This window comes from Streptococcus entericus DSM 14446, assembly GCF_000380025.1.
Lineage (GTDB): Bacteria > Bacillota > Bacilli > Lactobacillales > Streptococcaceae > Streptococcus > Streptococcus entericus.
This window is the reverse complement of sequence record NZ_KB904185.1, coordinates 1-55,540: the sequence shown is the minus strand read 5'-3', so window position 1 is coordinate 55,540 and position 55,540 is coordinate 1. Positions and strand designations below refer to the sequence as shown.

Here is a 55,540-nt window from a genome sequence, read left to right as displayed (position 1 = left end):
GCATCCATACCTGCCTTGTGTCCCATGACTCGAGGCTGAAGCCGCTTTTTAGCCCAGCGGCCATTGCCATCCATAATCACCCCAATGTGATGAGGAACCTTTAAATCAGCGAGTTTTTCCTCTTTGTTGAATAAATTAAGCATATGTTTCCTATTTTAGTGTATGATAAGACCATTTTACCATAAAAAAAGCCATTTGTGATAACTCTGTACTCAAACAAAAACTTTCTAGCTGACTAATCTAGAAAGTTCCTTTTGCTACTCTTGATGTTCGACAGCAGTCTCTGCTGTTTCTGTTGTTTCAATGCTCCCATCAGCTAATTGAGCTTTAACAACATGTTTAATGGCGATCAACTCATAGGTCAGAAAGATACCGTCAGCATCTAAAACAACCTTGCCTTGTTCTGGTTCAACATGGTCAATGGTTGCATACAGCCCCCCAATGGTAATTACCTGATCACCTTTTGACAATTTTTTAAGTTGCTCATAGCGCTCTTGCATTTGTTTGCGCTGTCTGTACTGCATAAAAAAGCTAAAACCTAAAAAAATAGTCATCAAAATTACTAAAGTTATTGGGTTCATTTTTAGTCTCCTTTTCTATTAACCCTACTATTATAACATTTTAGAAAAATTTTTCAAGAGAAAGCCGTTTATCTCGCTGGGTAACAAGCAGGAAAATCATTGTTTAGAGACCTTTTTTACGATATATTCTCTATCTCTAATGACCCTTGTATGTCTAATCGACTTATCTTTATCTGTAATGTTTTTTTGGGGTTAGGGATGACATCTAGATACAAAAGAATGTTATGACACATTTAAAAAGTCTATTGTACAAAGGCTGTTCAATCGGTCCGTGGGTTATTTGCCTAAGCAGAACTGGCTAAAGAGCTGGGTAATGAGCTCATCTGGCGCAGCGTCGCCAGTGATCTCTCCCAAGATTTCCCAGCAACGGGTCAAATCAACTTGCAAGAGGTCAACTGGCATACCCATCTCAAGTCCTTCATTGACCGCACGCAAGCTGTCCAAGGCTTTTTCAATCAAGGAAATATGGCGGGCATTTGACAAATAAGTCGCATCTTTTTCTACTAACCCTGCTTTATCAAAAAAGAGTTGGTTAATACGGTCTTCAATTTGATCAATGTTGCGGTTTTCTAATACCGAAATGTCAATCACATCATCTGGGAGTTCTTTGCGCTCAATCTGCTCTGGCAAATCGGTCTTGTTGAGCAGAATGATGCGATTATTGGTCTGACTGAGTGCTAATAACTGCCTATCTTGATCAGTGAGAGGCTCACTGCTATTAAGGACAAGAAGTACCAAATCAGCCTCAGCTAAGGCTTTTTTGGAACGCTCAACCCCAATTTGTTCCACGACATCATCCGTCTCACGAATGCCTGCCGTGTCAATCAACTTCAATGGGACGCCTTTGATATTGACATACTCCTCAATGACATCCCGCGTTGTTCCTGCGATATCGGTGACAATGGCCTTGTCTTCACGTAGAAGGTTGTTTAAGAGACTGGATTTACCAACGTTGGGGCGCCCAATAATGGCTGTAGCTAGGCCTTCTCTGAGAATTTTCCCTCGTTTTGCTGTTCTGAGCAAGTTTTCTAACAAAGCCTGAAATTCAGCCGTTTTCTCACGCACCATAGCGGTGGTCATCTCTTCCACGTCGTCGTACTCAGGGTAGTCGATATTAACCTCAACCTGAGCTAGAGTGGCTAGAATCTCCTGACGAGTGCTGTCAATCAGTTCTCTGAGGGACCCTTCTAAATGACTGACGGCCACCGCCATGGCCTTGTCGGTCTTGGCACGGATTAAATCCATGATGGCCTCGGCCTGGGTCAGATCGATGCGCCCATTGAGAAAGGCTCGCTTGGTAAATTCACCAGGTTCGGCTAATCTAGCCCCATGCTTAATCAGTAGTTGTAAAATCTGATTGGTCACTGCCAGACCGCCGTGGGTGTTAATCTCAACCACATCTTCACGGGTAAAGGTGCGAGGAGCTCTCATCACCCCCACCATCACTTCATCAATGATGGCATCTCTTTCGACAATATGACCGTAGGTCAGGGTATGACTAGCTACTGCTTTCAGGGCTGTACCTCTAAAAACTTGGTCAGCGATAGCGATGGCTTGGCTACCAGACAAACGCACAATGCCAATGGCTCCTTCACCAAGTGGCGTTGAAATGGCTGCAATAGTATCAAATTCTTTTGTAATCATGAATATCCTCGGGTTTAATCCTTTTAGATTGTTTCTAGGTCATTAGTGACAAACTGGTGGTCAACGTTGCTAAGTTTTGAACAACTGAAACTCGTCAAGTTATGGTATAATACGCTTATGCCAATTCGTCATTTCGTCATGATGGCACTAACATGTGCCATTCAAACCATTCTCTTTACTGCTTCCCTATCAGCTGAGCAATTTTTGCTCACTCTCTTCTGGGGAATTTTACTAGGGCGCAACCTGGTTCGTGTTTATATGATTGACCGCCTCAGTCGCTTGCTTTTGCCTCCCAAGAAGTGAGACTAATCTCACCGCCATGTAGGACGGCTGTCTCGCCAGAAGCTAGCTGTATCACCAGTTCTCCTTTATCAGTGAGGTCAATAGCTGTCGCAGTCACAGCTTGCCCTTGTTCAAAGAAGGCGATTTCACGTCCCAAAACGAGTGACTTCTCCTTATAATAGGCGACCAACTCTTGCTCATCACTCTTTAGGAAAATGTTCAAAATCTCTGTAATAAGCTGGTAACGAAAAAGTGGCGGTTGCTCAGTAAAAAGCGTCCCGGCCTTGTCTCTGAGTTCGCTAGGGAAATCTGTGATGTGGAAATTTAAACCAAGACCAATAATCACATCGGTCACCAGTCCTGTTTCGACAGATGTGATCGCTTCAGTTAGCACACCAGCTATTTTTTTTTGCCCGACATAAATATCATTGACCCACTTAATCCCACAAGACCTACCACAGAGCTTGTCAATAGTTTTGACGATACTGGCTGCCACCATCATGGTGTAGGGCGGCAACTGGGCATGCCTAAGGTTGGGTTTGAGATGGAGGGACATGTAAATGCCGCCTTGTGGACTGGTAAAAAAAGAACGCCCAAACCGACCAACTGCAGCTGTTTGATGGGAAGCCAAGTACAGTCTAGGCGCAGTCAACCCTTGACTAATGCCGATTCGAGCATCTAGCTGTGTTGACTGGCTGACAGGCTGATAGTTAACTGCTAATCCAGAATTTTGCGCGATACGACTCGGTAATAACAAGTCACCAGCCAACCAACGGTAGCCTTTATTTTTAACCGATTCGATGATGATGCCTTGGTGTTCCAATGCTTGTATCGCTTTCCAAATAGCTGTCCGTGACAGCCCTAAACGATTAGCCAAATCTTGCCCGCGAACAAAATCGGTTGTCTTAATCAGTTCCTCAAACATAATTTCGTAGGTTTTCATAGAGCTATTATACCGTATTTATCCACGAAAAACCAATGAGCAACTTCGACTCAGGAACCTTTGCTGTGTTTTTTGTAAAAAATCAGGTAAATGACTTGACGAAGAACAGTTTATTTTGGTATGATATAAGACGGTATTGTTTACCCCATTTGAAAGGCCCCGGAACCTTCCAAATACCTTCGATGGGACGGAACACCCATCATCTGTAAACAAAAACGAATTCGTATAGGAGACCCCATGAACAAAACAACATTTATGGCTAAACCAGGCCAAGTTGAACGCAAATGGTACGTTGTTGACGCAACTGATGTACCTCTTGGACGCCTTTCAGCGGTAGTTGCTAGCATTCTTCGCGGCAAAAACAAGCCAACTTTCACACCACACACAGACACTGGTGACTTTGTTATCGTTATCAATGCTGAAAAAGTGAAATTGACTGGTAAAAAAGCAACTGACAAAATCTATTACACCCACTCACTTCACCCAGGTGGTTTGAAGGCTATCTCTGCTGGTGATTTGCGTTCTAAAAATGCTGTGCGCCTGATTGAAAAATCAGTGAAAGGTATGTTGCCACACAACACTCTTGGACGTGCACAAGGCATGAAACTGAAAGTCTTTGTTGGTAGCGAGCACAACCACGCTGCTCAACAACCAGAAGTTCTTGACATTTCAGGATTGATCTAAGAGAAAGGAGTAACACATTATGGCACAAGCACAATATGCAGGTACTGGCCGTCGTAAAAACGCTGTTGCACGCGTTCGCCTCGTTCCAGGTACTGGTAAAATCACTGTCAATAAAAAAGACGTTGAAGAGTACATCCCACACGCAGACTTGCGTCTCGTTATTAACCAACCATTTGCAGTAACCTCTACTGCTGGTTCATACGACGTTTTCGTTAACGTTGTTGGCGGTGGTTATGCAGGTCAATCAGGCGCTATCCGTCACGGTATCGCTCGCGCCCTCTTGCAAGTTGACCCAGACTTCCGCGATTCATTGAAACGTGCTGGTTTGCTCACACGTGACGCTCGTAAGGTTGAACGTAAGAAACCAGGTCTCAAAAAAGCTCGGAAAGCATCACAATTCTCAAAACGTTAATATCCGCATTATATCAACGTTTCAAGCACTCAAGGGTTTGCCCTATGGGTGCTTTTTTTGTATGCTTCGGGACCCAATTTGCCCTAAAGTTTGCCCTAAAGTTTGCCCTAAATTTGCCCTATAACTTTCCAAGATTTTGATAGGCTACCTGACCAGCCGTCATTGGAACAACGTTAGTCGTGTTCACATAAATCTTGGTTGTCAGCACATCACTATGGGTTAGTGCCTCTGAAATGGCTTCTAAGCTCATTCCAGCTTGTTTAGCAAGTGTTGCGCCCGTATGGCGTAGTTTGTGTGGCGTAGCATGTACTAGGTGTGGATGCCGCCTCCTAACCGACTTCATTTTATTGTTGAGATAATCAGCGTGCAGTGGGCTATTGACATTTCCCTTGGTATCAATATAAGTAAAAACAAATTGGTTAGGTGTTTGGATAATGCCAAAATGAGCTAACTGAGTTTTTTGAACAGTCTTCCAATTAGACAACAAATCAGTCAAAACCATCGGAATATGAAAAAGTGTTTTTTTGTTGCCTTTCGTGGCTTTTAATTTTTTGTATTTATCAAGAGCATAACGCAGATTGATCGTGTTATTTTCCAGATCAATATATTTCCACTGTAACGCATAAGATTCGGACTTTCTGTCTGTTAAAATCAAGGTTGTAAAAAACAAAACAAAGTCTTTCAACTCAATTTTATCAGCTGCCAAGTCAGTTTCAAAGGCCTCAATCCAGGACTGAAGTTCAGCACTAGATAGAGCCAAATCCTCGTCACGTTTAGCCTCTTTGAGCTTAATCTTCTTTGTTGACTTGATACGTTTAATGGTCTTGGAAATGCGGTTATTTTCAATATAATCTAGCTCCTCAGCCCAGTCAAAAATTGAATTGACATAGCTACGGATGACCTTAAAATTTGCATACTCTTCAGCTTTGGCTGTCATAAGATTAAGGACAACCTGTTTGTTTTGGTTTAGAAAATCAATAGAAAAGTTTCCAAACATGGGTAAAATATGCAGTCTAAAAACAATCTCAGTATTATCAATCGTGGGCTGAGTTGGTGGCTTATTCGTTGATGTGGTTTGTCCTGCCTTGTAAGCCCCCCACCACACTTGGTTATAAAAATCACGAAATAGAATGCTACCGTCTTTTGAGACAAAGGGACTACCACCATTTTCTATTTGATTGATTTTAGTTAAAATATCTAATTCTGCTTCTTTAGCTTCCTTCCTAGTTTTATAACGTTTAACAAAATGACTTCCTTTCACTCCCAGCTTGGGTCGAACTTCAACAGGGATATACACTTTTAAGCTATAAGTATCACTACTTGTTTTTGTTATCGTCATGATTTTTCTCCTTTTAATCGAGCCAGAAAATATCATAAACCTTATTATAACATGACTTTCTGACAAAGCCATCTATCAATTTCATGTTTATTAAATCTGATAGTTCTACCAATTTTGATAACAGGCATTCCTTTCTTTATCCAATTATCCAGGGTATTATTTGCTATACCTAAATAAATACAAGTCTGTTCTTTATTCATGTATGGTGTTTCTAAGCCAATATTCTCTTTAAATTGTCTAATTTCATTCTGTATCAATTCGCTAATCAACAACTGAATCTCTTGTACTTGTTCATCAAGTAAAATGACCTTCATGGTTCTCTCCTTTTTAGTGACATTTTTATCTGGATAATCGTGATAATTTTTTCTGACATGATTTTTCTCCTTAAAAAAAGAGCCTTACTGGCTCAAGTTATTTTTTATAACGCTGTTGAACTAGCATCCTTTAAAGTCAACAATAAAAGCAGGCTACCATACCTGCTCATATTATCTTACTTGTTCCGATAAATCATTAGAGATTTTCCTTAATAGCAATCGAATCTCTTCCGTTTCAGAGTATTGTTCAAAGGCTGATAGTCGACTGTCAATACTTCTTAAAAGTCCAAGTAATTGCTTTTGTTCTTCAACTTGATCCACTCTCAGTGTCTGATTTTCTATCTCCAAAGCCTTCACTTCATCGGATAATTTGGCATTTTGGAGGACAACTTCTTTCATGATGTCCATTGTTTCCAAAATCTCTTTTGCTCGTGATGTGCTGTGATATAGATTTTGACGTGCCATTTTTTCCAACTTCATCTCATCAGAAATATAGGTTGTATCTTGCTTAATAGCCTCATGTTCTTTAGATAATCTATTATGTTCTGCAGACAAACTAGTAGACAATCTGTTCTGTTCTTTAGATAAGCCACTAGATAATCTATTCTGCTCGTTAGATAAGCCTTCATGTTCCTTAGATAAGCTATCTAATTTTCTTTCAATAGCTTTATTATCTCTGTAAAGAGAAACAAGCACCCCCATAGCTGTACCGATTTGTACAAAAGCAACGATTAAGTTAGCCCAATCCATAATTGAATAATCTCCTAACATTTATTTCTCCTATTCTATCAAAATTTAGCATTCTATACAAAAAAAGAAAGAGGTAACAATGTGTCACCTCTGACTAAGAAGATTTATTCGCTCTAAGCCTAGCTGAAATTTACGATAGCTATACCGTTTTGTTTCAACTAGTTTGCTGTAACGATAAACGCTACCAACAAAATAAACAGGGCAACTTGAAGAATGGTTTTTCAACAACTCATAAATAGACTTGGTCACTTTGATATGGCAGTGGTCTCTAAACAGTTGACCTGTCTGTCTTTCTTTTATATGACCTGCTAGACAGATGTATTCTTCATGAACTTGCCCTCTTACTTTGAATGTGCGTATAAACAAGTCTAAAACGACTGCCTCAAAAGACAGCCGTTGACCAATATGAAAATCAAAAAGACATAAGACCTCCTAGCTAAAAGACTATTTTTTTAGCCTTTTTCAAACAAGTATATTTTGTTAATTTCGGATAAACTTAATTTTCAACACCTTTAGAACCCCACTAAGGAAAAGGCTCATCATACCAAGAGTTGAAGCAAGGACACTAGCATCGTCACCAGTTTCTGGTAAAATTTGCATTTTCCCAGTATTGTCTTTGATAGCGATTGTACCATTAGCTTGTTTCGTTGCACCGATGCTTTCAGGAGAGACTTGTTTTAGCTCCCCTGTAGTTTCTCTGACAATAACTTGACTATCTTGAGTGCTGACAATCAAAGCCCCTGTCTCCGCAATTACAGGGGTCTCTGGCGTTGGAATAACTGTTGGCTCAACTGGTAAAACAGGTTCAGCTGGCTTGGTTTCCTCTTTTTTATCTGTTCTAGGGAGGTCGTCCTGTTTTGGTTGTTCAGCAGGTTTAGGTTCTGTTTCTTTCTCTTTCTCTTCTTTTTCCGTTGGTTTTTCCTTTTCTTCAACATTTGGCTTTTCAGTAGGAGCTTCCACAATCGGTGTATCTACTGGGCTAGTAATAATCGGTTCAACAGTAGGTGTATCTATCGGCTTTCCGCTTGGCTCACTAGGTGTGGGAGTAGGCGTAGGCTTTTCATCAATCGGTTCAGTTGGTTGATTGATAGGAACATCAACTGGACTAGTAACAACTGGAGTATCTGCGACAACAGCAACTGTTTCGCTGGAGGTTGTCACTTCATTAGCAGAAATTACTGGAGCTGTTAGTAAGGCAACACTTGATAGAGCAAGTGTACTAATAATTGTTTGTTTTTTCATTGTTTTTTCTTCTTTCTTTGTTAATATTATTTTCCCTCTACATACCACAACTGACTAGCAGACTGGGCATCTAAGACACGATAAGACATGGTCAGGTAAGGGACGCCTGACATGTTCATTTCAGAAATTAAAATACTACCATCTGACCTTATCTCTTCCACAAAAGCGACGTGACCGTAAGGCTCATAGCCAGGCATTGTCGTCGGGAAAGAGACAGCGGTATGTTTTTTAGGTGTTTGGCTCGTTTTGTAGCCTGCTTTATGGAACCAGTTACCACCGTCACCCATATAGTCATCAAAAACAATACCAAGTTGTCTGCCACGATTATAGACATACCATGTACACTGACCAGCAGGATAAGAACCTGAATGGTTATAATCCTTGTTATTATATGGGTTATCAATAGACCAACCATCTGGGATAGCTAGACTAGAAGCGCTGGAGTTGACACCTTCAAAATACTGGGTTTGACCTGTTTTTAGGGCTTGATAAATCGTTTCAGACCATTTTTCAATATCGCCTAAGGCGCTTTGTCCATCAGACAGTTCAACACCCTCATACCAATAAGACCAAACCTTAGCGGCTTCAAACGGCGTTTTAGCCTCAAGCATTTTTTCACTGGTCTTTTTATGAGTAGTTTCTAGTTCTTTCGTCATCAACTCTAACTGGACAGACAAGGTCAGCTCTCGTTTGGAAGCCATCCCCCAGCGGTCTCCATTTATGGTATTAGACCAACCAGACCACTGGAAGAAGCCTGCGACACCACCACTAGGATTAACTGCTGTGACATCAAAGCGACTTTCACGATAAGCAACCGATAAGACCCCACTAGTCTGTTCAAGAGTGTACTTATGACGAGACATCAAGCGTGACGCAAATTCTAAGGCGTTTTGAGCTTGTTCTTCCGAAATGGGAAAACCTGTTTTTTCAATAAATTCTTTAGGTGTTAAGCGAATACCACCTACAGTTGCATCAAAAGTTTTTACATCTGTCCCACTAACAACCAAGGCACTCATGGCTGTGAAGAGAAAGAGTATCGTTAAAACACTAAAGATACCACGTTTAATAACTTTCATCACCAAACCTCCTCAATTGCCGAAGATTGATTTGTTAATGGTTTTTTACCTTTCTTGAACCAAGTTCTACTAGGAGTTGGAGAAATCAGAGCTTCATCATTAAAAACAGACTCGACAGCTTTGGGAGGTTGTTTCTTATCAGCTTGTCTTTGTTTTTTAGGCAGATGGTCTTTACTAGTTGATGGTTCAGAGGACGTTGATTGGTCATTAAAGACAAGCTCAACTGGTTTAGTTTGTCTTGTCTTTTCTTTCGGTTCAATCTTGTCCTTCATATTTAAACGAGTATCCTGTTTTAAGGACAAGTCAGGAGCTGATGGTTTCTCATCAAAAATAGGCTCAATAGCTTTATCCTTAGAAAAGTTTCCTTTCTTGCTAGGGAGGTCTGGGTGCTCATCTTCAAATAACTGTCTGCGGTAGCTTTTATAGGCTTTTCTATCCACATCAGGACGATTTTGTTGGAACTCAATATGTTGGTCACGTTCTTCTTCACGGCGTTGCTTCCGCTCTAGTTGACGTTGCTGGCGTTCACGGTGTTTTATCTGGGTTGGGGTTTCTTCATCACCTGCCAAATCATGGACTTTGTTTCGGACACTTTCAAGAGTAAATATACTGACAAGACTGTCTTTAGCGTGACCAAACTTATCCTTGATGGACTGTTTATTTCGCTGTCGTTCTTCATGAACAAAGCCCTTTTCGAGAGTGTCACCCTCACCATAGCGGAAGTTATCATAGGTGTCGAGAGCCTTGTTAGCGGCGTTTTTCATCACGTTGCGACCAGCACGAGACAGCGTTTGACGACGAGTAGGGGAAGGTGTCCTCACAGGGGTAACATCATCTTCAGCACGATTGAGACCTGATGGGCGATGGGTGTACTGGGAACTGTTGCGACCGCCAGACGTTAGGTAAGCACCGACATCCGACACTTGAGACTGCACTCGTTCGCCTAGCTCTTTAGCTTTATCAAGACCTCGAGAGAAAATACCTAAAAGAAGACCTCTAAATCGGTACATGAGGTAGAGAACTAAGCCCTGTAAGACAGCCACCCAATAATAGGCATCTGCCATCGATGATACCATCTTGTCAATAATCGTCACCAGATAAAGGAAGCCTCGCACAGAGACTAGACCAAGACCACCAATAACAATAAACTGAATTAGAGATTTACCAGCGTTGCCAAGGATATGTTCAAGACCTGGTACCATGGCAAAGAAAAATAGGAAGACGGAGAAAACGACCATGACCAAGGCTAAGAGCTTGAAGACAAGACTAATAAGACCTAAAATAATGACCGCAAAACCGATAACAATGGCTTTAAAGAGTGAGGCTAAGGCGACCAGAACCTTGTGACCGATATAGGTAAAGGACAAGAGTGGTTTGAGTTCTTTATAATCTTTAACAATCTCTTTTACTTTGTCTTTGTCACCTCTAGTTACAAATAAAGCAATGGTCTGGTCTTGAGTGACTTGGTTGACATTTTTGAAGTTAAGATGGAGGAAGGGCGTATAGACCAGTTCGTCAAAGAGTTTATCGGTGACTTTCTCAAGGCTTTGACCTCCCTGATCAGTGAAGTTGTTATCACTGTCCAGACTATCAAAATTGCTTAACATGCTAGCGGTGAGTTCGGCAGAGACCGTATCCAGCGTGCGGATTAGTTTGGAGAGGTTATACTCTGACTGGTAATTGCCCGCTAGACCTGTATTTGGGATAGCGCTTTTGGAGTAAAGGAACATGCCGAGTAACATAACCCCCAGAAAACGAAAGAGGCTAAGGGGAACTTTTCCTCGACGAATGTATTGCCAAGTTGCACTAAAAGCTAGAGCCATCAAGATATAGGTTAACCAAGTATCACGGAAAGCTTCAAACAGGTTACCAGAAAACTGGACGATGTTATCCAGTTGTTGGTAGACTTCTGCTTTGAAAACTGTTTGAAGAATGATAGTGGTTAAAATATAGATGATTTTTGTTAAAAAGAAAAGACCTTGGACAAAGGCATTTGCGATTTTAGGGAAAGGGTCTTCGACACCAAAAAAGCCCTTATCAACATAGAGGTAAGATGTAAACGGCGCAAGTTCGCTAATGTCTTTTGCCTTTGGGGCATTGTTAAAGACATTTTCAAAAGTTGCTCGGTCAGCTTCCTCTCCCAAATCAGAAATTTCCCTAGGTGATTGTTGTCTAGGGTTTTGAACGGTTGCTGGTTGAAGTGGTTGAGCTGGTCCAACAGCAAGCACCGATGATGACGTGAGTAACACAAGAGCCATAAAAACGGCAACGATGGATTTAATTAGTTGTTTTTTCATATCTAAACCACCATTCTAGTTGCCACCGTTTTGAACATCTCGTTGATTTCTGGTAGGAAGCCATCAATTGTGACCCTCTCAACTCGACCAAAGGTATCTTTATAGAGACACTGGGCTTTCGTCATGTTGCCATACCAAAGCAAACTTTCCTCTGTCACTTCTACTTTCAAGCGTTTGAGAATTTTCTCACCTGAGTTATCCGCATCATTCTTAAAGCAGAAGTATGTTCCAAAGGCAGTTGCCTGTCCATCACCAAGAGCAGAATCATCAGGCTCTTGAGAGACAAAGACTAAAAAGGCATTTTGAGAACGACCCATACGTTTTAAGCGGTCAATGATGGAACGACCATAGGCAGTAATCTTAAAGACCCACGCTTCATCAAGGAAGACGACCGTTTCTTGGGAATAATCCTGCTCACTAAACGCCAAACAATAACGCCCCAAAGCATACATGACAGCCATTGACTTTTTATTTTCTGGAGTGAGCTTTGCGGTTTCACTATCTGGCAACTCCAGGCCTGCAATCTCTAAGATGGTATTGCGAGCATTCAAGTCAACAGCTGGATTTTGACCCTCTGAAAAGACAAGACCAAGAATGGAATCAGAAATTTCTTCAACCAATAAATCGGCAGTTTCTCGGACACTTTTGTCCTCATGTTGTTGCAGGGATTTTAGGATAGATAATGTACCAACTTGCTCACCTTGCAGACGACGATAAGCAAATGTTTTGATGGCTTTTGATAGAGCAGTTCGGAAAGGTTTTTCATCATCAAGATTGATAATCTCATCAATCATTGAAATAATCAGACCCTTAGCTTCTTTCTCATTCAGAAAAACAAGTGGATCGAGCGCACCTAAGTTTTTGTCGTCACGACTGTCTAGGGTCACAAAATTAAGGCTACGGATATAGTTTTGGATTTCTGGATAAATACCTTGTTCCTCATACTCTTTTAACACTTTTGTGTACCAGCTACGTTTCTCACGTTTTGGGTCAATATAGAGTGTTTGCGAAGTCAACAGACTAGAGTACAAGTGAATCAGAGAGACCATGAATGTTTTTCCAAAACCTGTGTCTCCAGAGACTTGAATGTGTGGGTTAGATGTTTCCTTGCCTTCAATACCCTCTTTGTTAGCCTCAAAGATATTGACAAAGAATGGACGGTCACTAGATGCTAAGGCATCTTTGAACTCACCATGCCAAGATTCTGTTTGCCCATCAATTTTACCGAGATAGAAACCTGTTTCTTGACCGATACTTTTATCAACAAAAAAGAGATTTTCGACAAAGGCTGGTAGCTCAACAATCTGAATAAAATTTTTATCAACAGGCAATAAAACTTCGCCGAATTTATTTTTTGAAAACAGATACAGCTGGTCTGCATAGGCACGAGCGAGACCAACTGAAATACCTTTCATGGTATCGAGTAAGATTTCAATTTTTTTCTTTAAGATGCCCAAATCAGCATCAAACACCGTCAAGGTATGGAGGTAAGTGATCATCTGCACGCCATCATCAATCTTACGCTCCATATCCTCAACTAGATAGCGGTCTCGAGCGATTGAACGTTTTGCTACAGCCCCAGCTTCTGAGGATTCTTGCTGGGTATTTTTTAGACGACCACGAGCGACACCGCCTTTAAAACGGATATTATTAAAGGGTAAACCTTTGGTTCGTGAGAACTTTGCCTTAACAAAGCTTTCAACAGGAAAACCCACAGACTGGATTTCTTCCATCAGGTGCAGATAAGACATGTTCTCTGGCAACTGGGCAACTGGCAAACTTGCAACATACTGCTCCCCTTCGTCAGTGACCAGTTTAAGAACATCAAGGTCATCAAAATGAAGAGAAGTATCACCGAGGTTGCCGATGTGGTTTTGAACGGTTGCAACCTGATAGGCTTTATCAACTTCAATCTGGCGCAGATAAAGGTAACGATTAACAAAGATTGTTTCTTCCGTTGTTAAGCGTTTAGCGCTCATCAAGCGTAACTGTTTCTCAAGCTCGTCACGTTGCTTGACATAGCCCAAATCCCAGTCAGACGGAATACTCACCGCAAATCCCAAGTTTTGACTGACTGCATTAGCAACTGTCCAAAATGACTGTTTGACCGTTTCCTTGAGGTCAACAGAGACATGATAGGACTTTAAAGGTACGGCCATGAAATAATGGTACTCATAGAGTTCCTGACGTTCTTTAAGATATTGATAGGACTTTGTGACCACATACTTAGCGATATCCTCTGTATCTGGTGAAAAGTTTTGACCTAAACGACGATACATGGCCACTAAATCCCTTGAAAAGGGAAACATGGCAATATCAAAATCTGCATAATTTTCTAGACCAGAAAAGAAAGCCTGTGTTTTTAGTTTGTGCTTCTCCTTTTCAGAAGAAGAGACCATATTGATGACTTGGTTGGGAATATTATATAAAGCCCAAACACTGCCATCACGTTTCAGGATTAGATTGTCACGAATAGAGACAATATCATTTCCGATTGACATGATTTTCCTCCTTTTTGATTAGTTTATAGGGTTTAGGATAAAATAGCCCATCGTTGATGAAATACCCTTTCTTTTTCATCGCATAAGCTCGATAGAACTTTACATAGTCGCCAATGAAACGTAGGAATGGCTTTTTATCAATCGTAAAATCAGAAACCGAGACAGCAAGATAAAATGATAAGGCTAAGGCTGGGATAAACCAAAACGCAAAGGGAGCAGGGGTAATCTTACCTAAAAATGTAGCGGTTCTAAGGGCAAAATAAGAAAAAAAGAGTGTCCAAACAATAGTGGACATCTTAATAGCTACAGGTAAGGAAAAGTTATCTGTTATTTTTTGAAACCAGATAGGCTGATTAAGGGCTTTGGTATAGTTGTAAACTTTCTTATCTTTTTTTTCTGACATAGGACTTACCCAAACTTCAGCAAGCCAATAATCCACATTAGAGCTTGTCCTACCTTTTCCTTAACAGTAGGAATACTGGTTACTGCCCAACCAACAGCCATACCCAAGATAAAGACTGAAGCTGTTTTGCCCCAAGATTTTGATTTGTAATACTCTATCAGGCTTCCGACAGAGGCTCCCCCAGCAATAATCCAAAAAAGATATTCTTCCGCAAGGCGTTTGTATAATTCTGACATGTTTTGTTCTCCTATTCTTCTTCTTTGATGTCGATGTGTTTATGTTGTATATCTTCAACAAAATAACTGCCGCTATCTTGCCTACTTAAGCTTAAAGTAAAGTTTTCTTGATGCGTAAACCCAGCATCATCTGAGAAACTTACTTGACATAAGACGATAAGTTTATTATTCTCTTCTGTAAAGTAAGTATAATCTAGTGACATGAACTGAAAACCGCTAATCGGTTTTATAGTTTTTGAGAAAGGAACGAGTTGCGTCTCATCACCACTAGCATAAGCCTTGAAAAAAGCCTCAACGTAGGATTTTTCTGACTGATATTTACTGGTCTCTAGTTGCGTTTTGAGCATATAGTCATTTTTTACACCCTCAGCAACATAGGATTCTATATCTGAGAAATAAGGAAGTCCTGAAACATAGAACTTGCCATCTTTCTCGGCATAAGGAATAGTAATCACTTTTGTCGTCGTTTGAGGGACATCGTCTTTTTTTACTTCATAAGAGACACGATACGTCGCTAAACGATCTGTAATCTCAATTAATGTCGCACTAAGTAAACGACTTTCTACAAATGCTGTATTTTTATTTTTAATATCAATGCCAGCACCGTAATAAGAAGTCAACTGACTGCTATTGACGTCTTGCCCTTGCTTAAAATAAGCACTCAAAAAGTCAGACATAAATAGACCAACTTTGTTTGAAATATTGCGTGAGTCTTTAGCAGAGACCACAACAGGCTTGTTCTTTTCCATCTGCAACAAGCGATAGCTGTTAAGCGCAATATTTATTGAGCCGAAAAGGATTAAACCAAGCAAGCCACCAATAAAAATAAAGTTAGAGGTTTTCTGACTGATAACTCGTGTCCTAACCTTAACCTTTTCCTTTTTGAACTTAGGGAGCATCGTTGAACTCCCCTTATTTTTTTGAAAAATTTTCACATAATTCCTCCATTGTTTTCTAAAAAAGAAAAAGACTTGATGATAACATCAAATCTTCGTCTAAACATTAAATCTTAAACACATTTCCATCGAGATAAAACCCACGAGGAGTATTTAAGATGTAACCTGCTTCAACATAGGCTAACATAAAATTAACCCACGAACCCGCTCTAAAGAAAGCTTCCAAGAGAGGTGCTGTTTCTGCATGCTTTAGCAAATGTTGCATAACCGCCAGCTCATCTTTTGAGAAAAACTTGTAATAATGAGTTTCTATATCATACAGACTTTTACGCGACCGCAACATAAAGCGAATAAGATAATCGTCACCATCATACAAATGCTCGATTTGGAGTTTCAACATATAGGCTTCTCTCAGACTAAGGATGCTATCAATACCCCAATCCTTAAAACCACAAATGAAAAAGGCATCATCGCTGATACCTCTTTCACGCATCCGTTCTCTTACCTGTTCCTCGGAGAACTTCATTAAGTCCAAATCACATAAATAATGGCTATTACCGTTAGCGTGAGTTCGAATAGTTGCAATCATAGTTCACCGATAATGCTAATTAATTTGAAGATAGCCTTTGCTAGAGAAGCCACCTTGATTTTCAAGGTCAATATCTCGGCCATAGCCCTCATGGTCAAAATGAAATTCAAGAACTTCTCTGGGAATATTTGAAAAGCCAAGCTGATCAACCCAATACTCACCAAGTTCTCGTTGACTGTTGACATCAGGTAATAGGCTACAATCCTCAAAATTGAAGTCATAAGCTACAAAGTCTTTAGCCTTATAACCTAAGACCTCATGAACTGCTTCAACTAAGTCGTCATCTGTTGTTTCAGCTAACTCATAAAACCGATTAAGCATCTCGATTGAATCGTGTTCAGAGATTAAATGACTAGATGAATCCACGATAATATACTCAAAGCGGTCATCTTCCAAACCAAGTTTTGCAGCTACTTCCTCAAGTGATGTTGGAAAATCAATATGAACGATTTTCCCTGTTCCAAGTTCTTTAATAGTAGCATAAAATTCCATCGTTTGCCTCCTTAGATAAATTCAAAAATAACATCATTTCGAGCTTCATAAGAGCCATCGAAAAAGTCACGTAAAATAAGTTCATCATCAAGGTAATAATAGACATTTGCGTTAAATAACCTAATATCCATTAAACCGAGATTTTCAGCTATACGTTCAACAACCTCTTCACGACTGTCGTAAAATTGTACTGTTTCTAACATCTCAACATCAGTCACATGGAAAAATTCAAAGAATGCTTCAATATACCTTGGAACAAAATCAAATTTTTGCAGCACCTCAAAAGCGTGTTGAAACTGATAGAGATAAAAAGATTCAGTATGCTCAACATCGTAGATGGTATACCGACTAATCTCATAATCAGTTCCTTGTGCTAAAAACTGTTTTCTGGTCACAGGATTTTCAATATCTTCTACAATTGCTTCAGGAGTAATTGGCAGACTATACCAACGTTTAAAGTCTGGGAGATCAATGTAAATCTGGATCATAAGTTACCTCCTCACTGTAAAAAATGCCACTCACCTGAGACATAACCTAAAACATATACCCTATCACTGAGACGTTCTTCAATCTCATTGCGATGATAATCTAACCAGCTCTCTAATTGACCTTGAGCTTCAAGTCGATCATAGTCATCCTCGTCTATCAGCTTTGTCCAAAAAGTGGCAACCTCCCTATCGTTTTCAATCGTATAGCTATTGACATAAACATTGTTTGGGTGAATACCACCTGCTGTCGGAATTTCAAGACCATCAAAATAATCATCTAAGCGATCAATCATTTCTTCTGGAAGTTCTAAGAAATGCTGACCATACATCGTATTTTCACAGACTTCACTGTAAAAATCATAAACAACTGTAACTGACATAACGTCCTCCTTAAATAAAAAAGAGGTAAGGAAACTAGCACCTTACCTCCACATAAAATTAGTTAAATTCAGCAACTTTATGACCAATTGCACTCATCACTTTACGAGCTTTAGAGACAACATTATTCTGATAATAGTAGGACTTCAAATGTTGAGCAAGCATATCAACCATATAAGGTGGCAAAGTCAACCCCTCACGATTTTTTTCTTTAAGCAATTCATTCAGCTCTCCAGCTTTCGTCCAAGCCTCATCATAGTTTCTTGAGGTCAAGCAAGTTGAAAACTCCTGAGCAACATGTAGCAATTTTTTATCAGCATCGGTACGTTGTGCCATTTTTATCACCTTTTATCTTTCTTTAATTTCTAAAATAATCCTATAACAAATCTTTAACTTTGATAGGGTGGTGGGCTTCTGATTTTCATGATTAAACTCCTTGTGATATTTGATAACTACCGATTAAATGTTCTTAAGTGCTTTAACAAGCGATAGTAACTGATTAAATTATAGAGACAAGCAGCCTTAACATCGTCTGTTTCTGACAACAGTGTTGTCAAAAAATTAGAGCGCTGTTTTTCAGCTTCCTTTGCTAATGCTATTTCGTAGTCTTTCACCTCTTTTTTGTAAGTGTACTTAATGGACTTATCGCCTTTATAAGCTAATGAGCGACTTTTTTGGCTTAACAAATCCAAGCTTTGACGACGAGCTACAAAGTCGGTTGACCTCAACTCTGATTTATAAAAATAAGCATCAGGTAATAGAGACACTACTTGATGAATAATTAAATCGAGCTGGTCAATGTTAGTCGCTAAGTATGTTTCAATGGGATCAACTTGCATACTCTGCCAACCGTTCTCGTAAATAATCGGCATCTGATGGAGATAACTGTGCTAAAATCGTTTCAGCCTCCTCCGTCAACTCACCAGCCTCCAGCACAATGTCCAAATAAGCTGTATTCATCACCTTATCAGCTTCTTCAATTAAACGTAGCGAATTTGAAACTTGATAAATGAGCCATTTTATCGTCTTTTCTAAAGAATATGGCTCTGGAGAGACTGCTAAATTGACAGGTTCAACACCACCAAACAAAGACTGCCATTTATCGTCTGGCAAATATGCACCGTAATCGTTCGTACTGTCATAAAATTCTAAGCTTTTAGAGATAATTCCTTTGGATAAATCTTCTAAGGGCACACCTGAAATAAATTCTTCTACCCAGCCATGAGCAACTGACTGGCTCATACGAATTTCATAGCGATTCCAAATCCCAAAGACCTCCAAGGCTTCAATAACCGTCATACGCTCTTTCTGTGCCAACTCATAACGCTTCTCGTAAAAGTTAAAATAGCAGTTGCTCTGTCGACTACCAAAGTAAATCGATATACCTTCACTACTATCATCGACCTCGTCATCAGAACCAAGAGCACCTCCACCGATAAAATTCCATTTTCTAAGTCGGCCGTGTGTCAGCTCTTTTTTATAGACTTTGGAAATCAAGTCTGACAGTTGAAGATGTTCTTCTTCATGATCATAACCCTTATAGAGTTCATCAAGAGCTAAGTCAATGCGAGTAACCTTCATATCCGAGCGCTCAAAAGCCATTTTCTGTAGTGCTTGTAACCAAGTCTTGTTTTCACGTTCTAACAACAATTCAAACTGACGACAACCTGCACCAGATAGTTGCACCGTGATTTGATAGTTACCTGTCTTCGTCTTATCTGCATAATCAAATATCCAGATGTCTCCTCGTCGCCACAAGTTAGAATACTTCATCAGTTTAGTCTCAACACTGACAAAGTCTGATAGCGGACAGTAAAGATACGTTTGACAGAAGAAGTCTAAATCGGTAACGTGCTTAAATGTTAAGCGCACATAGTCAATCATGATGCGTAAACTCCCAGAGCTAGAATCTAAATAACCCAGTCTTTGTTTGATGTCACGAAACTTATCAGCTGTCAGCAACCTCTTACCTTGTTCGTAAGCTCGAATAGTCGCTACTGGTAAATCGATTAGCTCAGAGAATTCATGTTGAGTAACCCTAATTTTATCTTTTCGCAAAGCGATTAAATGCTTTCTATCAACTAACCTATCTTTTGGCATTTTTCCTCCTTTTTAGCCGAAAAAGTCATACGCTTTTTTGGCAAAAGTAATACAACGTCGAAGCGGGCAAATCCCTTGTCCCACCTACGTTTACGGGGTCTGACTTCGTGTTTTTTTGATTTTCTACCCCCCTATTAGAAATTGGGGGGTTAATCCTTATCCCCTTGCTAGAAATAGCAGTTGCTGTGGCGGCGTGTCGGCACGAGGGCTTCGCCCTCGATTGCCACTTGCCACTAGCACTACTACCTCTAGCAAGGAGATAAATATACCTTGCCACCTACTTCTCCCCAAAATAAAGGGACAAGAGGTCTTTCCAAGTGCCATCAAAAGTCTCTTTTTGGCTAAAAAGAGAGCCTAAAACAACACTATCCGCTTCAGAAAATTGATACTTGCCATCTACCATCAAAAACTGGTAATATTCTCCCTCTTCCATTAAGCCAATAAGATGGCGAATAACTTGAGGTTTTTTACCAAGTTGTTTTGACAATACAGTCATATCAATCGTTTCGACATCTTCAGTTTCTTCGAAATCGCTAAAATCTTCTTCAGACTGATGAGGAAGATAGGGCTGATTAGAATTTGATTGACTAGTTTGCTCTGTCCAAATCGGCTCAAGCGGTTCTACCTTCGCAAACTCATCAACAAAAGAAAAGCCCTTCTCAAATGGTACATACGGAGAATAAAACTCACGAGCAATTTCTCCAGCATTAGCAATGTACCCACGTCCGTAAACTTTTTTACCGTCAATTTCATCAATTTTCTTAAATTCTTTATTACGGTTGGCATCACCATACATCATCACATAACCAGAATCCTCAAGATGCCCAACAGACAAACGTTTCATAAAATTATCTCTTAAAGAAGTTTTAATATACTCACCGTCTGCACGTTGCATCGCAACAACCATAAAGACCCCAGCCTGACGACCTTTCAGGACAATTTGAGTTAAGTAGTCAATAACTGCTTCTCGGATTTTATAGTCTTTTTCAAGTTCTGCCATGAGAGCGGCCCATTCATCAAAAATAAGAAAAAGAGGTTTAAAACCATAAGCAGAGTAACGTTTCCCTGCCTGATACTCTGGATGCTGTGTCATCTGCAAATAGCGTTGATTCATAAATTGAACAGCATCCGCTAACATTTGAACCATGTCATCTTTTTCCCAAAAAACACGATTATGAAAAACTGGAATATCCTTAAGACCAACAAAATCCGATTTTTTGGGATCAGCAATCCAAACATGACCAATCTTGATTAAGCCGTAAATCAAAGACATTAAGCTAACGGTTTTACCGCCGCCAGTACCACCAGAGACCAACAAATGTGGCTGTTCATTGAAGTCCCAATAAACATCAGCCATCAAACGTAGACCTTTATCAGTCATCTTAACGTCTGAAACATTAATACGCCCAGAAAACTGGTCAATAGCGATAGTGTACGTGACAAAGCCTTTAGTAAAGTTTTTAGCCATAAAGTCACCATCAAACATGATTTCAAGGTCACTTCCTAAACGTAAAAAGCGATCTTGAAACTTATTGCCTCGTAAAATAAAAGTGACATCAAGAAAATATCGGTTACGCTTAAGATAGACTTTGGGTAGCTTAATACTCTCTCTACCGTTGGTTTTTTTAGCAATATAATAACCATTATTAATCAAGAAATTAGTTATCACTTCCAGATTATCCAAGCGATTAAAAAACAATATAGAATGATAGAGCTGTTTTTGAATAAAAAACAACATCAACATGCTACTAAGTAATAAGCCTGCCAACAATGAACCATAAAAAAGAGGTTGTTTAGTGACTAAATCTTGATTTAACCAAGCAAAGCCTGCGATGCCAAACAAAACAGGCGATAACATAACAAAATAAGTTATCGCCTTGATGTTTTTGTAAAAAGAACGGACACGAATACCTCGATAAGGAAAAAGCCTACGAAGCATTAGCTACCCCCTTATTTGTTTGGCTTGTCAGATTTTTCGTCTGGTTTTTGATGATTTTGACCAGGTTGATTAGTTGCCTTCTTCATGACCCTAGTCGCAAATAGATTGTAAATGTCACGACCATCAATAGACGAATAAGTCATGTCTAGGTGTTCTAATGACACAGGTTCACGATGTTTTAGTCCAAGACTTTCTACATCATTTTTTGTCATTTCTGTCAATAAGATAAAAACAGTCCCTTCTTGTGTCATTGATGTCGCAGAAATCGTCACCCCACGAATTTCTCCTGTGTTAACAGAGACCGTACGACCGTTTTCAACCTGTTCTTCGTAAACAATCTCATCGCCTTCAATTTTTCCAAAGCGAAGCTCACCTAAAGCAGCTGCCACGTCAATAGCTTGACTTAATCCACGATAAGATTTTCCGCCAATCTCTACTTTTTCACCGAAGTCTAATCCAATCTTTGCCATGTTTAATTACCACCTTTCATAATTTCAAGTTTTTTAGCCAATACGTTAAGAGCAGGGGCAACATTTCGACCATTTAAAGCATAATCTGGATAAAGAAGTCCCCCTACAACCCTAACCTGTGCATCAAATGGAATAACATCAGCTGTATCATCAGTGATGATATGTACAACACCATGACGCTCACTGTTGACAATATGTCTAGCATACTTCCCAGCCTTACCATTTACTGTTCGAGGCGCTTGCCCACGCCCTTCATAATAAAAAGTTCCCAAAAAGTCGTCTTTCAATACCAATGTTTCTTGTAACATAAATTTTTTCCTTTCAAATAATAAGCTCAAGGCTAGATTCCACTACTAGCCTTGAGAAATGCAATAATTAATCTTTCTTACGACCAAAACCAAGTAAACCTAAAATACTGCTCAATGCACCTGCTAGAACCGTAAATAAGCTTCCTCCTTCTCCTGTCTCAGGAAGACGAGGAGTATTTGACGGTACTGGTTTCTCTGGTGTTTGTGGTGTTTGTGGATTTTTAGACTTCTCAACAACATTTTCGACAAGTTGATAAATAAATTTAACTGAAGTTTCCCCTTCAACAACTTTACCAACAGCATTTTCTGGAACTCTTACAAGCTCATAAGAATAAGATGTTATAACAATTTTAGAATCAGTCTCAACAACTTTATCTACAGGAGTTAAAGCCCTCAGCTCTTCACTAGTCAATTCAGTAACAGCATAGTCTGTCCCAACAACATCATCACGCTTAACATCAGTTTTTGTTTTAAGCACTTTACCATCTTCAGTAACGTGCTCAACTGTAACAGAACCACGCTTCATAACTGTTTTAACAGTTTCATTAAGACGATAAATATATTTAACAAGAATGTCGTCTAAAGAAGAATTACCACTAAAATTTGAAGGGATTTCTACTAACTTATAAGAATAAGTAATTGTTTCAATCTTATCATCTGTCTCAACAATTTTAGGATCAGGAGACAAAACTTTCAATTCATCTGGGGTCAACTCAGAGGTTGAGTAAGCAGTACCAACATTAACATCGCGCAAAACATTAGCCTTAGCCTTCAATATTCTACCGTCTTCAGAAACATGCTCAACATAAACATTTGAACGAGGAATCATAAGAGCAGAAGAATTTACTTTATCACCAACTAAATTAATATAATGCCTGAATTTATTAGTCACATTTGAGCCATCGGTATAAGCAATTGTACCAGTAGTAGAAAGTCCAATAATTTTTTTATTTTGAATATCTAAAGTCTTTTCAGAACTATCAACCAGCTGCATAACCTTACCCAAATCAATAGAAAAAGTACCAGATACATCAATATCATTCAATACTTTTAAGGCAATACGCCTTGGTGCTACAGCAACAACTTCAAACTGCCCCTTAACAACTTTAGTCAAAACAACACCTTGAGGATTAATCTGGCTATTTTCATATAATCCACGAGAGTTAGTCGCAGAAAGAACATCACCAACTTTTAATTTAGAAGCATCAAACAAAATACCAGAGCTAGCATCTAAATCAAAAAATAAATTAGTACCAGCTAAAACAGGCTTAGAAGAATCTGTATAAAGCACATAATAATATCTTTCACCTTCAACCTTTGAACCGTTACTAGATACACGTGCACTCGAACCTCCTGAACCTTCCTCTATTTTAGAAGTTGCATTAGTAAAATCAACTTTAGGAACTTCTACAATAGTCGAAGATAGTATCTTATCACCTACACTAATACTTGATTCATACGAATAATCTTTATTCGCAATTAAATGAAGAAATCGAGAATTATCATAACCAAACACATAAGAAATATCACGATAATTAACAACATTATCATTGAATGTAACCCTTAATTTACCAATACTTGTAAAATCCAAATCAACCGATTGTTTAGCAGGATCACTATTTTCCAAGGCATTGAGTTGCTCATTCGGAATAAAATCAGAAGAATCAATTATTGACAAATTTCCAATAACAACTCCATCTTCAGATAAAATCTCTTTATTAACTAAGCCTGTTTCAGAATCCAAAGGAAGATTAGAAAAGTTATAATCAACACTATCTCCACTTTTTAAGTTACCTTTAACTTCAGTCTTTACATTAACAGAAAAACGAGACTCTCCTGAGCCAACGGAATCAACTGAGATATCTCCAGAAACTTGAAGCTCAACCCCCTCAGTAGTTGTAACACTTACAGGCTCTTCATTCATTGTATTTTCGGAAACCGAATTGGTTACAACAGATGAAACTAGCGGTTCAGGCTGGATTACTGTAACAGCAGATGTTGTTACCTCATCCGCTAAAGCTGTAGTATTACAAGAAATAATAACGGAGCCAAGAAGAGCCATAGCAACAAGACCTCCTTTAGCTTTACGATTATGCTGAATTGATTTAGTCTCCATAAATTTATTAAACATAGTTCACCTCATTAATTATTTTTATAACCAACCTCATTATCCTTATAAGAAAGATCTGTGTTGGCTTGTTCAGAAATTGAAATATCAGAAGAAACAGGATTTTCTGTACCTTCAAAATTGTTATCATAATAAACAGTTGGATTGTCCTTAGACCAATCCGTAACGGAACGAACACCTTCGGAAGCATCCACACTATTAACAGTAACACCATTACCATTAATAAATAAATTTCCACGTTTATTTGCATCTTCTTTACTGTTATTGATTACAAGACTATTTTCGATAATATTCTCAGAACCACCAACAATAGCAATTCCAGCCAAACCATTGTCAGTAACTTCAGACTCTTTAAACGTTACATCTTTTACACCCTGAGCATGTATCCCAAATTCACCATTATCATTAGACGAAAAATTAGAAACAATAATATCAGAAGCATTTTTCAATAACATACCAGAAGTAACATTCGAACTCGCTTCAACATTATCAAGTGTAATATTATTGACAGAATAATATCCATCATTTTTAGTTTCAATAATAATGCCTGATTGAGCATTATTATTGAATGTAGAGTTTTTTACCAAAACATTGGTAATATCTCCATAAGTGATTGTCAAACCATTTTTAGCATGACGGACATGAACATTATCCATTGTAATATTTTTACCAAAATGCTGAATTGTCACTCCTGCCAAAGGAGTTGATAGAATTTCAATATCCTTAAAAAGAATATTTTTACCTTTCGCAACACCTAAAGCATTATCATGCCAGTCATCAGACTTAAATGCAACATCTAGCTTTAATCCTTGGACAGTAATATCACTAACCCAATCAGACTCATCCTCATAATCAATACCTTCCTTATCCGAACTAGATAAGAAACCAAGAAGATGACCTCTAGGGGCTTTTTGAGTCAAGCGAATTAAAGCCCCATCAGAAAGAATATTAAGACCACTTAATTCTTTGTTTACTTCAATCTGACTTGTTACTCGATAAAAGTGCTGTGTTTTAGGAATGAATAAAGTTTTTGTCTGAGAACTAGATTTCAAAAAATCCAACGCTCGATAAAAAGCATCAATGTCATCTGTCACACCATCACCTTTTGCACCAAAATCAAGGATATTTACCAATAATTCTTGAGAAAACTCAGAATCAGAAAGATTTTCTGAAATTGGCTTTTGAGACAATGAAAGGAAGCTTCTCGCATCTTCTTCTCCAGATGGATCAAGTGTACTTTCCTCAAATATAACAGGAATATAGCTAAATTCATACAAATCAGCTAGTTCAGTTTTAATGTTTTCGTGAGTATAAGTAACAGGATTAACTACTTTATCAAGATACATTTTTTCTTGGTCACTCACATCCCAACTAATCACACGCCCAACTGGAAGATATCGTTCCTCCCCCAAAGAAAGATTAATACCGTTGACTTCCGCAAGAAAATCAACAGTTAAATTAAGCCTTTGCGCAATAGCCCAAAGAGTGTCACCCGGTTTCAAAGTATAACTTGTATCACCAAATCCAATGTAGATTTGTTCAGGACTATTAGCGACCCATGTATCCGCACTAACATGATTCATTACACCAAATAATAGACCTGCAATAGCAACTGCAACAAGATTTTTACCAAATTTTCTAAGTGAAAACGTTCTATCCATTGTATTCCTTTCTAAATAAAAAAACCACTCAATATCAGAGTAGTTATGTTTGTATAATATTTTTATGCAATAATTTTAAAAAACGGCGGTTCCCTCCCAAAAATAAAAGAAATACTTATCATAAAAATTGTCTTCCCTTCCTAATTATTTTATCTCAAGCAAAAACTTAATAAATTAAAACCCCTTTTTTAAACCATTCTGCCCTAAACTCATCTTTTCTTTTAGTATTAAAACCATATAGAAAATGTGCAAAATCAGTCGGATGTCCTTTAGAATAAAACTCCAACAACTTCGATTTATAAAGAGTGACAAACTCTTCAAGGGCATCTAAACGTTCTTCATGAGTGACAAATGGATAAACTGGAAGACGTACTAACTGATTATCAGCCAGCAATGCAATTCCAAACACCTGTCTACCCCCAGAACCGCTCTTAGAGCAAATGGTAAGCTCCAACTTTTCCTTAACACCACCACCTTTCACAACTTGTGTAGCGATAATAAACACCTACTTTCTAAATACTGTCAACTCTGATTTGACACCGACATGAACAATTGCCCATACAATCCAAATCAACAAACTAAATAGCAACAGGAGAAACCACATAACTGTCTCCTCCTCGATTTTCTAATACCAGCTCACTGGAACAATCATAACAGCCTTTTAGCTGGACATTGAACGCCAAAATACGCTGATGACACCTATTGCAATGATATATATTAACCATATTTTTCCTTTCCTTTTATAATAAAAAAGACCAGCTACTGCCAGTCTTGTCATTTAATATGCACTGTCTTGAAATTCGTCCCACATCATCTGATAACGATCAGCATTTTGCCTCACGTACTCGGCAACTTTTTTGTAGTCTTTTGATTTGAGATAACCATCTCGCAATTCACCATCTAAAAACATTGAGGCAACTTCTTCACCATGGATATAAATATGCAGGTGCGCTCGTTGTCTTTTATGGTTATGCTCATTCGTACGAATTTCAATAATAAACTTTTCAAAACTATTTCTAGGCATTCAAGATCCCCACATAATCTCTCCAAGTCTCAAGCCAATTTGTTTGATTACGCTTAATTTCCTTTTGAGCAAAGCGGATATCATAATCAGCTAAATCAATATTCTCTACAACCTCCAAAGTTTTCAATGAAAACTTGCCAATCAAATCACCATCATCGTACATTCTGACAAGGGGATTTTTAGGATTTAATTTCATGTCTTCTTTAGACAGTTCAAGAACTGTTTCTCCAAATGATTCTTTCATCGTTGTACTCTCCTAACTCTATGGCATTTACTACTAATAATGGTCTTTAGCAGAATAAATATAGATAGTATCATTTTCAACACGATAAATAAGACGATGCTCGTCGGAAATACGCCTAGACCACAATCCTGATAAGTCGTGTTTAAGCGGTTCAGGCTTTCCGATACCTGTAAAAGGAGTACGGTCTATATCGTTAATAAGTTTATTGATTTTTTTGATTGTTTGCTTATTGCCTTGCTCATGCCAATAAAGATAATCCTTCCAAGCATCATCTGACCAAGCCTTTATCATTCCTCTACCTCAATCAAATCATGTTCACGAAAGCCAGCAGTTCTAAATTGTTGCTCGCCACGCTTTAACTTTTCAACCAAATAGTTGTTTGATAAAACACGCAGCGTTTCTTGCATACTATCATAGTCCCTCTTAGATAAGACAACTACTGTATCTTCGACATCTTTGGCTGTTACAATCAAGGGTTCAACATCTTCATTGACACGGCGCATATAGGATCGTAAGTCTTTACGAAACGTTGAATAAGCCACAGCTTCCATAGTATTCACCACCTTTATTTGTTGTACTTTATATTGTACCACTTTTTATGTGATTTTACAATTTTTTACACTACCTTTCCTAAGTTTTGACTAACTTAAAAAGACCAGCAAGGTCTTTGTTGGTCTTTCTAAATCATCTAGTCCTAAACAGGACGAAACCTAGATGGTTCAGGACTAGATAAATAGCCGATTCTACTATCGGCAGTTCATTTCAATATTAAAATGCGTGCTCGTATCTTCGCACACTCAACCTTTCGGTACGTTTCACAACGTTCTTACTCGTTCGGATAAGTCACGATTTCAGCCCCTAACTTCAATTAACAAACCTCCATTAGACCTTTATCTCACCTTATCCATTAGCAAGCTAAAATAGCTCACACACCGCCCGCCTATAGTTCTACCTGTATTATCCGCCTCACTACGTTTCTTAACAGATAGGGCCTCCGTGTCTCCACAGCAGTTCTAGTTTTTCGCTCTACACAGGAAAACTAGCATAAACCCTAGCAATATTGTGGACTGATTGGAACTTGGCTGTTGAAAAAAATTAGTCCCTCGTTGTATAATTTAACTGAAAACTTCTCCAAGGATTTCAACAAATCTACAGAAAGGAGGATAGTCGCCTACTAGCTAGGCTAATAAAGACCAATGTCAAGTGGTATAGCCGCGGTTTCGGCCGTCTTCCTCTTGACTTTTTTTTTTCATAACCAAGCTCTAATCAATCCACAAGCCAGCCTACGAAATTTGACTTTTTGACATAAAACGCTTATAATAAAAGTGTTCAATTTTTATTTGTGCGTTGGTCAGCAAGAGTCATTCTGCGGCTGGCGTGCTTTTTATTTAGTTTTCAATGTTCTTGTGAATAATCACTCCTCAAACAAGTTATTATTTACTTTTTTCAAAGCGTAAAGATGATGTTAACTTGGATATGATTTCCTCTGATAGTAAAGTGACTTATCAGGGAAACCAGCTATCCACTGAATAAATTCAGCAACTCCTCCATTTTTTGAAAAAGTTGTAAAGGACATCTCCAATCTTTAATATCCCGTTGAGATACTTCTATTATATCTCAATGAGATATACGTGTCAAGTGTTTTTTCTAAAAAAATTTAAAAATGCAACTAGAATTTTCTAGCTGCACTGCTACACTATTTGGATTGTTTCAAAAGCTCCTGATAAGCAGGAGAATCTTTCAAATAATAATCATTAACTGAATCAAGAAAAGCAAAACTCAGCTTACCGCGATCAAAGGTATAGGCAACCGTTTTGCCACTAGCCCCACCAGTTAAGGTTTGTTTTTCCTTGTCAATGCTAAATAAGTATTTATCATTTGGCTCATAATAATAAGTAAGAGTATTGCCTTCAACGATAACTTCAACCTCTTCTCTCATCTTATTTAAATTATTAGAATAAGTAAAGTACTCACCGTCCATATTATCTGAAACAGACGGCGAACTAGAGCAAGAAACCAAAAAAACAACGGACAGCAATAAAGCTAAAACAGATAATATTTTTTTCACGATAGCACTCCTTTCTTCTATTATATCAAATTATGAATATTATTTCAATCATCACATCACACTTAGGAGGTACTCGATGTTTACCGAACGTTTAAAAGCCTTACGAAAAGAAGCTGGTTTAACTCAAAAAGAGATTGCTACTTCTTTAAAAATTGGTCAAAACTCCTATTCAAACTGGGAAAACGGAAAAAGAGAGCCGATATTCCCTACAGTAGAACAATTAGCACGTTTTTTCAACGTGTCTACGGACTATTTACTAGGTCTTTCAGATGTTAAAAACGCTGAACAAGAAAACGAGTTATCTAAACAGCCTATCTTTACCGAACGCTTAAAAACCTTACGAAAAGAAGCTGGTTTAACTCAAAAAGATATGGCTGAAAAATTCAGTACTTCTCAGCCCTCGTATCAGCAGTGGGAAAGCGGAAAACGGACACCTAACTCTGACAGCTTAGACAAACTAGCCAACTTCTTCAACGTGTCTACGGACTATTTGCTAGGCAACACTGACTATAAAAATAGTTTAGAACAAGATATTGAAGAAGCCATTCAGCGCTCCGTTGCCTACGATGGTAAACCAATCACTGATAACGATAAGAAAATTATCACCGATTTCTTAAAGGACTACTTTGCAAAGAAAGGTGATTAGGTGGACGTCAAGCAACTTATAAAACAAGTCGAAAAACAAGGCATCACCGTCATTTTCTTAAACGGTCTTGACGAACCTGGTCGACTGATAGAGGTTAACGGTCAACCTATAATGTTTATTGATAACAGTCTCGATAATCTAACGACTTACAATGTTATTTTGCATGAACTATCTCACTATGAAAATGACCACCTCAATAACATTCTCAGCCAAATTCCAACCTATGCGCACCATCTGGAACATGAAGCTGAGAAAGACAGAATTATCAATTTTATGTCTCTTGTCAATGAAGAATACCCTATCGACGAGACTTTCAACTATGTCAGTTACATGAAATTTGCTCAAGTTCCGAGCCGATACGAAAACCTTGTTAAAGAAATGTCAAAACAGTTCTACAATCGTAACAAAAAAGAAAAGAGGATATAATATGTTTGCTTTATTCAAAAAGCAAAATCAACCTACGGAAACAAAAGCAACTAACAATAAAGTGACGTTTCAAGAGCTATTGGATATTAAAGATATTAGAGTAAGAAGACCAAGTAATGGCATCTCTAGTATAATTGAACAAACAATCCTAGATGTACTAAGCTCACAAGAAGATAAAGGTGGTAAAAAATTAGTTCAGCTAGTCAGCTATATTTTTAATCAACTTGGATATCATACCAAAATAAATGATGGGTTCAATGATAAAAAGCAAGATGTCCTGATTTTTCAAAATAAAGATGATGATAAGCCGATATTAGTTATACAATGCAAATCGTACAGTCCTCAAAATACAAAAGACCGCATTAAAATAGGTGCTTTATCAGATTTTGTAGCCTATACAGAAGATTATAAAGACTGTAGAATGTTTCTGACGACATCTTACTTTTACCCAAAGACTATTGAAGATTTTGCAGACAGAGTAATTTTAGTTGATCGTATTGGGTTCATAGCTCTTCTCTCAAAAGCTTTTCCAATTGAGACAGCTAATGTCATGAACACACTATCACTTCATGATATAAAAGAAAACTGTAAAGAGTGCAGACACGGTAAACTTCAACTCCTCTTTTTCAATAATATTCCAAATTTCAAATGCACAAACTGTGCTACAAAGTATAAAGCAGTCAACAGACAACCTGTACTTTACAAAAGAGAAAAATATTAAACGGTTGAGCATAAAAAGCCCTTAACTACTCGCAATAGTTGAGGGCTTTGGTATTGCAATAGACACACAACAAAAGGCACTAGTTCACTAATACCCTTTGTCCTATAACTATTGACTAAAGCTATACAATTTATCGCATTCCACTAGGGCAAATTTTGATATTTTTGACTCGATTTTAGTTAGTTTTACACCATTTTTTTGCCCTAAACCGATAAAAGTATTTGAAATTAGATAAAAAGTAGCCTATATATTACGGTCAAGAATTAGCTTAAATAAAAGCAGTTGCTTACAGGTATAATGACTGGCTCAAAAACCAGGTCTTAAGAAAGCTCGTAAAGCTTCACAATTTTCAAAACGTTAATATCGGCTATATATCAATGTTTCAAGCACTCAAGAGTTTTATCTTGGGTGTCTTTTTTTATTCAAAAATTCAGAAACTGCCTGAAAAACTGCCTGATATTTGCCTTACTGGTTTTTAGGAAGATTTTCTAAAGCAATTTCACCTACTGTTTTTGGTATTGTTTCAATGATATTAATATAGCTTTTAGTAGTCTCAGAATCGCTATGAGTTAGTGCTTCTGAAATTTGACTGAGAGAATATCCTGCCAATTTGGCTAATGAAGCTCCTGTGTGACGCAACATATGTGGTGTAGCATGAGCTAGCTCAGGGTGACGTCTTTCTATTGATTTCATTCTATAATTTAAATAATCAATATGAAGTCGCTTGTTGACACCTCCTTTTCTATCTTCATAGGTAAAGACAAACTGTTTATTAGTTTGCCGAATTTTGTATCTTTTAAGGATTAATTTTTGTTCTTCTTTCCATTTTTCAAGAATGGTCATTAGAAATTTAGAAACAATGAAACTTGTCTTCTTCTCACCTTTGGTAGCTTTGACATTGCCGAACCTATCTAGAGCCTGAACAATAAAAATTTTATTGTTAATAAAATCAATATGTTTCCATTGAAGTGCATAAGTCTCAGATTTCCTGTCTGAGAGGAGGAAAGTTGTGTAGAAAAGGGCGTAATCCATATAGGTAAGGTCGCCATTACTCAGGTCTTCTTCAACGGCATTTAACCATTGAGACAATTCATGACCATTCAAGTACATTTCCTCCTCGTCTTTTGCTCGTTCAATTTGTACTTTTTTAACAGGTTTTATACGACTAATACTTTTTTTCAATCTATTTCCTTCTATCATTTCTAATTCCTCTGCCCAATCAAATACGGAGTTGACATAGCTTCGTATGACTTTAAAATTGGCATATTCATTAGCTTTATTGGTAAGTCTGTTCAGAACTAATTGTTTATTACTCATAAGGTATTTTAGTGAATATTTACCGAACATAGGTAGAATATGTAGTCTAAACATATTTTCAGATTGAAAAACTGTGCTAGTAACAGGAGGAGTATTGGTATTTGTAGTCTGACCTGCTTTATAGGCATCAAGCCAGTAGTTATCATAGAACTCTTTGAATGTCATTTCGTTTTGCGACAAGTTTACATCACGTCCAACTCGTAAATCAGAAATTTTTAGTAGGATTTCAGATTCTGCCATCTTAGCTTCTTTTCTGGTTTTAAATCTTTTGACATAGTATTGTCCCATACCTAGTTTTTTCTGCATATCATGTGGGATATAGAGTTTCAGTTGGTAACTTCCTGTCTTCAATTTTTTGATAGCCATATTTACCTCTTCCTAGTATTGTAATTGATTCATCCACTTTCTAATCTCTCCTTTATCAAAGCGAACGGTTTTTCCAACCCGAATTGCTGGTAATCCTCGAATTATCCATGTATCTAGAGTATTATTTGAAACACCTAAATAGTTACAGGCTTGCTTTTTGTTCAAAAATGGACTATTTATTCCATTATCCTCTCTAAATTTTTCAATCTCATCTTCGATAAGACGACCAATGAGATGTTGAATTTCATTTACTTGTTCTTCTTGTAAGATAACTTGCATGCTATATTCCTTTCTCGTTTATTTTCCAATGACATAAGTAAATTGTTTAGCTGTCCCAGCGTCAAAGACACGGTAAGATATGATACCTAGCCCTACTGCGTTTGATTCTGAAATAAGAACTGTACCATCAGACCTAACTTGTTCGACAAATGCTACATGGCCATAAGTAGGATCCGAACCAGCTTCACTTGGAGAGAAACTTATCGCACTATGCTCTGTCGGTATATTAGTCGTTGTATAACCAACTTTATGTTTCCAGTCGCCACCATTGCCCATATAAGGGTCAAAGGTTATACCAAGTTCTTTGCCACGATTCCAAACAAACCAAGTACATTGCCCCCATGGATATGAGCTTGTTATATATCCAGAGGTATTAATAGCTTTTGTTAGGCTATACCCTGTGGGTATATCACTTGAGGTCACACCACCTCCATCTCTAGGTTTTGCAACAGACGTAGGGGCTTTTGGTGTACCACCGTGGTTATCAATCCATTGGTTGAGTTTTGCCATCACCTCTGCACGTCTTATTCCCGAACCAGACGTATCTGTGAAGTACACGCCCCCATCAGTTGCAACATTAAGGGTTCCTCTGGCAAATCTCTGCGCTTTCTCATCTTGAATTTTGAAGGTTTGGTTGCGATTGTTAATTATGGTTTGTTGGGTCAATGCTACTACAGCGGTTTTATCATTATAATGAACCGCATTTTCTGGGTTTGAATCAAAAGCACCGTAACCAAACATATTTGCCCCAGGCATAGTGGCAACCCCAGCCGTTCCATAAGAACTTTCCATTTGAGCGATGGCTACAATTGCTCTGACATCTAAACCAGACTGTTTAGACCATTCCAGTAGAAGTTTTCCGTTGATACGACTTTTATCATAGGGAATACCCGTAGAATCTAAAAATCCATCTAGTTGTTCAGAGGTAATACCATAGCGATGGACTAAAAGGTTATGCGTGTAGGGGTCACCATCAGACCAATGTTCTGTATACCTGATACCGTCTACCGCAGAAGTAGAAGATGTTGAAGTAGGGGAACTTGCCCCCATAAAAAGAAAAAGCACCGCAAAAAGTGGTGCCGATAAGAAGAATAGGAGGCTAAATCGTTTGAAGATTTTCATGATAATACCTCCTGAGTTCTAACATTACCCGAACGAAACTGAGATAGTTGCTCACGCATGGCTTGTTCTTTCTCAAGATACCTTTTGAATTGCCTTTCAGGGCGCTCTAGACGGCTCCTACGCTCTGCGCGAAGTCTTTCCTTGGTTTTCTGATTGTAAGCCGATTGACGGAGCTGAGAGACCCTAGCACGCTTGTCTTGAATCACCTGACCTAACTCATCTAATCGGTTACGAGCCTCATTAGCTCTAACCTTATCTTGATCATCATTGGTTGCGACTGATTTAGCATAATAAACACCGTATTCAGCGCTCTTGAGTCCACGTCTAAGATTAAGAAAAGCTGAGGAAACCTGTTCACTACGGTGAGCTTGTTGTGCTTTTGCTTCTTTATAGCTTACCTCATAACTTTCTCCGTTTTGTTCTGCTCGTCTAGCTTTGGCTTTTGCAAGGGAATCTGAAATGGCTTGACTAGCATTGTGATAACCCAAATTAACTACTTGTCGAGTCTTGGTCTTCAGTCCTTCTTTGGCAAGTGTCGTAGAACCTGCTAGAACACTGCCAGCAACCGCTAATTTTGCCTGTGTATTCTTTTGTACACGTCCTAAGGTATTTTCTTGGAGTTTTCGTCCAGCACTATCAATACGTCTTGTGAAACGATTAGAGATATGACGAATACGATCTGCTGTCAGAATAGACAGGAAGAAGTCTCGTTTTTTCCAGATGATAATGAGGACAATGGCTTTTAGGACGTAACCCACAATCATATTATCAAAACCGATAGCAGTGGTAATCGTTGTTAGGATATTGTTAAAGTAGAGAGCGATTGTCGCAAGTAGGGTCATGAGACCAGAAAGGACAATCGTTCCACCTATTTTTTTGGTGATATTGAAGAGAATATTTTCAAAAGTTGGTACCATAGCAAGGATTAAAGCAAAGGGAGTAAACACCAATATGATAAGCAGTGCAACATTCAGGATAAACTGCATGATGGCAAAGAAAACGAGTATTAAGCCCATCAGCAAGGCTTCAAGGACTGCTACAATAGCGTAAGAAAACATGGCACCCCAGTTGGATTTAAGCATCGAGTTCTTTGGTTCATCTTCACTTCCAGCTAAGTCTTTGATTGATGTTTCTGACTCTCCATTAGAGACTTTGAAATCATCATCACCATCATTATATTTCACAAGACTTTGGAACTGTTTATCTGTCAAGGCAAAACCATTGTCTGTTTTCGCCATATCGGAGTTCATATACTGATAAGGTGTCCAAATAGCGGACTTAGCATATTCTGTTAAAGCACCATCCGCATTTTTGGCTTTAATGGAGGTTCCTGTTAAACTCTTTGTGACGGTAGAGGATAAGTTAGTTGTGATCGATGTGGTATTCGTGTAGAAACGAGCAATAACATAAGTACCATCACTGTATTTTGAGAAAAATAGAATAGAACAGGCAAAAACCAAGAATAGTCTGATGAGTGTTTTAAAGAATGACCCATGCTTGATGAAATAGACATAAGCAAGGTAGATGGCCATGCTTGCGCCGATTAGTGGAAGTAGAACATTCTTAAGACTGTCAAAAATAGAGGCTGTCGCTGAGATAATGTCAGAGACATAAGTTGCAAAGAGTTCAGGTGATTCCACCAACTTTTCGTAGATAGAAGCAAAGATGGTGAAAAGAAATTTGGCTATCCAGAAGACTGCTTGTACCAATTTATTGATGAGATAGAGCATGGCAGTATCTAAGCCAAACCATGAATCTTGAAACCAAACTTTACTGGTAATCTGAGAGAGGTTATTCTTGATGTATTTATAATTAATCTCAGAAGCGAAGGCCGTCATACTGGTGACTAAAGAGCTAGTAATTGTGATGATGGTTATCAGTAGTTTAATTTTTCTTGGTTTCATTGGTCTCCTTTCTGCGTTATTTAGATATAAAAAAACACCTTGGATAAGGTGTAATTGTTGTATTCTGATCATTCTTCATCGAAGAAAGAACATCATCTGGATGATTAAAATCTTCTTTAAGGATTTAGGTTTTTGAAGAGATTTTCCAAATTGTTTAGGTAGTCTGTTTTAGAATGGATGATTCTTAAGACATCCACGCTCTCCTCACGGACAAGATAAAAGATGAGATAGTGTTTGGATGGAATCATTCTCAGATTACCTTGAGGAAAAATCCTTCGGTGAACTTTTGAATCAAAGTCAATATAGCCAAGAGGTGAGACATAGAGAAAGTTAATAGCATCTTGCAAGCTTTTCATAACTTTCAATGCACTTGTTTCAGAAAATTCTTCCACATAGTAATGGAAGATATTGTCCAAGTCCTCTTCGGCTCGTCCTGAAATCTGTACATTATAAGCCATATTTTGCGAACACCTCACTTGCTGGTTTGGTCTTACCATTTAGGACATCTTGATATCCTTCATCCAGTTCAGAGATAAGTTCATTTAAGAACGATTCTGCCTGTATCTGTTCTGGTGTTTTGATAGGAAGGTCTTTCGTGATAACAACTTGCTCTACAAATAAATTAAGGGCATCAGGAAGTGAGATATGTTTTTCTTCCAAAATTTCTTTAGCTTGATTAAGCATTTCAGCATTGACACGGAAGTTATATTGGCGGTCTCTCATTAGTGTAGTCATGTTATTCTCCTTGTTACCTTTATGTATAACAATATCATAACACTTTGATAAAAAAGAATCAAGTATCATCTTACACCGCCTTTAGTTTTGTCTCAACTGTGTCAAAGAGTTGGGTGATTTCAGGGAACATGCCATCAACAGTTATGCGCTCTTTACGCCCAAAGGTATCTAAGTAGATACATTGAGCCATGGTCATGTTACCAAGCCATTCTTTGGTTGTTTCTGTTTTTGGGATTTTGAGATAATCCAGAACAGCATCAATTTCTGTATCTTCAAGGAAGGCAAAAACTGAACCAAACCCTGTCCCATCTTCTTCAGTAGATAGGTCATGGACAGATTGCGTAATGAAGACCAAGAAGTTGTTTTCTGATCGACCAACCCGTTTCATCCGTTTGAGAATTTGTTTGCCAACGGTTGTAGAGTTGAAGAACCATGCTTCATCAAAGAATTCGATCGTTTCAACTGTTCTATCTTGTTTTCCAAACTTGGTGCAGTAATAACCTAGGGCATACATGATGGTCAGACTCTTCTTCTCGTCTGAGGTCAAATCGACATTGCGATTATCGCTTGGTAAATTGAGTCCGTTAATTTCTAAGATGGTAATTTTAGAATCAACAGAGATACCGTTGTTCTGACCATCAGAGAAGCAAAGGGATAGAATGGATTGGTTGACTGCTGTTAGTAAAAAGTCACCTGCTTCTTGGACGCTTGAGTCAGAATGTTTCATCAAGTCTTTAAAGACATGAATCATCCCAACTCTTTCGCCACGTTCCCTTTTCGCTAAAAATTTATCTAGACTCTTGAGATAAGCATTGCGGATTTTGAGATTGTTCTCCTTACCAAGCAAGGTATCAATCATTGAGTCGGCAAGGTCACGGGCTTCCTGTCCTTTGAGAAAGACAAGAGGATCTAAGGCACCGTGATTACTTTTGTCTCTGGCGTCTAAGGTGATGAAGTTGATAGACTTGATATAGTCTTGAAGTTCTTGGAAACTCCCATTGCCTTGAAGTACTTTTAAGACTTTCTGGTACTGTTTCCGCATTTCTGCCTTGGGGTCAATGTAGAGAATTTTTGTCTTCAGGAAGGAATGGAAGGTAAAGAGGAGTTTGGTCAAGAAAGATTTCCCAGTTCCCGTTTCGCCAATAATGGCCACATGGGGATTATTGGTAGATTTATCCTTTACACCTAGCTTATTGGCTTGAAGTAGGTTGGTAAAGATAGGACTTGAGGAAGCCTCGATAGCTTTTCTATAGTCTCCTTGCCATGAATCAAGTTGGTTATCAATCCGTCCAATAGAAAAGCCTATATCTGTCCCAACTCTTTTAGTCATAAAGAAGAGATTTTCACAGAATGCTTCAAGAGACATGGCTTGAAGAAAGTTTCTATCATCGCGGTCAAGTGTCTCTGTCATCCGATTTTTATAAAAAAGGTAGACTTGGTCTGCATTGGCTCTGACGACCTCAACGGATAATTGGTTGAGCGTTGAGTAGAGTAGCTCATATTTAGCTTTTAGTTCATCTAGTGTATAGGCAGTAATCGTTAAGGTATGGAGGTAAGTTACTAGGGGTTCATCCTTATCAAATTTCCCTTGTAGGTCTTCCAATAAAAATTTACTCTTAATGACTGATCCCTTCTGGACGTCTTCCACCTCCTCTGCTTCAGAGATTGTGTTTTTCAGTCGTTGCCTTGCCCGTTTGGCTTTGCCTAATAATGAAAAGACACCTTTGGGAAGTGAAAACTGAATTTTGAAGTTTGATTCAACAGGGAAGCGGAGCGTTTGTAATTCTTCTTGGAGGTGAAGGTAGGACATGTTTTCAGGTAAACCATTGATAGGAAGTGTTGCCACATAAGAGGTTTCCCCCATGTTATTGAGTTTTAGGATATTGACATGCTCAAACTCAATGTTTGTCTCATCAAGATTTTCAAGGGAGTTCTCTACCCGTTCAATTTCAACCTCTTTCTTGTAAAATTGCCCTCTCATAAATTGGAGACGGTGAAGAAAGATATTCTCCTGTCTAGAGAGGGCCCGTGCATTGAGAAGGGCTAAGTTGTTTTCAAGGGCTTCCTTTTGTGTTCTATAACTGTCATTCCAATTGCTAGGGACAGTCTCCCCAATCCCGAAGGTGTTTAAGACTAAATTACGAGTCGACCGGTAACCTTCATAGACGACTGATTTTAAGTCCATCGAAATCGTCAAGGATTTCAGAGGGACAAGCAGGTAGTAGTGGTATTCATAGAGTTGGCCGATATCACTTTCTAAGTAATCAATAGTTTTATTGAGAACATAGTCCGCTAGATCACCGACTGGTGACTCCCAATCAATATCTAGAGCCAATTTCTGAAAGCGCCCATAGAGGTCTAAGTCCATTGGTACCATACGGATTTCAAAGTCATGGTACTTTGTAAGGTGACTAAGAGCAGTATAAACAAGGTCTTTATGCTTTTCTTTCGTCTTGCCATCGACAGAGTTAATGACTTTTGATGGAATTTGGTAAATCGCAAAGACGGAGCCATCTTTTCGGAGGATAAGGTTATCCTTGATGTCCCAAATATTATTTTGATAGTTCATGAGTCTCCTTTTGTTTTTGGATAGTTTGAGGGCGTTTGTATACTATTCCTTTGTTTAAGTAAATTGTGTCATGCCTCATGCCATATTGAAAATAGAATTTGAGATAATCCCACAGATAAAAGATAAATGTTTTACCATCAATTGTCAGATTAGTAAGGGTTTCTGAGAAGATCCAAGCAATAAGACCCGAAAGTGTTAATCTCAGCCCTAGTGGTAAAAAAACAAGGAATTTTTCAGACGGCAAGAAAAGGAGTGAAAAGATAGTGATGGTATAGACAATGCGAGAAAACTTAATCGGTGACTGCAAGGAATAATCATCATTAATTTTCTGAATCCAATAGGGTTGACTAAGGGCTTGCTTATAGGAGTAAAGGCGTTTATCATGTTTTTCTTCACTCATAACAACCTCCTAACTAAAGACGTTAGAGAAAATCTCTGAGATAGTATTGAGAACATTAGTAGGATTGTTGAGGAAGTAGACGGTAGCACCTCCGATGGCGACTGCAGTGATGGCCCGTCCGATACGTTGGTCACGTACGGCCTCAATAGTCTTCCAACCTGCAAAACCAGCGACAATCCATACGCCAATATTATTGACGAACCATTCAAATAAACTTTGTAGTGTCATTTAGTGTCTCCTTTTTCTTTTGTTTGTGGTTTGAGATAGTCCTTAGTAATCGTATGAGATAACTTTTGAACATAGTAAGACTTGTCTTTTTCTTCTATGATGAGATTGAAGTTTTCACTATGGGTGTTGCCTGCCACTTCAAAAGTAACTTGTGCATAAGCCGTGATTGTTTTGCCGTTGTTTCTGTAGTAGCTATAGTCCAAGTTTTTAAATATAGTCCCTTCAAGAGCTAATAAGTTGTTGGCAATCAAGTCAAGATTTTCCTGATTTGAGGTGTAATTGGTAAAGAAGAGTTTGAGGAAACTATCCAGACTGTCTTTAGTCTGTTTATCAGTCTCTGTATCTTCAACGAGCTTAAGACTATCATTTGAACTCCCCTTTTTGGCTTGGATGCTTGGTAACTTGACATGCCATGGTAGACCTGAAATGAAGTAGGTATCGTCTTTTTCACCAAACGGGACTGCAAACCCTGTCGTCATTTCTTTTCTACTCTCACCTACTCCTGTGGCATAGGTCACTTGGTAGGTGGCAACTTGCTCGTTAATAGTCAGAAGTTTAGCGCTGATGAGTTCAGTGGTTGAACGGACGTGGCCTTGATTTCTTATCTCTGGCGGGACATCATAAAAACTGTTGAGATAGGCTATTTGTTCACTTTGGACGGCATTATCATCAGATAAGGTGAAGTAGTTTTTGACGTAATCATTAAGGTAGTAGTGAAGTTTATAGTCAATACTAGAATCATCTTTTTTAACCTCTTGAATGACCGTTTTAGGCACATTGGAACGTGTGAGACTTACAATGATAGATAATGTAGCCAAGCCAACAATAGCAACCAGACCACCGAGAAAGAGAAGATTCATCGTTTTTTGATTGACCTCACGGACTTCTTGTCGTTGCTTGGGTTTGATACGCTTAAGGAATTTTGGTTTAGTTGGTGTCATTTTCTTCCTTTCTTAGAGTTGTATTTTGGCGGTCATTGCACCATTGACAATGACTTCGAGTGTGGATTTCTTAATGAGTCCTCCTTTTTTGAAGATGAAGGTGATGTCATAATATTGGGCTTCTTGAGCAAGTGTAATTTCCTTACGCTTTCGTAAGACGTCTCCTTTAACCATAGTTGCGATATGCTCTTCATTTTCCTTCAAAAATTCTCGGACAAAATAAGACAGGCGAGCTCTAAACTCACCTGTATCTTGTCGTAACATGTCAATTTCCATCTGTCCTCCTTATTTGGTTGACAACTCTTGGAACTTGTGACCTTTGGCTGCTAACTGTTTTTGAAGACGACTAACTTCACCATTGGTTAAGTAGTAACCTTTCAGTTCATTCCGAATGCTTTCCAATTGGTCAGCAGGGAGTTGGATGACTTCCTCTGATTTGAGTAAATTATGAAGTTTTCCAGCAGTTGTCCAAGCGTCTTGCAAATGATAGCTAGCTAATTGTGTTCCTAATTCTGAAACAGTCGATAAAATCTCTTTTTCAAGTTTTCCTTTTGTCATGGAGTTTTCCTTTCTCTTTAGCCGACTTTTCTATAAAAGCCTCTTGGGGTATTTAAAAGCTCACCTGATGAGAGGTAAGCTTGTATACAGTTTAACCAAGAATTGGTCTGGTAGAACATCCTAATGAGTTCAGTTTTATCAACATCTTCAAGTAGAATATTAAGAGCCTCAACTTCATCTTCACTAGCAAATTTGTAGTAAACTGAGACAATATCTAAGACTTTCCAGTGTTGTTGAAGTAGAAATGATAGAATATACTCATCATAGTCATAGAGCTTCTCATAACACAGTTTAAGCAGTCGAATCTCCTGAAAGGTCAGGTTGGTTTCGACATTCCAATCTGTTATACCAGTGATGAGTAGCTCACTTTCATAAGGATAGCCTTTATCCACTAGCCGTTGTCTGATAGCTTCTTCATCGAACCGCAACAAATCTACCTGAGCCAGCTTTTTTGAATAGCCGTCTTGAATAATCCGAATCGTACCAATCATGTGTACATCATTCCTTCTACAAATTCATCATAAGCGAGCCAGTCATTAGCTAGGTCATAGGCTTGTTCTTTGGTCAGAATGCCATAGTCAATGAATTTATCCAGTTCTTTGCGAATCAGACGGAAAATGTCACTGAGGGCTAATTCAGAATGAACAACCTCATCATCATTACGATACCATGTCCAAGTGACGCCTTCTGATGAGTAGCGAGAGCGCGCGGTGAATAGTTCCATAGAGTCCTCCTTTCGTTATTGCCAAGTATAGTAGCTGTCAGAGACGATACAAGATAGTTCTAAGCGAGCATCTCTGCCATAGGCTTCATAATCAAAGTATGGTTCCAGATATTCTGGTATGTTTATAGCGCTGAGTTCCTCAACAAGATAGATACCGAAATCCTCGTCTCCACTAACCTCAGCTACTGTCCAATCGTTGTAATCGAACTCCTCAATAAAGGTTTCAATAGAGCCATAGTGTCCTAACCAGTCATTGATGAGAGAACTGTAAGCACTAGGGATGGTAGCCATTTTCTCTGCTAGTTGATTTAGGGAAGAAATCGGCGTGTATTCATTTATCCCATTGACGCCTTCCCAATCTGCGATAAGGTATTCATCGCCATCGTCAATGTGTAGAGTGTGTCTGATGGTCTGCTCTGATTCAGGAAACTCAAACCACTTGAACTGTCCTGTCAAGATGTTTTGCACGCAGACCTTGAGTTGAAAAGTCATGTTGCCTCCTTTACGTTACCGTCATCATCTGATAATTTTTCTTAAGGAATTTGAGTTCCTGTTCCATTTTCTCGGTTGGTTTACCAGTGTTTTGAATCATTTTCAAGTACTCCGTATTCATGATTTTATCAGCTTCTTCGACATAAGCTAGTGAGTTTGACACTTGATAGAGGAGCCAACGAACGGTTCTATCAATGGAATAGGGTTCTGGTTTGACCGTCAATTTGAGAGGTTCAGCGGAACCAAACATGGCTTGCCATTTCTGATCAGGAAGATAGGCACCGTATTGTCCGATTCCTTCATAGACCAACATTTCTTGGTTGATGAGGCCACGGGCGAGACAGCCGAGGTCTTGACCGCTGACAAAGTGTTCGACTAAAAGTTGAGCCTTTGCTTGTGATAAACGTATCTCATAACGATTCCAAACGCCAAATATCTCTAGAGCTTCCTCAACGCTGATGCCTTCTTTCTGGGCAAACTCGTAGCGCTTTTCATAGAAGTTGAAGAACATATTAGACTTACGGGAGCCAAAGTAGAGTGATATGCCTTGACGTTCGTCCTCATCGGACTTGGTGTTTAACTGTCCGCCACCAATATGACTCCATACTTTTAAATGATTGAACGTGACATAATTCTGATAGACTTTGCCTATCATTTCCGAAAGGTGATAGTGGTCAGGCTCATTATGTTTACCACGATACAGTTCATCTAGTGCTAGGTCAATGCGTGTCACTTTCATATCGCTTCGGTCATAGACCATTCTTTGTAAAAAGTCTTGCCATGTGATACCCTCACGCTCTAGTATTAATTCCATCTGGCGACAGCCTTGACCAGAAAGCTGAAGAGTGACTTGATAGTTATCACGTTCTTCTTTGTCAAAGTAGTCAAATAGCCAAATATCACCACGTTTATAGAGGTGATTGTAAGCCATCATTGTGGTTTCTTGAGAACCAAAGTCTTTAAAGTCAACGTAGAGATAGCTCTTGATGAAGTCCTTGATGTCCCTAACCTCTTTAAAGGTGATCCGTAGGTAGTCAATCATCAGGCGTAAGGGATGAGGATTATCGTTAAAGGAGTAGCCCAACTGTGATTTAATCTCCTTGAATTTTTCCAAGGTAAATTCACGTCTACCTGTTTCATAGGATTTGAGACTGGAGAGACTCATCTGAGTCAACTCCGCAAATTCTTTTTGTTTCAAGCCAAGACTGGCTCTAAATTTTCTTAATGTTTTACCATCAATAATGAACTCCTCCTTTCTAAAATGGTATAATAAGTAAAAAACATAAGTAGGAGAAAAAACATGTCCCAATTACCACTGTTTGAGAGGTTTTTCCAAGGCATTAATGACGAACATAAGGAGGGCGTGAAGGACTATTTCCTTGCATTGGGAGAACTTCCAGAGGCGTGCAATAAAAAAGAATATGTGGACATCTTCTCAAATAATGTAGCCCTCATTTTTGATGAATACCCTCCTGAAGTCATTGTCAAATCATTGGAAAATGAGTTAGGAACAAATCATCTCTCTGCGTTTATCTATCGTATGGGACAAGGTAGATGGCATCAGCAAGCTATGGCATTGTTTAATGTACAGAACCATTTGAAGTAGGTGTACAGTTTTTAGCAAAAAAGTGTACAAAGTTAAAACCTCTCAAACCCTTGATTAACAAGGACTAGGGAGGTGCTACTTCGTTGATTTTTCAAATCTCTACCCCCCTATTAGAATATGGGGGTTGGTCAAACGATTAGAGGGAACTATCGCCTAGCCCGCCCTGCTCTGTTCGCTTCGCCTACGGCTCGCTCACAGGGGCGGGGCGCTATCTCCCTCCAATCGCTGTTTCGCTGAGAGGGTGGAAAAAGTCCTCTATCGCCTCTTTATAGGTCACGTTGTCCTTGTCCATGGCGTCAAACATAACCTCCAAGTCATAGAGGTCATCGTTACTCAGCATGATTTTCCCGTCTAGTCGGTCAAAGATACGGTAGTTATTCTTTTCAATCAGATTGACTAATTTCCTAATCTGGTCATAGGTTTTGTCCAGTTTTTGTTTGGCTTCAGCCATGGTGTAGACGTCAGACCGTGGTTTCTCTACCTCCTCTTCAGAGATAAGAACTAGAGGTTTCTCATAGGAGTTAGTAGTGGCTGGTGCCTCTTTTTCAGGTGCCATGGCCATAAAGGCGTCCTTGAAGGAAAAGCCTTGATCAAATGGGACGTTAGGGGAAAAGAATTCTCTAGCGATTTCACCTGCATTGGCGATATAGCCCCGTCCAATGACTTTCTTGCCATCAATCTCATCAATGTACTTGAACTCCTTGTTTCGGTTGGCGTCTCCGTACATCATGGTATACCCCGTATCTTCCAAGTGACCAACCGATAGACGTTTCATGAACTGATCCCGCAGACTGGTCTTGATATACTCCCCATCAGGCCGTTGCATAGCCATGATAACAAATATCCCAGCTTGTCGCGCTTCTAAGATTAACTGGGTCAGGTATTGATTGACCTGTTGTTGGAGTTGGTAGTTGCCTTCTAGTTTGGCCATGAGGGCTGCCCACTCATCAAAGAAGATGAATTTAGGGCGCAGACCAAACTGAGAGAAGTTCATCCCAGCCACAAAGTTTGGCTGGTTTTTCATGTAGCGATAACGCTCCTCCATAGCCTCCACGTTGTTTTTGAGGCAGGCGACAATCTCTTCTTTCGTGATAAAGACATGTCCTTGAAAGATGGGGACATCCGCAAAGGAAGAGAGGTCTGACTGTTTAGGGTCACAAATGTCAATATCAGCCATAGGCGCAAGCCCGTAGAGGAGAATCATAAGAAGGACGGTTTTTCCTCCACCAGTTCCCCCACCAATCAGTAAATGAGGTTGCTTGATATAGTCCCAATAGACATCTTTCATGAGACGTAGCCCTTGCTTGGTCATCTTAACGTCTGATAGATTAAGACGCCCAGCAAATTGGTCAATGGCAATGGTATAGGTGACGTAACCCTTGGTAAATTTCTTACCAGTCAAGTCGCCATCATGTTGAATTTCAAGGGTATTACCTAGTGTTAGGAATTTATCCTGAAATTTATTGCCTTGTAGGATAAAGGAGGCCTTGAGGTCATACTTGCTTTGCTTAAGATAGACTTTTGGCAAAATGATTTTTTCCTTAATCTGGTTATCTTGCTTGATTTTCTTAGACAGGTAATAACCATTTTCTAGAAGAAAGTTAGCCATAATTCGTAGATTATCTAACTTAGAGAAGGCCAGTAGGTGACTATAGAAGTAATGTTGTAAGAGAAAACTCATTACTGAGCCACTTAGCAAGACACCCCCTGTTATCAAGCCATAGTAGAGTGGTTGGACAGTCAGATTTTCATAGTTCAGCCCAAGCAAAAAGCCACATCCTAAGAGATATGGCAGATTGAAGAGGCTAAAGGTGATGCCTCGAATATGTTTGTGATATTTCCTGACTCTTCGGCCTCGTTTATGCCAAAGCCTCATTCTTTAGCCTTTCCTTGGTCAGCTTTCGGAGTAGGCGTGTTTTTCTTAGCAATCCCTTGAGCAAAGAGTTTATAAACTCCACCTGAGACGGCTGAGTAAGTGACAATAATGCCTGAGAGTTCCACTTGATCACCGAATTTCAGACCAAGGGCTTCAATTTCACTTGGCAACATACCAATAATCGAGAACTCTTCTGTCCCGTGTTGGGTACTTGATTTAATAGCCACTTTGGTTGAGAGAATTTCCCCTGTAGGAACTTGTGGGTAAGTCCCGTCTTGATTACGGGGCTGTGTCGTGTCATCTTCATACTTTTGTTCGACTTCGTTAATCCCACGCCATGTCAATTGTCCAAAGACCTCATCGATTTTAAGGGCGGGTGTGATGTCCAAGTACCGCTTATCTGTGATTTCGATTTTATCGAATTTCAATCCAACTTTTGCCATATTATTTTTCCTCGTATCTTTCTATTTGTTATTATTTTTTCACCACAATCTTCTCCGCAAAAACGTTCAAGGCAGGTGCCATGTCACGTCCGTTAATGGTATCAGGGTAGAAGATAGGGTTGACTAATTCAATCACAGCGTCTTCTTCAAAGACCTCAGCTGTAGCAGGTGTAATCACATAAAATTGGAGGTGTTTTTCATTGACCACTTCATGACGTTGGAATTGGCCTTGTTTACCAAAGACGGTACGTGGCGTTGTGCCTAGTTTTTCATAGATAGCAGTTCCAATAAAGTCTGGGTTCATTTTGAGGGTTTCTCTAATCATCAGTTATTTCCTTTCAGTGTCTAAAAAAAATCAAGCCAGAGCTTGATGAGATTCATAGTATTGTGTCATTAATCGGCGGTAGTGGTTGGCGAAGTACGTGAGTTCACCTTGTGGGTAACGGACTTTCTTCAGTCGAATGATTTGGTTGTTCAATTGGTTTAAAGCGTCCACGTATAAGATCCCCATCAAGTGTTCATTATGGCAGTAGACGCCTAATGAAAAGGTGAAATTGTCGTAAATTTGTTTTAATTTTCGTTCACAATAGGTCATAAGTTCCTTTCTAAATAGTAAAAGCTACTAGTAGAAGGTGAGATTCAGGACTAGTAGCTTATGTGTTAAGAGATGAGACTCGCTCGAAGGTTTCCAGTCTTGTCATGGCAAATCATCATCAATGGTTATTTGGTTGAGAAAAGGGAGCCTCCTTTCTCACGGTGGCAACGTTTAGCAAGGTGCATTGCGTCAATTACCATCGCTTTCCCAGCCAATCTGCCAGACCGATACCCGTATCCAGAAGATTCTCTTATGCCTAAGGCAAAGCCAGTTCACTTTACTATTCGGAAAAGTGCGAAAGTCCGAGGTGCGTGTGAGTAAAATCTAACCAAAGAGGTTCCCTTACTCAGCTCCAACCATCAATGGACTTGAACTTTTTAGACAAATGTGATACAATATAGGTACGAAGTATATGTGTGTTTGTCGGTCAGTCCTCTGGTTGTCAGACGCACATTTTTTATTCAGATGTCAAAGAACATTATTTGATTTCGGATAATGCTTATTATTTTTTGAAATCAATACAACTTTTATGTTGTTAAAAACATTATACAACCTTTAGGTTGTTTTGTCAACTAATTTTATCAAGAAAATTTAAAAATTTTTATAGAGGTTACTTATGGGATTCCCAGAACGCTTAAAGGCCTTACGTTTAGAGGCGAATTTAACTCAGAAGGATATGGCAGAAAAATTTGATATTTCTCAGCAAGCATATGCAAAATGGGAATTAGAATCAGCTAATCCAACAAAAAACGTTATTACTAAACTTGCTTCAATTTTTAATGTCACTGTTGATTATTTAGTAGGTAATTCAGAATACAGAACTGTAGAAGAAGAAAAATTATCGGAAGTAGAAATGCTTTTCCGTGCCACCTCACTTGATATGACTGATGAGGAAAAAGAGATCTTCAAGCAGGAACTTCTGGACTTTATGAAGGAAAGGAAGAAGATGTTTGAAGAGGATAAGAAGTAAGAAATGAATATAATCTATTCCAAACTTTGTTTTAGATAATTGGAATTAAGATAGGAGGGGAGAACGAGAGGATAACTTTCAAGAGAATGTAAATATCTGTCAAGACATTTGTAAGATACTCTTGAAGTGTTTATGTCCCTTTCTAATCTTTTTTAGTGTGATGAGTTGAGAGGTGCTTTTAATTTTGAGTGAAAATAGATATGTAGGTGAAATCAAACATGTTTTTAATAATTACGGTATTGTTTCCTCCAAAATCGATGATACTGAAGTAAGTTTTTTCTTTTTTATAACTCCTGATATGCTTTATAGAGGAAAAGACTTAAGAATCTCAAGGAATGTTACTTTTAAATTAGTGAATTCACAAATAAGAAACGTTAAAGTTAAAATTGCTACTGAGTTAAAATCTTGTCCAAATACTAAAAATAAAAAATATCAGATTAGTAAGAAAAAAATTGACAAAATAGAAGATTATCATGATTATATTTTTAAACATTTCTATAATGAAACTAGCGAATCAGTTCTAGGTTCATTAAAAGAAGAAGATATAAAATTTAAAGAAAAAGTTTTAAAATGGGTTTTAAAAATTGAAAAAATTATAAAGTCACAGTTAGTGAAATTGTTATCGGAAAATTCAATTAAGTCTGAAGAGGTATATAGTGTTATTGACCAGGATAGAGGTTTAAAGATATTAAAAGAGAAAATATTTAAAACTTTAAAATCACGTTATATTTTTCGTGCTGAGTTTGAATTGTTAAAAATTGATAGAAGCAAAGACGGGAATTCTGCTTCGATTGATATAATTGATGTACCACTGACTTTATTCTTTGAAAATTTAACGATCGATGAACTAGGAAAAATATACAAATATATAATGGAGGCATTTGATAAGAGGTTAAATAAATCCTCAAAAATTTACGAATTTTTGAATTACAACAAACAAATGTTTTCAGAAATCTCAATTATCAGAAATTCATCAGCCCATGGGAATCCATTTATCCCTCTAATTTTAGATGATTCCTATAGTCCTAGTTTTTTATTTGATCTAAAGTCGGTATGGCCAAGTCATAATTCTGGAAACAATGTTGAAGAGGAGTGGGAATTATTTGAAACAATTCGTTTTTCTACAAGAATGTTATCAAAAGAAGGAATAGCTCCTATTAATATAGGAAGTCCACTCCTGATAGCTTTATATACGACTAAATATATTTTGATAAATCCTGCTCGGAGATCGTTCTTTTCATTCTTATTTACTATTATTTGCTACTTTAAGGTTATTGATAATACTGATGAAAAAGCTTTTTATAATGATATGTATAAATTTATGCCAATACCTATTGATGATGAAGAATTTAATAATGATAGTTTACTTATGAATTACCCTAAGGGGGATTCTGTGATGAAGCAGTTATTTATTTTCACTTATGTGCTTTTTAGTCCTGTGTTTTGGTTCTGCCTTCCTATAACTTATAAAAAGTAGTTTTGAAAAATAATATTAAATAATAAAATCTGTGGACAATCGTCCACTTTTTTTGTATAATAAAGTCAGTTTTAAAACTGACAAGGAGGTGAAGTATTTGGAAAACACCTTTTCAAAGATAAGTTCAGTTGTAAAATCACAGCTATATCCTTTCATCAAGCTGAGAGAATTGTCGCTCTTGTCTTATACTTATGAAGATTTCTTTGACTATATTGTGAAAAAGAATGACATCAAGGTATTAGGTCATCATTTTTCAAAGCGTAGAATTGATGGTTTAACCATAATTGATAGTCAAGGTGGTGTATCCCTGTCCTATGAGAAAGAAAATCCAGTCACTAGGCAGAACTTTACCAAGTGTCATGAATTGGGTCATTTCTTGCTGGGGCATCAAGGCAATGTCTTCACTGAATTAAAGGATAACCAAGATACACTAGAAGAAGTAGAGGCTAACTGTTTCTCGGCTTGCGTCCTTATGCCTGAAATTGTCCTGTTGTCAAAAATATACTATCAAAGGTCAAGGTTTCAGGAAGTAGCTAACTCTCTTCTAGTTTCCGCTGAAGCTTTAAGCATTCGTCTTCTAGACATATTAACACATTTACTGAATGAGTATAGAGAGTATGTAGGCCAAGTTATTCAAACTTATCGGTCAGGAGATAATCGAAAAATTCTACAATTATTTAACAGGGCTCATGATTCCATAGTCGCAGATTATCAACATTATGAGATCGTTCCGCAAGAAAAGTTAGATTATTTGCTTCAACAAAAGGATTTTATAACAGATGACGAATTACCTGAGTTGACTGATATAGACTTTAGGAATCAAATCTCTTCGAGAAAGATTGGCACTTGGGCATATTACGATAGAGGCAAGACCATCTTTTATGCGTGGAATAAAGAGAAACTAACAGAAAAAGAAGCTTATCAAAAAGCTAAAACCAAATATTACTTAAGTTAAGGAGGCGCTTATGTTTTCACCAGAGGCTTTAAAAAAGAGACGTACAGAGCTTAATATTAGTCAGGCTGAGATGGCAAGACAGCTTGACATCACTCGTCAGTCGTACTTCACGTGGGAGAGTGGTAAGACAAAACCCAATGGCCAAAACATAGAAAGACTAGCAGACATTTTAGGTGTATCAACTAGTTACTTTGAATCAGAATATAAGATTGTTGAAACTTACTTACGTCTAAATACTGTCAATCGTGAAAAGGTTGAAGACTATGCGGAAGAACTTCTTACTGTTCAGGAAGAAAGTAATGTCATTCAACTCTATAGTATCAAGGTTATTGATGATATCGAACTCTCCGCAGGTTTTGGGGAGAGTGTCTATGATGAATCTGAGTTTGTAGAAGTTTTTTCGGACATAGACTACAGTTATGATATTGCAACATGGATTAGAGGAGACTCCATGGAGCCAGTCTATGTTAGTGGGGAAGTAGCCCTTATCCGTGAAGGTAGCTTTGACTATGATGGGGCTGTCTATGCTGTGGTATGGAATGAGCGAGCTTACATCAAGAAGGTTTATCTAGAAGAGGATGGGTATCGTCTAGTGTCTATTAATCCTGATTATCCAGATATGTTTGCTTCGGCAGAAGATAACCCAAGAATTGTTGGTAAAATCATTGGTCACTTTATGCCAGTAGTAAGAGGGTAAGATTATGGGCTATTTTGACTATTCGAGAGAGCCACAAAGTGATATTGCCTTCATTGACATGAAGTCTTTTTATGCCAGCGTGGAGTGTGTTGAACGAGGCTTACACCCTTTGAAAACCTCCCTATGTGTCATGAGTCGAGCGGACAATTCTAATGGGTTGATTTTAGCTTCATCACCAATGTTTAAGCAGGTTTTTGGCAAGCAAAATGTTGGTAGAGTGTATGACCTGCCCTTTGACATTCATACCAGAAAGTTTTCTTATTACAATGCCAGACGTCAAGGAATTGAGATTACCCCTGAGTATGTTCGTTACATCGAAGAGTGGGCTAAAGTTACCTTTATCGTACCTCCTCGGATGAGTCTTTATATCGAAAAAAATCTAGAGATTCAGCGTATCTTACAGAACTATGGTAGTCCAGAAGATATTCTCCCTTATTCCATTGATGAGGGCTTTATTGACCTAACAGGATCGCTGAATTACTTTATCCCCAGTAAGACCTTAAGTCGGAAAGAAAAACTTGATATTCTCTCTAGTAAAATTCAGCATGATATTTTTAGAAGGACAGGTGTTTATTCCACCGTAGGTATGTCAAATAGTAATCCATTACTAGCTAAATTAGCTTTAGACAATGAAGCTAAGAAAACTAAAACCATGCGTGCCAATTGGTCTTATGAAGACGTGGAAAGTAAGGTTTGGGGCATTTCAGAGATGACAGATTTCTGGGGGATTGGTAGTCGCATGAAAAAACGTCTCAATGATTTGGGCATTATGTCTATCAAAGAGTTGGCCAATTGTAATCCAGACCTACTTAAGGCCCATCTGGGAGTCAATGGGGTAGATTTATTCTTTCACGCCAATGGTATTGACGAAAGTAATGTCCATAAGCCTTATAAACCAAAGTCAACTGGGATAGGTAATTCACAAGTCTTACCAAGGGATTACATCAAGCAGAGAGAGATTGAGTTGGTTCTGTCAGAAATGGCTGAACAAGTAGCAGTGCGTCTCAGGAAAGCTGGGAAAAAGACAACCTGTGTTTCAATAGGTGTTGGTTACTCTAGGTATGAAAACAAGAAGGGAATTCATGTTCAAATGAAGGTTGAACCGACCAACCAAACAGAAACTCTAAAAAATCATGTATTAGCCCTTTTCCATAAGAAGTACACTTCAGGTGCTGTTAGAAATATCAGTGTTTACTACTCACGATTAGTGGATGAGTCTTTCGGATTGATCTCACTCTTTGATGATATTGAACAAATTGAAAAAGAAGAAAGGCTCCAAACAGCTATTGATACCATACGCCAACAGTTTGGTTTTACCTCACTATTGAAAGCTAATGCCTTAGCAGAAGGTTCACGAGTGATAGCCAGAAGTAAACTAGTTGGTGGTCATTCAGCAGGAGGTTTGGATGGATTAAGTTAATGGTGGATAGAAGCTATTTACCGTTTCAATCAGCAAGAGAACACCAAGACCGAGGCATGATGAAATGGATGGGGTTCTTCCTGTCAGAACATACCACCTCTCTGGGTGAAGAGAAGTACAGGATAGACTTCTCAGATGAACTTAGTCATCTTGATAAACTAACCCTTATCTCGCAACTCTATGCCAGTCAACTTATAGGTCAGTTTATAGTGAGGCGAGATAAACAAAAAGTCACCTATCAAGGACAGGTGACAGAATTATCAAAAGATGAGATTGTCATCAAATCAGAGGGGAAGCACCATCTGATAGCAATAAAAGATATTTTAGACATACAACTAGCAGAAGTTGGAGTAGACTATGGATAGACGAGACCTTTATAAAGATAAACTACAGATAGACTATTTCTCTGAGAGTTACATCAAGTTTGAAGAAGACTTTTACAGGTATTCTGCGGATGGAACTCCCTTAACCTTTATCATTGATGACATTCTCCTGTCCATGGCATTGTCCCAAAAGAACTATTTCAAACTCAATAAGGAAAAGTCAATTGACGGACGAGATCATTATTTTGAGTTTCAGGTAGTCTTGGAACCTGATAATAAGAATGTCAGGACGTTTAGGTATGTGGGGCAGATGGTTTAAGTATAAGAACGATACTAAGGAGAGACATGAAAAAGATTGATAAAATTTCTTTTCTGGTTTTATTGGATGAAGTCGGTGAAGTTAGACAATTGCTAGAAAATCTGGTAGGTATGAATAAAGATATTACTTCTAGTATCTCTACAGGAGTACTACCTTTTATATCTTCTTTAAGTGATGGAATATTGCATTTTTTGCCTGAAGATAGTCTTGAAGAATTTCCTTATATCGGAAAACAAGATCTTAAGAAAATAATTGCGAGTGTTAGAGTCAGTTATAAACAATACTCTGATAAAAAGTTTAATAAAGCTGTTAGAAAGATGCTTTCATTACAAGAAATATTTTACTCAGAATTGACTAAAGGTTATAATTTTTTTCAAAAAATGCTTATCAACAATTTTGGTCAACCTGATTTAGGAGTTTATTACTTCAAGGGTATTCCCTACGCGAATACCAATCAATATTATATTTATGTAGAAAGCATTTTATCTAAGACTGACTCAAAAGATATTCCATTATTCTCAAATCAAGCGGAAAACCTATTTTTTGAGTATAGTAAAAATTTAGCAACATTAATAAATTCTACAAATTTAAAAGTTATTAAAGACGCTCCAAACCAAAATATAGATTCTACTGATTTTGAACTAAAGGATTTCTACTTTTTAGATCAAAAAAGAAGGAATATCTTGATAGGAAAATTCCCTCTTGAAGCACAGTTATTTCTTTTTAATATTTTATGTCAGAATAATTTTATTCTGTACATATTACCTATTCTTCTAAATTCAAAAAACTCTTTTTTTACCAGATCATTAATGCAGAGTTATATAGTTAGTATTAAAGTTTTACGACTTGTATACGAAAAATATAGTTCCAGTCTTTCAAAATCTCAGCAAGATACTTTCGTCAAAATAATTGAAAATAAGGAACTTGCCCTAAATATTGGAAACTCTTTTAGAAATAATATTTTTCACTATCAAATATCCGATGTACCAGCAGAATATTTGGTAAAACAAGAGAAATATTTTGAAGGATTGATTGGATTTTATAGCGAAAAAAATTTCAAAGAGTATCAGGAACTTCTGATCCAATCAACTGTTGAAGTTAATCAATTAATAAAGTCATTGATTGAATAATAGAGGTTCAATTCGTACAAGATAATTGGAACTCATTTATGGAAAGATAATACGGACTTGTTTGGATTAAAGCAAGTCCGTATTTAAAGGCTTCTCGAATATAGCGGAAGAATTCTTTAGATTAATTCTCAACCGTATTAAATTTTTCGGTCACTAGTTTCTTAAAAATATGAATTTTTCGGAAAGTCAAGATTTTGTTATTATTTATGATATACTGGTACCGTAATTATATCCTTACAGAGGTTAAGTAAGGGTTTCAGTACACGTCAATAGATGTCAAAATATTGATTTTAAGCGATTTTTGATTTTTGGAAACTCATTATATCGCACTAAAAATCAATAAAAACTCTACCTTTTTTAGATAAATATATCATCTGGATATTGAAGTTAAGCCCTGCTGTCATTTCGATGGCAGGGCTTTTTAATATTTGGTACACTAACTTCTTATCTATATTTTGGTGGATTTTAAGTTGACATCTACAAAGTTTAATGTTAGAATACATTCAAAAATATATTTGAATGATGTGTTTTATGATTCAAAATGTTGTTACTTCAATAATCCTGTATTCTGGGACAGCCGTAGACTTACTTATTATCCTAATGTTATTTTTTGCCAAAAGAAAAAGCAGAAAAGACATCATCAACATCTATTTAGGACAATTTCTAGGCTCTGTTAGTCTAATATTACTAAGTTTGCTTTTTGCATTTGTCTTAGATTATATTCCTAGTAAAGAGATTTTAGGTCTGCTCGGTTTGATTCCAATTTTCCTAGGCCTCAAAGTTTTGGTTTTAGGAGATTCTGATGGAGAAGC

Annotated in this window: 68 protein-coding genes and 1 pseudogene (1 of these 69 cut by a window edge); 17 read left to right on the top strand and 52 right to left on the bottom strand. The window is 38.1% G+C overall.

The genetic code is table 11. The features are described from left to right. The 3 genes from A3GW_RS0109715 to mnmE all read right to left on the bottom strand — a co-directional run. Positions 1-143 carry the 5' portion of an isoprenyl transferase gene (locus tag A3GW_RS0109715; protein WP_018369097.1) on the bottom strand. It extends 607 nt beyond the left edge of the window, so the window shows 143 of its 750 coding nt (coding positions 1-143); its start codon is at positions 141-143; its stop codon lies off the left edge, out of view. A 114-nt stretch (positions 144-257) separates the two neighbouring features. Beyond that, entirely contained in the window at positions 258-581 is a 324-nt protein-coding gene (gene yajC, locus A3GW_RS0109710; RefSeq protein WP_018369096.1) for a preprotein translocase subunit YajC, read from the bottom strand. 276 nt (positions 582-857) lie between these two features. Continuing rightward, a complete protein-coding gene (mnmE, locus tag A3GW_RS0109705) occupies positions 858-2,225 on the bottom strand; it encodes a tRNA uridine-5-carboxymethylaminomethyl(34) synthesis GTPase MnmE (protein ID WP_018369095.1) in 1,368 nt (455 codons plus the stop codon). Positions 2,226-2,342: 117 nt separating this feature from the next. Between mnmE and A3GW_RS11605 the strand changes: the two genes are divergently transcribed. Further along, a complete protein-coding gene (locus tag A3GW_RS11605) occupies positions 2,343-2,528 on the top strand; it encodes a DUF3272 family protein (protein ID WP_083907143.1) in 186 nt (61 codons plus the stop codon). Here the strand turns inward: A3GW_RS11605 and birA are convergent. Beyond that, on the bottom strand, positions 2,497-3,450 hold the full coding sequence (gene birA / locus A3GW_RS0109700; protein ID WP_018369094.1) for a bifunctional biotin--[acetyl-CoA-carboxylase] ligase/biotin operon repressor BirA: 954 nt from the start codon (positions 3,448-3,450) through the stop codon (positions 2,497-2,499). The genes A3GW_RS11605 and birA overlap by 32 nt on opposite strands. Before the next feature lie 237 nt (positions 3,451-3,687). Between birA and rplM the strand changes: the two genes are divergently transcribed. Beyond that, on the top strand, positions 3,688-4,134 hold the full coding sequence (gene rplM, locus A3GW_RS0109695) for a 50S ribosomal protein L13 (protein WP_018369093.1): 447 nt from the start codon (positions 3,688-3,690) through the stop codon (positions 4,132-4,134). 19 nt (positions 4,135-4,153) lie between these two features. After that, positions 4,154-4,546: a 30S ribosomal protein S9 gene (gene rpsI / locus A3GW_RS0109690; RefSeq protein ID WP_018369092.1), complete on the top strand. Its 393-nt coding sequence runs from the start codon at positions 4,154-4,156 to the stop codon at positions 4,544-4,546. A 118-nt stretch (positions 4,547-4,664) separates the two neighbouring features. On the opposite strand, the gene A3GW_RS0109685 is transcribed toward rpsI, so the two are convergent. The 28 genes from A3GW_RS0109685 to A3GW_RS0109545 all read right to left on the bottom strand — a co-directional run bounded on the left by A3GW_RS0109685 (position 4,665) and on the right by A3GW_RS0109545 (position 29,489). Beyond that, positions 4,665-5,885: a site-specific integrase gene (locus A3GW_RS0109685; RefSeq protein ID WP_018369091.1), complete on the bottom strand. Its 1,221-nt coding sequence runs from the start codon at positions 5,883-5,885 to the stop codon at positions 4,665-4,667. 44 nt (positions 5,886-5,929) lie between these two features. Continuing rightward, positions 5,930-6,199, bottom strand: coding sequence for a helix-turn-helix transcriptional regulator (locus A3GW_RS0109680; protein ID WP_018369090.1), 270 nt, complete (start codon positions 6,197-6,199; stop codon positions 5,930-5,932). Between the two features lie 171 nt (positions 6,200-6,370). Beyond that, positions 6,371-6,970, bottom strand: coding sequence for a hypothetical protein (locus A3GW_RS0109675; RefSeq protein ID WP_018369089.1), 600 nt, complete (start codon positions 6,968-6,970; stop codon positions 6,371-6,373). Between the two features lie 459 nt (positions 6,971-7,429). Continuing rightward, entirely contained in the window at positions 7,430-8,191 is a 762-nt protein-coding gene (locus A3GW_RS11295; protein ID WP_018369088.1) for an LPXTG cell wall anchor domain-containing protein, read from the bottom strand. A 26-nt stretch (positions 8,192-8,217) separates the two neighbouring features. After that, the gene (locus A3GW_RS0109665) at positions 8,218-9,267 is read right to left on the bottom strand and encodes a phage tail tip lysozyme (protein WP_018369087.1); all 1,050 of its coding nucleotides are present in this window, start codon (positions 9,265-9,267) and stop codon (positions 8,218-8,220) included. Next, a complete protein-coding gene (locus tag A3GW_RS11110; protein ID WP_018369086.1) occupies positions 9,267-11,564 on the bottom strand; it encodes a hypothetical protein in 2,298 nt (765 codons plus the stop codon). Before A3GW_RS11110 ends, A3GW_RS0109665 begins: the two co-directional genes overlap by 1 nt. A gap of 2 nt (positions 11,565-11,566) precedes the next feature. After that, on the bottom strand, positions 11,567-14,065 hold the full coding sequence (locus tag A3GW_RS0109655; RefSeq protein WP_018369085.1) for an ATP-binding protein: 2,499 nt from the start codon (positions 14,063-14,065) through the stop codon (positions 11,567-11,569). Beyond that, on the bottom strand, positions 14,049-14,468 hold the full coding sequence (locus A3GW_RS0109650; protein WP_026216692.1) for a TcpE family conjugal transfer membrane protein: 420 nt from the start codon (positions 14,466-14,468) through the stop codon (positions 14,049-14,051). Before A3GW_RS0109650 ends, A3GW_RS0109655 begins: the two co-directional genes overlap by 17 nt. A gap of 5 nt (positions 14,469-14,473) precedes the next feature. Then, positions 14,474-14,704 carry a hypothetical protein gene (locus A3GW_RS0109645; protein ID WP_018369083.1) on the bottom strand — a complete coding sequence of 77 codons (231 nt, stop codon included), beginning with the start codon at positions 14,702-14,704 and terminating at the stop codon, positions 14,474-14,476. A gap of 11 nt (positions 14,705-14,715) precedes the next feature. After that, positions 14,716-15,639, bottom strand: a complete 924-nt coding sequence (locus A3GW_RS0109640) for a conjugal transfer protein (RefSeq protein ID WP_018369082.1) — start codon at positions 15,637-15,639, stop codon at positions 14,716-14,718. 67 nt (positions 15,640-15,706) lie between these two features. Continuing rightward, positions 15,707-16,189 carry a hypothetical protein gene (locus tag A3GW_RS0109635; RefSeq protein WP_026216690.1) on the bottom strand — a complete coding sequence of 161 codons (483 nt, stop codon included), beginning with the start codon at positions 16,187-16,189 and terminating at the stop codon, positions 15,707-15,709. A gap of 15 nt (positions 16,190-16,204) precedes the next feature. Next, the gene (locus A3GW_RS0109630; RefSeq protein WP_018369080.1) at positions 16,205-16,681 is read right to left on the bottom strand and encodes an antirestriction protein ArdA; all 477 of its coding nucleotides are present in this window, start codon (positions 16,679-16,681) and stop codon (positions 16,205-16,207) included. Between the two features lie 11 nt (positions 16,682-16,692). Then, positions 16,693-17,169: a hypothetical protein gene (locus A3GW_RS0109625; RefSeq protein ID WP_018369079.1), complete on the bottom strand. Its 477-nt coding sequence runs from the start codon at positions 17,167-17,169 to the stop codon at positions 16,693-16,695. A gap of 11 nt (positions 17,170-17,180) precedes the next feature. Continuing rightward, positions 17,181-17,549, bottom strand: a complete 369-nt coding sequence (locus A3GW_RS0109620) for a hypothetical protein (protein WP_018369078.1) — start codon at positions 17,547-17,549, stop codon at positions 17,181-17,183. 58 nt (positions 17,550-17,607) lie between these two features. Continuing rightward, positions 17,608-17,883, bottom strand: a complete 276-nt coding sequence (locus tag A3GW_RS0109615; RefSeq protein WP_018369077.1) for a hypothetical protein — start codon at positions 17,881-17,883, stop codon at positions 17,608-17,610. 116 nt (positions 17,884-17,999) lie between these two features. Further along, entirely contained in the window at positions 18,000-18,419 is a 420-nt protein-coding gene (locus A3GW_RS0109610; protein ID WP_018369076.1) for a hypothetical protein, read from the bottom strand. Beyond that, positions 18,376-19,647 carry a replication initiation factor domain-containing protein gene (locus A3GW_RS0109605; RefSeq protein ID WP_018369075.1) on the bottom strand — a complete coding sequence of 424 codons (1,272 nt, stop codon included), beginning with the start codon at positions 19,645-19,647 and terminating at the stop codon, positions 18,376-18,378. Before A3GW_RS0109605 ends, A3GW_RS0109610 begins: the two co-directional genes overlap by 44 nt. A 277-nt stretch (positions 19,648-19,924) precedes the next feature. After that, positions 19,925-21,586, bottom strand: a complete 1,662-nt coding sequence (locus A3GW_RS0109600) for an FtsK/SpoIIIE domain-containing protein (RefSeq protein WP_018369074.1) — start codon at positions 21,584-21,586, stop codon at positions 19,925-19,927. Positions 21,587-21,597: 11 nt separating this feature from the next. Continuing rightward, a complete protein-coding gene (locus A3GW_RS0109595; RefSeq protein ID WP_018369073.1) occupies positions 21,598-22,056 on the bottom strand; it encodes a hypothetical protein in 459 nt (152 codons plus the stop codon). Positions 22,057-22,058: 2 nt separating this feature from the next. After that, on the bottom strand, positions 22,059-22,364 hold the full coding sequence (locus A3GW_RS0109590) for a hypothetical protein (RefSeq protein ID WP_018369072.1): 306 nt from the start codon (positions 22,362-22,364) through the stop codon (positions 22,059-22,061). A gap of 67 nt (positions 22,365-22,431) precedes the next feature. Then, a complete protein-coding gene (locus tag A3GW_RS0109585; RefSeq protein WP_018369071.1) occupies positions 22,432-24,495 on the bottom strand; it encodes a MucBP domain-containing protein in 2,064 nt (687 codons plus the stop codon). Positions 24,496-24,506: 11 nt separating this feature from the next. Beyond that, positions 24,507-26,153, bottom strand: coding sequence for a right-handed parallel beta-helix repeat-containing protein (locus tag A3GW_RS0109580; protein ID WP_018369070.1), 1,647 nt, complete (start codon positions 26,151-26,153; stop codon positions 24,507-24,509). Between the two features lie 166 nt (positions 26,154-26,319). Then, a complete protein-coding gene (locus tag A3GW_RS0109575) occupies positions 26,320-26,658 on the bottom strand; it encodes a hypothetical protein (protein ID WP_018369069.1) in 339 nt (112 codons plus the stop codon). Positions 26,659-26,931: 273 nt separating this feature from the next. Continuing rightward, positions 26,932-27,177: a DUF4160 domain-containing protein gene (locus tag A3GW_RS0109565; protein ID WP_018369067.1), complete on the bottom strand. Its 246-nt coding sequence runs from the start codon at positions 27,175-27,177 to the stop codon at positions 26,932-26,934. Next, positions 27,170-27,421, bottom strand: a complete 252-nt coding sequence (locus tag A3GW_RS0109560) for a hypothetical protein (RefSeq protein WP_018369066.1) — start codon at positions 27,419-27,421, stop codon at positions 27,170-27,172. Before A3GW_RS0109560 ends, A3GW_RS0109565 begins: the two co-directional genes overlap by 8 nt. A gap of 33 nt (positions 27,422-27,454) precedes the next feature. Next, a complete protein-coding gene (locus tag A3GW_RS0109555; RefSeq protein ID WP_018369065.1) occupies positions 27,455-27,712 on the bottom strand; it encodes a Txe/YoeB family addiction module toxin in 258 nt (85 codons plus the stop codon). Then, positions 27,709-27,972 (bottom strand): type II toxin-antitoxin system Phd/YefM family antitoxin, encoded by a 264-nt coding sequence (locus tag A3GW_RS0109550; RefSeq protein WP_018369064.1) that lies wholly within the window; start codon positions 27,970-27,972, stop codon positions 27,709-27,711. Before A3GW_RS0109550 ends, A3GW_RS0109555 begins: the two co-directional genes overlap by 4 nt. Before the next feature lie 1,145 nt (positions 27,973-29,117). After that, the gene (locus tag A3GW_RS0109545; protein WP_018369063.1) at positions 29,118-29,489 is read right to left on the bottom strand and encodes a hypothetical protein; all 372 of its coding nucleotides are present in this window, start codon (positions 29,487-29,489) and stop codon (positions 29,118-29,120) included. Positions 29,490-29,565: 76 nt separating this feature from the next. Between A3GW_RS0109545 and A3GW_RS12105 the strand changes: the two are divergent. From A3GW_RS12105 to A3GW_RS11100, 4 genes and pseudogenes are all read left to right on the top strand, one after another. Further along, a pseudogene (locus tag A3GW_RS12105) lies at positions 29,566-29,691 on the top strand (helix-turn-helix domain-containing protein); the annotation flags it as partial. 111 nt (positions 29,692-29,802) lie between these two features. After that, positions 29,803-30,135, top strand: coding sequence for a helix-turn-helix domain-containing protein (locus tag A3GW_RS11735; RefSeq protein WP_026216688.1), 333 nt, complete (start codon positions 29,803-29,805; stop codon positions 30,133-30,135). After that, on the top strand, positions 30,136-30,561 hold the full coding sequence (locus A3GW_RS0109530; protein WP_018369061.1) for an ImmA/IrrE family metallo-endopeptidase: 426 nt from the start codon (positions 30,136-30,138) through the stop codon (positions 30,559-30,561). 1 nt (position 30,562) lies between these two features. Continuing rightward, a complete protein-coding gene (locus A3GW_RS11100) occupies positions 30,563-31,282 on the top strand; it encodes a restriction endonuclease (RefSeq protein ID WP_018369060.1) in 720 nt (239 codons plus the stop codon). Positions 31,283-31,747: 465 nt separating this feature from the next. Here the strand turns inward: A3GW_RS11100 and A3GW_RS0109520 are convergent, their stop codons facing one another. The 16 genes from A3GW_RS0109520 to A3GW_RS0109445 form a co-directional block, all read right to left on the bottom strand. Beyond that, positions 31,748-32,965, bottom strand: coding sequence for a site-specific integrase (locus tag A3GW_RS0109520; protein WP_018369059.1), 1,218 nt, complete (start codon positions 32,963-32,965; stop codon positions 31,748-31,750). 12 nt (positions 32,966-32,977) lie between these two features. Beyond that, the gene (locus tag A3GW_RS0109515; RefSeq protein ID WP_018369058.1) at positions 32,978-33,244 is read right to left on the bottom strand and encodes an excisionase family DNA-binding protein; all 267 of its coding nucleotides are present in this window, start codon (positions 33,242-33,244) and stop codon (positions 32,978-32,980) included. 18 nt (positions 33,245-33,262) lie between these two features. Then, positions 33,263-34,366, bottom strand: coding sequence for a CHAP domain-containing protein (locus A3GW_RS0109510; RefSeq protein WP_018369057.1), 1,104 nt, complete (start codon positions 34,364-34,366; stop codon positions 33,263-33,265). Next, positions 34,363-36,270, bottom strand: coding sequence for a DUF4013 domain-containing protein (locus A3GW_RS0109505; protein WP_018369056.1), 1,908 nt, complete (start codon positions 36,268-36,270; stop codon positions 34,363-34,365). Before A3GW_RS0109505 ends, A3GW_RS0109510 begins: the two co-directional genes overlap by 4 nt. 116 nt (positions 36,271-36,386) lie before the next feature. Next, complete coding sequence (locus A3GW_RS0109500) at positions 36,387-36,728, bottom strand: type II toxin-antitoxin system RelE/ParE family toxin (protein ID WP_018369055.1); 342 nt, start codon at positions 36,726-36,728, stop codon at positions 36,387-36,389. After that, on the bottom strand, positions 36,718-37,005 hold the full coding sequence (gene relB, locus A3GW_RS0109495; protein ID WP_018369054.1) for a type II toxin-antitoxin system RelB/ParD family antitoxin: 288 nt from the start codon (positions 37,003-37,005) through the stop codon (positions 36,718-36,720). Before relB ends, A3GW_RS0109500 begins: the two co-directional genes overlap by 11 nt. Before the next feature lie 70 nt (positions 37,006-37,075). Continuing rightward, a complete protein-coding gene (locus A3GW_RS0109490; RefSeq protein WP_018369053.1) occupies positions 37,076-39,574 on the bottom strand; it encodes an ATP-binding protein in 2,499 nt (832 codons plus the stop codon). Beyond that, positions 39,558-39,974: a conjugal transfer protein gene (locus tag A3GW_RS0109485; RefSeq protein WP_018369052.1), complete on the bottom strand. Its 417-nt coding sequence runs from the start codon at positions 39,972-39,974 to the stop codon at positions 39,558-39,560. The genes A3GW_RS0109490 and A3GW_RS0109485 overlap by 17 nt, the downstream gene beginning before the upstream one ends. A 9-nt stretch (positions 39,975-39,983) precedes the next feature. After that, positions 39,984-40,202, bottom strand: coding sequence for a TcpD family membrane protein (locus tag A3GW_RS0109480; RefSeq protein ID WP_018369051.1), 219 nt, complete (start codon positions 40,200-40,202; stop codon positions 39,984-39,986). Continuing rightward, positions 40,199-41,143, bottom strand: coding sequence for a conjugal transfer protein (locus A3GW_RS0109475; protein WP_018369050.1), 945 nt, complete (start codon positions 41,141-41,143; stop codon positions 40,199-40,201). Before A3GW_RS0109475 ends, A3GW_RS0109480 begins: the two co-directional genes overlap by 4 nt. A gap of 12 nt (positions 41,144-41,155) precedes the next feature. After that, positions 41,156-41,419 (bottom strand): hypothetical protein, encoded by a 264-nt coding sequence (locus tag A3GW_RS0109470; protein WP_018369049.1) that lies wholly within the window; start codon positions 41,417-41,419, stop codon positions 41,156-41,158. 9 nt (positions 41,420-41,428) lie between these two features. Beyond that, complete coding sequence (locus tag A3GW_RS0109465; RefSeq protein ID WP_018369048.1) at positions 41,429-41,701, bottom strand: hypothetical protein; 273 nt, start codon at positions 41,699-41,701, stop codon at positions 41,429-41,431. Between the two features lie 17 nt (positions 41,702-41,718). Further along, positions 41,719-42,192 carry a hypothetical protein gene (locus A3GW_RS0109460; RefSeq protein ID WP_018369047.1) on the bottom strand — a complete coding sequence of 158 codons (474 nt, stop codon included), beginning with the start codon at positions 42,190-42,192 and terminating at the stop codon, positions 41,719-41,721. Beyond that, a complete protein-coding gene (locus A3GW_RS0109455) occupies positions 42,189-42,425 on the bottom strand; it encodes a hypothetical protein (RefSeq protein ID WP_018369046.1) in 237 nt (78 codons plus the stop codon). Before A3GW_RS0109455 ends, A3GW_RS0109460 begins: the two co-directional genes overlap by 4 nt. A 15-nt stretch (positions 42,426-42,440) precedes the next feature. Continuing rightward, positions 42,441-42,917: an antirestriction protein ArdA gene (locus tag A3GW_RS0109450; RefSeq protein WP_018369045.1), complete on the bottom strand. Its 477-nt coding sequence runs from the start codon at positions 42,915-42,917 to the stop codon at positions 42,441-42,443. Between the two features lie 10 nt (positions 42,918-42,927). Then, entirely contained in the window at positions 42,928-44,157 is a 1,230-nt protein-coding gene (locus A3GW_RS0109445; protein WP_026216687.1) for a replication initiation factor domain-containing protein, read from the bottom strand. Between the two features lie 60 nt (positions 44,158-44,217). Between A3GW_RS0109445 and A3GW_RS0109440 the strand changes: the two genes are divergently transcribed. Next, on the top strand, positions 44,218-44,523 hold the full coding sequence (locus A3GW_RS0109440) for a hypothetical protein (protein ID WP_018369043.1): 306 nt from the start codon (positions 44,218-44,220) through the stop codon (positions 44,521-44,523). 208 nt (positions 44,524-44,731) lie between these two features. Here the strand turns inward: A3GW_RS0109440 and A3GW_RS0109435 are convergent, their stop codons facing one another. From A3GW_RS0109435 to A3GW_RS0109425, 3 genes are read right to left on the bottom strand one after another with little or no spacing between them, the layout of a single operon-like run. Next, entirely contained in the window at positions 44,732-46,399 is a 1,668-nt protein-coding gene (locus A3GW_RS0109435) for an FtsK/SpoIIIE domain-containing protein (RefSeq protein WP_018369042.1), read from the bottom strand. Next, positions 46,396-46,842 carry a hypothetical protein gene (locus A3GW_RS0109430; protein WP_018369041.1) on the bottom strand — a complete coding sequence of 149 codons (447 nt, stop codon included), beginning with the start codon at positions 46,840-46,842 and terminating at the stop codon, positions 46,396-46,398. Before A3GW_RS0109430 ends, A3GW_RS0109435 begins: the two co-directional genes overlap by 4 nt. Positions 46,843-46,873: 31 nt before the next feature. Next, a complete protein-coding gene (locus A3GW_RS0109425; protein WP_018369040.1) occupies positions 46,874-47,167 on the bottom strand; it encodes a hypothetical protein in 294 nt (97 codons plus the stop codon). Between the two features lie 886 nt (positions 47,168-48,053). On the opposite strand from A3GW_RS0109425, the gene A3GW_RS0109415 reads away from it, so the two are divergent. From A3GW_RS0109415 to A3GW_RS0109380, 8 genes are all read left to right on the top strand, one after another. Next, positions 48,054-48,407, top strand: a complete 354-nt coding sequence (locus A3GW_RS0109415; protein ID WP_018369038.1) for a helix-turn-helix domain-containing protein — start codon at positions 48,054-48,056, stop codon at positions 48,405-48,407. 184 nt (positions 48,408-48,591) lie between these two features. Continuing rightward, on the top strand, positions 48,592-49,884 hold the full coding sequence (locus tag A3GW_RS0109410) for an Abi family protein (protein ID WP_149036290.1): 1,293 nt from the start codon (positions 48,592-48,594) through the stop codon (positions 49,882-49,884). Positions 49,885-49,972: 88 nt separating this feature from the next. After that, positions 49,973-50,839, top strand: coding sequence for an ImmA/IrrE family metallo-endopeptidase (locus tag A3GW_RS0109405; protein ID WP_233275327.1), 867 nt, complete (start codon positions 49,973-49,975; stop codon positions 50,837-50,839). A 10-nt stretch (positions 50,840-50,849) separates the two neighbouring features. Further along, complete coding sequence (locus A3GW_RS0109400) at positions 50,850-51,536, top strand: LexA family transcriptional regulator (RefSeq protein ID WP_018369035.1); 687 nt, start codon at positions 50,850-50,852, stop codon at positions 51,534-51,536. Between the two features lie 4 nt (positions 51,537-51,540). Continuing rightward, entirely contained in the window at positions 51,541-52,956 is a 1,416-nt protein-coding gene (locus A3GW_RS0109395) for a Y-family DNA polymerase (protein ID WP_018369034.1), read from the top strand. After that, entirely contained in the window at positions 52,956-53,321 is a 366-nt protein-coding gene (locus A3GW_RS0109390) for a ferredoxin reductase domain-containing protein (protein WP_018369033.1), read from the top strand. Before A3GW_RS0109395 ends, A3GW_RS0109390 begins: the two co-directional genes overlap by 1 nt. Then, on the top strand, positions 53,314-53,598 hold the full coding sequence (locus tag A3GW_RS0109385) for a DUF5960 family protein (protein ID WP_018369032.1): 285 nt from the start codon (positions 53,314-53,316) through the stop codon (positions 53,596-53,598). The genes A3GW_RS0109390 and A3GW_RS0109385 overlap by 8 nt, the downstream gene beginning before the upstream one ends. Positions 53,599-53,624: 26 nt before the next feature. Next, entirely contained in the window at positions 53,625-54,728 is a 1,104-nt protein-coding gene (locus A3GW_RS0109380; protein WP_018369031.1) for a hypothetical protein, read from the top strand. Positions 54,729-55,057: 329 nt separating this feature from the next. Here the strand turns inward: A3GW_RS0109380 and A3GW_RS12100 are convergent, their stop codons facing one another. Further along, positions 55,058-55,231 (bottom strand): FanG protein, encoded by a 174-nt coding sequence (locus tag A3GW_RS12100; RefSeq protein WP_083907142.1) that lies wholly within the window; start codon positions 55,229-55,231, stop codon positions 55,058-55,060. 28 nt (positions 55,232-55,259) lie between these two features. Between A3GW_RS12100 and A3GW_RS0109375 the strand changes: the two genes are divergently transcribed. After that, on the top strand, positions 55,260-55,540 hold a 281-nt coding region (locus tag A3GW_RS0109375; RefSeq protein WP_018368561.1), incomplete at its 3' end, for a cadmium resistance transporter.

Bases quoted from the DNA above. Each gene is read 5' to 3' on its own strand.
- yajC (WP_018369096.1), bottom strand. From the start codon at position 581: ATGAACCCAATAACTTTAGTAATTTTGATGACTATTTTTTTAGGTTTT.
- mnmE (WP_018369095.1), bottom strand. From the start codon at position 2,225: ATGATTACAAAAGAATTTGATACTATTGCAGCCATTTCAACGCCACTT.
- A3GW_RS11605 (WP_083907143.1), top strand. From the start codon at position 2,343: ATGCCAATTCGTCATTTCGTCATGATGGCACTAACATGTGCCATTCAA.
- birA (WP_018369094.1), bottom strand. From the start codon at position 3,450: ATGAAAACCTACGAAATTATGTTTGAGGAACTGATTAAGACAACCGAT.
- rplM (WP_018369093.1), top strand. From the start codon at position 3,688: ATGAACAAAACAACATTTATGGCTAAACCAGGCCAAGTTGAACGCAAA.
- rpsI (WP_018369092.1), top strand. From the start codon at position 4,154: ATGGCACAAGCACAATATGCAGGTACTGGCCGTCGTAAAAACGCTGTT.
- A3GW_RS0109685 (WP_018369091.1), bottom strand. From the start codon at position 5,885: ATGACGATAACAAAAACAAGTAGTGATACTTATAGCTTAAAAGTGTAT.
- A3GW_RS0109680 (WP_018369090.1), bottom strand. From the start codon at position 6,199: ATGAAGGTCATTTTACTTGATGAACAAGTACAAGAGATTCAGTTGTTG.
- A3GW_RS0109675 (WP_018369089.1), bottom strand. From the start codon at position 6,970: ATGTTAGGAGATTATTCAATTATGGATTGGGCTAACTTAATCGTTGCT.
- A3GW_RS11295 (WP_018369088.1), bottom strand. From the start codon at position 8,191: ATGAAAAAACAAACAATTATTAGTACACTTGCTCTATCAAGTGTTGCC.
- A3GW_RS0109665 (WP_018369087.1), bottom strand. From the start codon at position 9,267: ATGAAAGTTATTAAACGTGGTATCTTTAGTGTTTTAACGATACTCTTT.
- A3GW_RS11110 (WP_018369086.1), bottom strand. From the start codon at position 11,564: ATGAAAAAACAACTAATTAAATCCATCGTTGCCGTTTTTATGGCTCTT.
- A3GW_RS0109655 (WP_018369085.1), bottom strand. From the start codon at position 14,065: ATGTCAATCGGAAATGATATTGTCTCTATTCGTGACAATCTAATCCTG.
- A3GW_RS0109650 (WP_026216692.1), bottom strand. From the start codon at position 14,468: ATGTCAGAAAAAAAAGATAAGAAAGTTTACAACTATACCAAAGCCCTT.
- A3GW_RS0109645 (WP_018369083.1), bottom strand. From the start codon at position 14,704: ATGTCAGAATTATACAAACGCCTTGCGGAAGAATATCTTTTTTGGATT.
- A3GW_RS0109635 (WP_026216690.1), bottom strand. From the start codon at position 16,189: ATGATTGCAACTATTCGAACTCACGCTAACGGTAATAGCCATTATTTA.
- A3GW_RS0109630 (WP_018369080.1), bottom strand. From the start codon at position 16,681: ATGGAATTTTATGCTACTATTAAAGAACTTGGAACAGGGAAAATCGTT.
- A3GW_RS0109625 (WP_018369079.1), bottom strand. From the start codon at position 17,169: ATGATCCAGATTTACATTGATCTCCCAGACTTTAAACGTTGGTATAGT.
- A3GW_RS0109620 (WP_018369078.1), bottom strand. From the start codon at position 17,549: ATGTCAGTTACAGTTGTTTATGATTTTTACAGTGAAGTCTGTGAAAAT.
- A3GW_RS0109615 (WP_018369077.1), bottom strand. From the start codon at position 17,883: ATGGCACAACGTACCGATGCTGATAAAAAATTGCTACATGTTGCTCAG.
- A3GW_RS0109610 (WP_018369076.1), bottom strand. From the start codon at position 18,419: ATGCCGATTATTTACGAGAACGGTTGGCAGAGTATGCAAGTTGATCCC.
- A3GW_RS0109605 (WP_018369075.1), bottom strand. From the start codon at position 19,647: ATGCCAAAAGATAGGTTAGTTGATAGAAAGCATTTAATCGCTTTGCGA.
- A3GW_RS0109600 (WP_018369074.1), bottom strand. From the start codon at position 21,586: ATGCTTCGTAGGCTTTTTCCTTATCGAGGTATTCGTGTCCGTTCTTTT.
- A3GW_RS0109595 (WP_018369073.1), bottom strand. From the start codon at position 22,056: ATGGCAAAGATTGGATTAGACTTCGGTGAAAAAGTAGAGATTGGCGGA.
- A3GW_RS0109590 (WP_018369072.1), bottom strand. From the start codon at position 22,364: ATGTTACAAGAAACATTGGTATTGAAAGACGACTTTTTGGGAACTTTT.
- A3GW_RS0109585 (WP_018369071.1), bottom strand. From the start codon at position 24,495: ATGTTTAATAAATTTATGGAGACTAAATCAATTCAGCATAATCGTAAA.
- A3GW_RS0109580 (WP_018369070.1), bottom strand. From the start codon at position 26,153: ATGGATAGAACGTTTTCACTTAGAAAATTTGGTAAAAATCTTGTTGCA.
- A3GW_RS0109565 (WP_018369067.1), bottom strand. From the start codon at position 27,177: ATGCCTAGAAATAGTTTTGAAAAGTTTATTATTGAAATTCGTACGAAT.
- A3GW_RS0109560 (WP_018369066.1), bottom strand. From the start codon at position 27,421: ATGAAAGAATCATTTGGAGAAACAGTTCTTGAACTGTCTAAAGAAGAC.
- A3GW_RS0109555 (WP_018369065.1), bottom strand. From the start codon at position 27,712: ATGATAAAGGCTTGGTCAGATGATGCTTGGAAGGATTATCTTTATTGG.
- A3GW_RS0109550 (WP_018369064.1), bottom strand. From the start codon at position 27,972: ATGGAAGCTGTGGCTTATTCAACGTTTCGTAAAGACTTACGATCCTAT.
- A3GW_RS11100 (WP_018369060.1), top strand. From the start codon at position 30,563: ATGTTTGCTTTATTCAAAAAGCAAAATCAACCTACGGAAACAAAAGCA.
- A3GW_RS0109520 (WP_018369059.1), bottom strand. From the start codon at position 32,965: ATGGCTATCAAAAAATTGAAGACAGGAAGTTACCAACTGAAACTCTAT.
- A3GW_RS0109515 (WP_018369058.1), bottom strand. From the start codon at position 33,244: ATGCAAGTTATCTTACAAGAAGAACAAGTAAATGAAATTCAACATCTC.
- A3GW_RS0109510 (WP_018369057.1), bottom strand. From the start codon at position 34,366: ATGAAAATCTTCAAACGATTTAGCCTCCTATTCTTCTTATCGGCACCA.
- A3GW_RS0109505 (WP_018369056.1), bottom strand. From the start codon at position 36,270: ATGAAACCAAGAAAAATTAAACTACTGATAACCATCATCACAATTACT.
- A3GW_RS0109500 (WP_018369055.1), bottom strand. From the start codon at position 36,728: ATGGCTTATAATGTACAGATTTCAGGACGAGCCGAAGAGGACTTGGAC.
- relB (WP_018369054.1), bottom strand. From the start codon at position 37,005: ATGACTACACTAATGAGAGACCGCCAATATAACTTCCGTGTCAATGCT.
- A3GW_RS0109490 (WP_018369053.1), bottom strand. From the start codon at position 39,574: ATGAACTATCAAAATAATATTTGGGACATCAAGGATAACCTTATCCTC.
- A3GW_RS0109485 (WP_018369052.1), bottom strand. From the start codon at position 39,974: ATGAGTGAAGAAAAACATGATAAACGCCTTTACTCCTATAAGCAAGCC.
- A3GW_RS0109480 (WP_018369051.1), bottom strand. From the start codon at position 40,202: ATGACACTACAAAGTTTATTTGAATGGTTCGTCAATAATATTGGCGTA.
- A3GW_RS0109475 (WP_018369050.1), bottom strand. From the start codon at position 41,143: ATGACACCAACTAAACCAAAATTCCTTAAGCGTATCAAACCCAAGCAA.
- A3GW_RS0109470 (WP_018369049.1), bottom strand. From the start codon at position 41,419: ATGGAAATTGACATGTTACGACAAGATACAGGTGAGTTTAGAGCTCGC.
- A3GW_RS0109465 (WP_018369048.1), bottom strand. From the start codon at position 41,701: ATGACAAAAGGAAAACTTGAAAAAGAGATTTTATCGACTGTTTCAGAA.
- A3GW_RS0109460 (WP_018369047.1), bottom strand. From the start codon at position 42,192: ATGATTGGTACGATTCGGATTATTCAAGACGGCTATTCAAAAAAGCTG.
- A3GW_RS0109455 (WP_018369046.1), bottom strand. From the start codon at position 42,425: ATGGAACTATTCACCGCGCGCTCTCGCTACTCATCAGAAGGCGTCACT.
- A3GW_RS0109450 (WP_018369045.1), bottom strand. From the start codon at position 42,917: ATGACTTTTCAACTCAAGGTCTGCGTGCAAAACATCTTGACAGGACAG.
- A3GW_RS0109440 (WP_018369043.1), top strand. From the start codon at position 44,218: ATGTCCCAATTACCACTGTTTGAGAGGTTTTTCCAAGGCATTAATGAC.
- A3GW_RS0109435 (WP_018369042.1), bottom strand. From the start codon at position 46,399: ATGAGGCTTTGGCATAAACGAGGCCGAAGAGTCAGGAAATATCACAAA.
- A3GW_RS0109430 (WP_018369041.1), bottom strand. From the start codon at position 46,842: ATGGCAAAAGTTGGATTGAAATTCGATAAAATCGAAATCACAGATAAG.
- A3GW_RS0109425 (WP_018369040.1), bottom strand. From the start codon at position 47,167: ATGATTAGAGAAACCCTCAAAATGAACCCAGACTTTATTGGAACTGCT.
- A3GW_RS0109415 (WP_018369038.1), top strand. From the start codon at position 48,054: ATGGGATTCCCAGAACGCTTAAAGGCCTTACGTTTAGAGGCGAATTTA.
- A3GW_RS0109400 (WP_018369035.1), top strand. From the start codon at position 50,850: ATGTTTTCACCAGAGGCTTTAAAAAAGAGACGTACAGAGCTTAATATT.
- A3GW_RS0109395 (WP_018369034.1), top strand. From the start codon at position 51,541: ATGGGCTATTTTGACTATTCGAGAGAGCCACAAAGTGATATTGCCTTC.
- A3GW_RS0109390 (WP_018369033.1), top strand. From the start codon at position 52,956: ATGGTGGATAGAAGCTATTTACCGTTTCAATCAGCAAGAGAACACCAA.
- A3GW_RS0109385 (WP_018369032.1), top strand. From the start codon at position 53,314: ATGGATAGACGAGACCTTTATAAAGATAAACTACAGATAGACTATTTC.
- A3GW_RS0109380 (WP_018369031.1), top strand. From the start codon at position 53,625: ATGAAAAAGATTGATAAAATTTCTTTTCTGGTTTTATTGGATGAAGTC.
- A3GW_RS12100 (WP_083907142.1), bottom strand. From the start codon at position 55,231: ATGTATTCTAACATTAAACTTTGTAGATGTCAACTTAAAATCCACCAA.